Annotated in this window: 53 protein-coding genes (1 of these 53 cut by a window edge); 29 read left to right on the top strand and 24 right to left on the bottom strand. The window is 68.5% G+C overall.

Annotation, left to right across the window (positions count from 1 at the left end; all coding sequences use genetic code 11):
• From MSZK_RS03340 to MSZK_RS03325, 4 genes are all read right to left on the bottom strand, one after another.
• Positions 1-543, bottom strand: the 5' portion of a protein-coding gene (locus MSZK_RS03340; RefSeq protein WP_099244807.1) for a TetR/AcrR family transcriptional regulator. Its footprint begins 15 nt before the window's first position; 543 of the gene's 558 nt are visible here — the first part of the coding sequence; it begins with the start codon at positions 541-543; the stop codon falls past the left edge of the window.
• A gap of 132 nt (positions 544-675) precedes the next feature.
• The gene (locus MSZK_RS03335; protein WP_099244805.1) at positions 676-1,059 is read right to left on the bottom strand and encodes a PaaI family thioesterase; all 384 of its coding nucleotides are present in this window, start codon (positions 1,057-1,059) and stop codon (positions 676-678) included.
• A gap of 32 nt (positions 1,060-1,091) precedes the next feature.
• Positions 1,092-3,218 carry an elongation factor G-like protein EF-G2 gene (locus tag MSZK_RS03330; RefSeq protein WP_099244803.1) on the bottom strand — a complete coding sequence of 709 codons (2,127 nt, stop codon included), beginning with the start codon at positions 3,216-3,218 and terminating at the stop codon, positions 1,092-1,094.
• 87 nt (positions 3,219-3,305) lie between these two features.
• Positions 3,306-4,781 carry an adenylate/guanylate cyclase domain-containing protein gene (locus MSZK_RS03325; protein WP_099244801.1) on the bottom strand — a complete coding sequence of 492 codons (1,476 nt, stop codon included), beginning with the start codon at positions 4,779-4,781 and terminating at the stop codon, positions 3,306-3,308.
• A gap of 96 nt (positions 4,782-4,877) precedes the next feature.
• Between MSZK_RS03325 and MSZK_RS03320 the strand changes: the two genes are divergently transcribed.
• Together MSZK_RS03320 and MSZK_RS03315 are read left to right on the top strand one after the other, a co-directional pair.
• On the top strand, positions 4,878-5,723 hold the full coding sequence (locus MSZK_RS03320; RefSeq protein WP_099244799.1) for a TIGR03619 family F420-dependent LLM class oxidoreductase: 846 nt from the start codon (positions 4,878-4,880) through the stop codon (positions 5,721-5,723).
• Between the two features lie 4 nt (positions 5,724-5,727).
• Positions 5,728-6,522 (top strand): SDR family NAD(P)-dependent oxidoreductase, encoded by a 795-nt coding sequence (locus MSZK_RS03315; RefSeq protein ID WP_099244797.1) that lies wholly within the window; start codon positions 5,728-5,730, stop codon positions 6,520-6,522.
• Here MSZK_RS03315 and MSZK_RS03310 read toward each other — a convergent pair whose 3' ends face one another.
• On the bottom strand, positions 6,523-7,200 hold the full coding sequence (locus MSZK_RS03310; protein WP_099244795.1) for a DUF1275 family protein: 678 nt from the start codon (positions 7,198-7,200) through the stop codon (positions 6,523-6,525).
• Entirely contained in the window at positions 7,197-7,991 is a 795-nt protein-coding gene (locus MSZK_RS03305) for an SDR family NAD(P)-dependent oxidoreductase (protein WP_099244963.1), read from the bottom strand. The genes MSZK_RS03310 and MSZK_RS03305 overlap by 4 nt, the downstream gene beginning before the upstream one ends.
• Positions 7,992-8,067: 76 nt before the next feature.
• On the opposite strand from MSZK_RS03305, the gene MSZK_RS03300 reads away from it, so the two are divergent.
• Together MSZK_RS03300 and MSZK_RS03295 are read left to right on the top strand one after the other, a co-directional pair.
• Positions 8,068-8,295, top strand: coding sequence for a hypothetical protein (locus tag MSZK_RS03300; protein ID WP_099244793.1), 228 nt, complete (start codon positions 8,068-8,070; stop codon positions 8,293-8,295).
• Positions 8,292-9,116, top strand: coding sequence for a mycofactocin-coupled SDR family oxidoreductase (locus MSZK_RS03295; protein ID WP_099244791.1), 825 nt, complete (start codon positions 8,292-8,294; stop codon positions 9,114-9,116). Before MSZK_RS03300 ends, MSZK_RS03295 begins: the two co-directional genes overlap by 4 nt.
• Positions 9,117-9,149: 33 nt before the next feature.
• On the opposite strand, the gene MSZK_RS03290 is transcribed toward MSZK_RS03295, so the two are convergent.
• Positions 9,150-10,817 (bottom strand): acyl-CoA synthetase, encoded by a 1,668-nt coding sequence (locus MSZK_RS03290; RefSeq protein ID WP_099244789.1) that lies wholly within the window; start codon positions 10,815-10,817, stop codon positions 9,150-9,152.
• 217 nt (positions 10,818-11,034) lie between these two features.
• Here MSZK_RS03290 and MSZK_RS03285 point away from each other — a divergent pair, with 217 nt between their 5' ends.
• The gene (locus tag MSZK_RS03285; protein WP_233211099.1) at positions 11,035-11,748 is read left to right on the top strand and encodes a TetR/AcrR family transcriptional regulator; all 714 of its coding nucleotides are present in this window, start codon (positions 11,035-11,037) and stop codon (positions 11,746-11,748) included.
• Positions 11,741-12,649, top strand: coding sequence for an LLM class F420-dependent oxidoreductase (locus tag MSZK_RS03280; RefSeq protein WP_099244787.1), 909 nt, complete (start codon positions 11,741-11,743; stop codon positions 12,647-12,649). The genes MSZK_RS03285 and MSZK_RS03280 overlap by 8 nt, the downstream gene beginning before the upstream one ends.
• Here MSZK_RS03280 and MSZK_RS03275 read toward each other — a convergent pair.
• Both MSZK_RS03275 and MSZK_RS03270 read right to left on the bottom strand, forming a co-directional pair.
• Positions 12,639-13,880 carry an MCE family protein gene (locus MSZK_RS03275; RefSeq protein ID WP_233211098.1) on the bottom strand — a complete coding sequence of 414 codons (1,242 nt, stop codon included), beginning with the start codon at positions 13,878-13,880 and terminating at the stop codon, positions 12,639-12,641. The two genes, MSZK_RS03280 and MSZK_RS03275, sit on opposite strands and share 11 nt — an antisense overlap.
• Before the next feature lie 200 nt (positions 13,881-14,080).
• The gene (locus MSZK_RS03270; RefSeq protein WP_102869251.1) at positions 14,081-14,884 is read right to left on the bottom strand and encodes an SGNH/GDSL hydrolase family protein; all 804 of its coding nucleotides are present in this window, start codon (positions 14,882-14,884) and stop codon (positions 14,081-14,083) included.
• Between the two features lie 70 nt (positions 14,885-14,954).
• On the opposite strand from MSZK_RS03270, the gene MSZK_RS03265 reads away from it, so the two are divergent.
• Entirely contained in the window at positions 14,955-15,554 is a 600-nt protein-coding gene (locus tag MSZK_RS03265; RefSeq protein WP_233211097.1) for a TetR/AcrR family transcriptional regulator, read from the top strand.
• A 6-nt stretch (positions 15,555-15,560) separates the two neighbouring features.
• Here MSZK_RS03265 and MSZK_RS03260 read toward each other — a convergent pair whose 3' ends face one another.
• The gene (locus MSZK_RS03260) at positions 15,561-15,785 is read right to left on the bottom strand and encodes a hypothetical protein (protein WP_099244783.1); all 225 of its coding nucleotides are present in this window, start codon (positions 15,783-15,785) and stop codon (positions 15,561-15,563) included.
• Positions 15,786-15,928: 143 nt separating this feature from the next.
• Between MSZK_RS03260 and MSZK_RS03255 the strand changes: the two genes are divergently transcribed.
• Complete coding sequence (locus tag MSZK_RS03255) at positions 15,929-17,290, top strand: cytochrome P450 (protein ID WP_099244781.1); 1,362 nt, start codon at positions 15,929-15,931, stop codon at positions 17,288-17,290.
• A gap of 46 nt (positions 17,291-17,336) precedes the next feature.
• Here the strand turns inward: MSZK_RS03255 and MSZK_RS03250 are convergent, their stop codons facing one another.
• Positions 17,337-18,332: a VWA domain-containing protein gene (locus MSZK_RS03250; protein ID WP_233211096.1), complete on the bottom strand. Its 996-nt coding sequence runs from the start codon at positions 18,330-18,332 to the stop codon at positions 17,337-17,339.
• Positions 18,333-18,452: 120 nt separating this feature from the next.
• Between MSZK_RS03250 and MSZK_RS03245 the strand changes: the two genes are divergently transcribed.
• Both MSZK_RS03245 and MSZK_RS03240 read left to right on the top strand, forming a co-directional pair.
• A complete protein-coding gene (locus tag MSZK_RS03245) occupies positions 18,453-19,463 on the top strand; it encodes a VWA domain-containing protein (protein ID WP_099244952.1) in 1,011 nt (336 codons plus the stop codon).
• A gap of 32 nt (positions 19,464-19,495) precedes the next feature.
• Positions 19,496-19,741 (top strand): hypothetical protein, encoded by a 246-nt coding sequence (locus MSZK_RS03240; RefSeq protein WP_099244779.1) that lies wholly within the window; start codon positions 19,496-19,498, stop codon positions 19,739-19,741.
• 1 nt (position 19,742) lies between these two features.
• Here MSZK_RS03240 and MSZK_RS03235 read toward each other — a convergent pair whose 3' ends face one another.
• On the bottom strand, positions 19,743-20,540 hold the full coding sequence (locus tag MSZK_RS03235) for a HugZ family protein (RefSeq protein ID WP_099244777.1): 798 nt from the start codon (positions 20,538-20,540) through the stop codon (positions 19,743-19,745).
• 179 nt (positions 20,541-20,719) lie between these two features.
• On the opposite strand from MSZK_RS03235, the gene MSZK_RS03230 reads away from it, so the two are divergent.
• The 8 genes from MSZK_RS03230 to MSZK_RS03195 all read left to right on the top strand — a co-directional run bounded on the left by MSZK_RS03230 (position 20,720) and on the right by MSZK_RS03195 (position 29,332).
• Complete coding sequence (locus tag MSZK_RS03230; RefSeq protein WP_099244775.1) at positions 20,720-21,844, top strand: ABC transporter substrate-binding protein; 1,125 nt, start codon at positions 20,720-20,722, stop codon at positions 21,842-21,844.
• Between the two features lie 4 nt (positions 21,845-21,848).
• Positions 21,849-22,694 carry an ABC transporter permease subunit gene (locus MSZK_RS03225; RefSeq protein WP_099244773.1) on the top strand — a complete coding sequence of 282 codons (846 nt, stop codon included), beginning with the start codon at positions 21,849-21,851 and terminating at the stop codon, positions 22,692-22,694.
• Between the two features lie 71 nt (positions 22,695-22,765).
• A complete protein-coding gene (locus MSZK_RS03220) occupies positions 22,766-23,476 on the top strand; it encodes an ABC transporter permease (protein WP_371411283.1) in 711 nt (236 codons plus the stop codon).
• On the top strand, positions 23,473-24,519 hold the full coding sequence (locus MSZK_RS03215; protein WP_099244769.1) for an ABC transporter ATP-binding protein: 1,047 nt from the start codon (positions 23,473-23,475) through the stop codon (positions 24,517-24,519). The genes MSZK_RS03220 and MSZK_RS03215 overlap by 4 nt, the downstream gene beginning before the upstream one ends.
• 95 nt (positions 24,520-24,614) lie before the next feature.
• A complete protein-coding gene (locus MSZK_RS03210) occupies positions 24,615-25,085 on the top strand; it encodes a GreA/GreB family elongation factor (protein WP_099244767.1) in 471 nt (156 codons plus the stop codon).
• A 63-nt stretch (positions 25,086-25,148) separates the two neighbouring features.
• The gene (locus tag MSZK_RS03205; RefSeq protein ID WP_099244765.1) at positions 25,149-26,129 is read left to right on the top strand and encodes an NADPH:quinone oxidoreductase family protein; all 981 of its coding nucleotides are present in this window, start codon (positions 25,149-25,151) and stop codon (positions 26,127-26,129) included.
• A 129-nt stretch (positions 26,130-26,258) separates the two neighbouring features.
• Positions 26,259-28,013, top strand: a complete 1,755-nt coding sequence (treS, locus tag MSZK_RS03200) for a maltose alpha-D-glucosyltransferase (RefSeq protein WP_099244763.1) — start codon at positions 26,259-26,261, stop codon at positions 28,011-28,013.
• Entirely contained in the window at positions 28,010-29,332 is a 1,323-nt protein-coding gene (locus tag MSZK_RS03195; RefSeq protein ID WP_099244761.1) for a phosphotransferase, read from the top strand. Before treS ends, MSZK_RS03195 begins: the two co-directional genes overlap by 4 nt.
• Before the next feature lie 4 nt (positions 29,333-29,336).
• Here the strand turns inward: MSZK_RS03195 and MSZK_RS03190 are convergent, their stop codons facing one another.
• Positions 29,337-29,558 carry a ferredoxin gene (locus MSZK_RS03190; RefSeq protein ID WP_099244948.1) on the bottom strand — a complete coding sequence of 74 codons (222 nt, stop codon included), beginning with the start codon at positions 29,556-29,558 and terminating at the stop codon, positions 29,337-29,339.
• Positions 29,555-30,457 (bottom strand): FAD:protein FMN transferase, encoded by a 903-nt coding sequence (locus MSZK_RS03185; protein WP_099244950.1) that lies wholly within the window; start codon positions 30,455-30,457, stop codon positions 29,555-29,557. The genes MSZK_RS03190 and MSZK_RS03185 overlap by 4 nt, the downstream gene beginning before the upstream one ends.
• 88 nt (positions 30,458-30,545) lie before the next feature.
• Here MSZK_RS03185 and MSZK_RS03180 point away from each other — a divergent pair, with 88 nt between their 5' ends.
• Both MSZK_RS03180 and MSZK_RS03175 read left to right on the top strand, forming a co-directional pair.
• Entirely contained in the window at positions 30,546-31,226 is a 681-nt protein-coding gene (locus tag MSZK_RS03180) for a response regulator transcription factor (protein WP_233211095.1), read from the top strand.
• Positions 31,223-32,437 carry a sensor histidine kinase KdpD gene (locus tag MSZK_RS03175; RefSeq protein ID WP_233211094.1) on the top strand — a complete coding sequence of 405 codons (1,215 nt, stop codon included), beginning with the start codon at positions 31,223-31,225 and terminating at the stop codon, positions 32,435-32,437. The genes MSZK_RS03180 and MSZK_RS03175 overlap by 4 nt, the downstream gene beginning before the upstream one ends.
• Positions 32,438-32,456: 19 nt before the next feature.
• Here MSZK_RS03175 and MSZK_RS03170 read toward each other — a convergent pair whose 3' ends face one another.
• Complete coding sequence (locus tag MSZK_RS03170) at positions 32,457-36,065, bottom strand: cellulase family glycosylhydrolase (RefSeq protein WP_142389848.1); 3,609 nt, start codon at positions 36,063-36,065, stop codon at positions 32,457-32,459.
• Positions 36,066-36,287: 222 nt separating this feature from the next.
• Between MSZK_RS03170 and recC the strand changes: the two genes are divergently transcribed.
• Genes recC through MSZK_RS03150 form a run of 4 tightly spaced genes read left to right on the top strand, consistent with a single transcriptional unit; the run spans position 36,288 to position 45,380 of the window.
• Positions 36,288-39,554 (top strand): exodeoxyribonuclease V subunit gamma, encoded by a 3,267-nt coding sequence (gene recC, locus MSZK_RS03165; RefSeq protein ID WP_099244759.1) that lies wholly within the window; start codon positions 36,288-36,290, stop codon positions 39,552-39,554.
• Positions 39,554-42,856, top strand: coding sequence for an exodeoxyribonuclease V subunit beta (gene recB, locus MSZK_RS03160; RefSeq protein ID WP_099244940.1), 3,303 nt, complete (start codon positions 39,554-39,556; stop codon positions 42,854-42,856). Before recC ends, recB begins: the two co-directional genes overlap by 1 nt.
• Positions 42,853-44,586, top strand: a complete 1,734-nt coding sequence (gene recD / locus MSZK_RS03155; RefSeq protein WP_099244757.1) for an exodeoxyribonuclease V subunit alpha — start codon at positions 42,853-42,855, stop codon at positions 44,584-44,586. The genes recB and recD overlap by 4 nt, the downstream gene beginning before the upstream one ends.
• A 2-nt stretch (positions 44,587-44,588) precedes the next feature.
• Positions 44,589-45,380 (top strand): phosphotransferase, encoded by a 792-nt coding sequence (locus tag MSZK_RS03150; protein WP_099244755.1) that lies wholly within the window; start codon positions 44,589-44,591, stop codon positions 45,378-45,380.
• On the opposite strand, the gene MSZK_RS03145 is transcribed toward MSZK_RS03150, so the two are convergent.
• From MSZK_RS03145 to MSZK_RS03120, 6 genes are all read right to left on the bottom strand, one after another.
• The gene (locus MSZK_RS03145) at positions 45,377-45,700 is read right to left on the bottom strand and encodes a zf-TFIIB domain-containing protein (RefSeq protein WP_099244753.1); all 324 of its coding nucleotides are present in this window, start codon (positions 45,698-45,700) and stop codon (positions 45,377-45,379) included. The two genes, MSZK_RS03150 and MSZK_RS03145, sit on opposite strands and share 4 nt — an antisense overlap.
• 84 nt (positions 45,701-45,784) lie before the next feature.
• Positions 45,785-46,609 (bottom strand): ABC transporter permease, encoded by an 825-nt coding sequence (locus tag MSZK_RS03140; RefSeq protein ID WP_099244751.1) that lies wholly within the window; start codon positions 46,607-46,609, stop codon positions 45,785-45,787.
• Positions 46,599-47,408 carry an ATP-binding cassette domain-containing protein gene (locus MSZK_RS03135; protein ID WP_099244749.1) on the bottom strand — a complete coding sequence of 270 codons (810 nt, stop codon included), beginning with the start codon at positions 47,406-47,408 and terminating at the stop codon, positions 46,599-46,601. Before MSZK_RS03135 ends, MSZK_RS03140 begins: the two co-directional genes overlap by 11 nt.
• On the bottom strand, positions 47,405-47,857 hold the full coding sequence (locus tag MSZK_RS03130) for a MarR family winged helix-turn-helix transcriptional regulator (protein ID WP_099244746.1): 453 nt from the start codon (positions 47,855-47,857) through the stop codon (positions 47,405-47,407). Before MSZK_RS03130 ends, MSZK_RS03135 begins: the two co-directional genes overlap by 4 nt.
• Positions 47,858-47,883: 26 nt before the next feature.
• Entirely contained in the window at positions 47,884-48,384 is a 501-nt protein-coding gene (locus MSZK_RS03125) for a metallophosphoesterase (RefSeq protein ID WP_099244744.1), read from the bottom strand.
• Between the two features lie 13 nt (positions 48,385-48,397).
• Positions 48,398-48,577, bottom strand: a complete 180-nt coding sequence (locus MSZK_RS03120) for a hypothetical protein (RefSeq protein WP_099244742.1) — start codon at positions 48,575-48,577, stop codon at positions 48,398-48,400.
• 83 nt (positions 48,578-48,660) lie between these two features.
• On the opposite strand from MSZK_RS03120, the gene MSZK_RS03115 reads away from it, so the two are divergent.
• The 5 genes from MSZK_RS03115 (at position 48,661) to MSZK_RS03095 (ending at position 54,148) form a co-directional block, all read left to right on the top strand.
• Complete coding sequence (locus MSZK_RS03115; protein WP_199203170.1) at positions 48,661-48,960, top strand: hypothetical protein; 300 nt, start codon at positions 48,661-48,663, stop codon at positions 48,958-48,960.
• Between the two features lie 25 nt (positions 48,961-48,985).
• A complete protein-coding gene (locus MSZK_RS03110) occupies positions 48,986-50,200 on the top strand; it encodes a CoA transferase (RefSeq protein ID WP_099244740.1) in 1,215 nt (404 codons plus the stop codon).
• On the top strand, positions 50,197-50,997 hold the full coding sequence (locus MSZK_RS03105; protein ID WP_099244738.1) for an acyl-CoA thioesterase II: 801 nt from the start codon (positions 50,197-50,199) through the stop codon (positions 50,995-50,997). Before MSZK_RS03110 ends, MSZK_RS03105 begins: the two co-directional genes overlap by 4 nt.
• A 237-nt stretch (positions 50,998-51,234) precedes the next feature.
• Positions 51,235-53,499, top strand: a complete 2,265-nt coding sequence (locus MSZK_RS03100; protein ID WP_099244736.1) for an ATP-binding protein — start codon at positions 51,235-51,237, stop codon at positions 53,497-53,499.
• Positions 53,483-54,148 carry a response regulator gene (locus MSZK_RS03095; protein ID WP_099244734.1) on the top strand — a complete coding sequence of 222 codons (666 nt, stop codon included), beginning with the start codon at positions 53,483-53,485 and terminating at the stop codon, positions 54,146-54,148. Before MSZK_RS03100 ends, MSZK_RS03095 begins: the two co-directional genes overlap by 17 nt.
• Before the next feature lie 17 nt (positions 54,149-54,165).
• Here the strand turns inward: MSZK_RS03095 and MSZK_RS03090 are convergent, their stop codons facing one another.
• The 3 genes from MSZK_RS03090 to MSZK_RS03080 all read right to left on the bottom strand — a co-directional run bounded on the left by MSZK_RS03090 (position 54,166) and on the right by MSZK_RS03080 (position 56,669).
• Entirely contained in the window at positions 54,166-54,432 is a 267-nt protein-coding gene (locus MSZK_RS03090; RefSeq protein WP_099244732.1) for a hypothetical protein, read from the bottom strand.
• 434 nt (positions 54,433-54,866) lie between these two features.
• Entirely contained in the window at positions 54,867-55,751 is an 885-nt protein-coding gene (locus MSZK_RS03085) for a hypothetical protein (RefSeq protein ID WP_099244730.1), read from the bottom strand.
• Between the two features lie 33 nt (positions 55,752-55,784).
• Complete coding sequence (locus MSZK_RS03080; RefSeq protein ID WP_142389847.1) at positions 55,785-56,669, bottom strand: hypothetical protein; 885 nt, start codon at positions 56,667-56,669, stop codon at positions 55,785-55,787.
• Between the last annotated feature and the right edge of the window lie 329 nt (positions 56,670-56,998).

The raw sequence follows: 56,998 nt of genomic DNA, 5'->3' as shown, positions 1-56,998 counted from the left end.
CAGGCCGCGCAGTTGCCGATGGACGATGTCGAGGGGGGCGATGTCGCGCGCCGCCCGGGCCAGCACGATGGCGCCTTCGAGGCCGGCGGTCAGCGTCACCGCCAGCTCCGCGGCGCGCCCGGCGGCGATGCCGTCGGCCATCAGGCGTTCGGTGATCAGGCCGTTCCACCGGGTGAACGTGGCGGCGGCCCGTTCGAGCACCGGGTTGTCGGTGCCCGGCTCGCCCGATTCGACCGCGACCGCCACCACCGGGCAGCCCGCCCGATAGTCGGTCTCCAGCAAGTTCTTGCGGTAGAAGCGCACCAGTGAGTCGAGCAATTCAGTGCTGCTGGTGGCTTTGGCCATCCGGGCCGCGACGAAATCGGCGACGTAATCGACCGCCTCACAGAGCAGTTGGGTGCGGCCGCCGGGAAAGTAGTGATACGCCGAGCCCCGCGGTGCACCACTGTGCGCCAGCACGTCGGCGATCGCCGTCGACTGCGCTCCGCGTTCGCGAATCAGCAGTGCGGCGGAGGCGACCATCCGGTCGCGCGGGCTCGTCATGCCTATGTATGCAACCATACATAACCACCTGGCGCCAGTGCCGGTTCATCGAGTCTGCGTACCGGGTGTGTTCTGGGCCCGCGCGGGCGCCCTCGGCGCAGAGTCGATGCGCCCACCGCAGAGTCGACGTCGTCAGACTGCGGCGAAGTTGATCGTGCTGGTGGCCGCGAGTTCGTTGTCCTCGCCGCGGTGGATGTCGACTTGCACCACCACCGAGCGCTTGCCCGTGCGCAGGATCTTGGCCACGGCTCGGGCCGGTCCCACCTTGATCGGGCGCAGGTAGCGGATGAACAGATCGGTGGTCGCGATACCGAACCCGAACGGGGTTGCCGCCGAGGCCAGTTGCCCCGCCGCGACGTCGGCCATCGTGGCGATCAACCCGCCCTGCAGGCCGCCTGCGGTGTTTCTGGTGCGCTCGTCCACCGGCATCTCCATGACCACGGTGTCATCCGTCGACTCGACAACCCGCAGGCCGAGCTGGTCGAACAACTCCCGAAGCGAGCGCGGTGCAGTCATGGAGAATGACGTTACCGGGTGGCCGCCGGCTCTCAGCCCAGGACCTTCGCGGCGACGGCTTCTGGCATCGCTTCATGACGGGCGAATGAGCGGCGGAACGTCGCGGAGCCGTGGCTGAGGCTGCGCAGGTCGATGACGTAGCGGGTCAGCTCCGCCTGGGGGACCTCGGCTCGGATCACGGTGTGGCTCGCGCGCGCCTGTTCGGTGCCCAGGACCCGACCCCGGCGGCTGGACAGGTCGCCCATCACGGCGCCGACGAGATCGTCGGGCACCTCGATGGTGACCTCGTCGACCGGTTCGAGCAGCGTGATCCGGGTGTTCGCGGCGGCCTCGCGCAACGCCAGCGCGCCGGCCATCTGGAAGGCCATGTCGGAGGAGTCCACACTGTGTGCCTTGCCGTCGACGAGGGTCACCCGGATGTCGACGACCGGATAGCCGGCCTGCACGCCACGCTCCATCTGGGCCCGCACCCCCTTCTCGACGCTCGGGATGAACTGACGGGGTACCGCACCGCCCACGACCTTGTCGACGAACTCGAAGCCGGCACCTTCGGGCAGCGGTTGCACCTCGATGTCGCACACCGCGTACTGGCCGTGTCCGCCGGACTGCTTGACGTGGCGGCCGTGCCCGGTGGCCGATCCACCGAACGTTTCGCGCAGCGGGATGTGCACGTCGACGGTGTCGACGTTGACGCCGTACCGGTTGGCCAGCGCGTCGAGCACCACACCGGAGTGCGCTTCGCCCATGCACCACAACACGATCTGGTGGGTCTGCGGGTTCTGCTCGATGCGCAGCGTCGGGTCTTCGGCGGCCAGCCGTTGCAGGCCGGCCGAGAGCTTGTCCTCGTCGGTCTTGGCGCGAGCCGCGATCGCCACGGGCAGTAGCGGCTCGGGCATCGTCCACGGTTTGAGCAGCAGCGGATCGGCCTTGTCTGACAACGTGTCTCCGGTCTCGGCGCGGGTCAGCCGTCCGATCGCACAGATGTCGCCGGCGACCACCGCCGACGCCGGGCGTTGCTGTTTGCCCAGCGGGAACGACAGGGCGCCCACGCGTTCGTCCTCGTCGTGGTCGGCGTGCGTGTTCGCCTCGAAGAAGGCCGAAAAATGGCCCGACACATGCACTGTCGTGTCGGGCCTGATGGTGCCGGAGAACACCCGGACCAGGCTGACCCTGCCGACGTAGGGATCCGACGTCGTCTTGACCACCTCGGCGAGCAAAGGTCCGTCGGGGTCGCAGGACAGGCCGGTGCGGGCCACGCCGTGCGGGTTGTAGACCTCGGGCAGCACGTGTTCGGGCGGCGACGGGAAGCCGCGGGTGGCGACCTCCAGCAGCTCGTAGGTGCCCACCCCGGTGGCGCTGCACACCGGAATGACCGGGAAGAACGATGCACGGGCGACGGCTTTCTCCAGATCGGCGATCAACGCGGCCTCGTCGATCGCCTCGCCGCCCAGGTAGCGCTCCATCAACGATTCGTCCTCGGATTCCTCGATGATGCCCTCGATCAGGGCGCCACGATGCTCGGCGATCGCTTCGGCATACCCGTCGTCGGGCGGATGGACGGTGCGGGTGCCGTCGCGATAGTCGTACTGCTTGCCGGACAGCAGCCCCACCAGTCCGGCCTCGGTCGGCAGGTACAGCGGCAGCACCTTGTCCCCGAAGGCTTCCTGGGCCGCGCGCAGGGCGGCGCCGTAGCTGGCTCGCGCGTGGTCGAGCTTGGTGATCGCCACCGCGCGGGGCATGCCCACCTCGTCGCACTCGTGCCACAGCGCGCGGGTCGCCTCGTCGATGTCCTCGTTGGCGGCGATCGCGAACAATGCGCATTCGGCAGCGCGCAGACCGGCTCGCAATTCGCCGATGAAATCGGCGTATCCGGGGGTGTCGATCAGGTTGACCTTGACCCCGTCGTGCGGGATGGGCGCGAGCGCCAGACCCACCGAGCGTTGTTGGCGGATGGCGGCCTCGTCGAAATCGCACACCGTGGTGCCGTCGAGCACCGAACCCGGCCGGGACAGCACACCGGCGGACACCAGGAGGCTCTCCACGAGTGTGGTCTTGCCCGCGCCGGACGGGCCGACGAGCACGACGTTGCGGACGGCTGCGGGGCTGTCCGCAGTGGGGACCGACCGGGCGGCCTGGGCAGTGTTCGTCTTGTCGGCCATGGCGTGCCTCCTCGCGCCGGGGCGCGCTGTCTCGATATAGCCACCATCCACCCATTCGCAGCGGGCGCACAAGGGGTACCGCGGAATTCAGGTGGTGGGCGCCGACATCCGGGTCGGTTCGAGCCGACCGCGCAGCACCTCCGAGTCGTACTCGGTCCAGTGCGCGCGTTCGTCAGGATCGGCCCGCAGCAGCGCGACATCCGAGCACAGCGCCCGTGCGACAGTCGTTTTCGCGCGATCGGCCAGCCGCGCTGCCTCGTTGACGGCATCGCCGATCACGGTGTACTCGTAGCGGTGCTCGGCACCGATGTTGCCGGCGAACACCGGCCCGGCGGACACACCGATACCGAAGTCCACCACCGGCAGCCTGCGCAACGCGCGGGTCAGGGCCCGGGCGGTCGCCAGGGCGTCCACCGCGGCCTGCGCGTTGGGAAGCGGCGCGCCGAAGACGGCCAGCACCGCGTCGCCCTGAAACTTGTTGATCAGACCGTGCCGTTCGTCGACAGCGTCGACGACGATCTGGAAGAAGTGGTTGAGCACCTCGGCCACCTGGGCCGGTGAGCGGGTCTGGGCCAGCTGCGTGGAGCCGATCAGGTCGACGAACAGCACGGCGGCCTCGCGGACCTCACCGGTGAGCGCGTCGGCATCGCTGACCGCCCGCAACGCCACGTCCGTCCCGACGTGGCGGCCGAACAGATCGCGCAGCCGGTCGCGCTCGGCCAGCCCGGCCACCATCCGGTTGAAACCGCTTTGCAGGCGCCCGATCTCGGAACGCTCGTAGACGTCCACCCGGGTGGCGATCTGACCGCGCTCGACCTTGGCCATGGCGGCGACGACGTCGTGCACCGGATCGGAGATCGACAGGGCGACGATCGCCATCCCACGCAGGCCGACGAACACCGAGATCACCGACAGCACGATCACCGGGACTTCGACCGAGGCGGTTTTCTCGATGATCCAGCCGTTGGAGCGCATGACCACCACCACGGCGATGCCGATGGTGGGCAGCGCACTGCTCATCAGCCACATCAGCAACAGTCGCGACAGCACGCCCGGCGCGGTGTCGCGGCCGGTGAGGTTGGTGGTTGCCGCGGCGGTGATCGGGCGCATCCGGCGCTGGATGAACAGCAGCGCCGCGCCGGTCGAGGTGGTCACACCCAACACCACGGCGAGCCCGATCAGCCACGCCACCACCGCTCCGCCGTCGGAGTTGATGACGAAGAGCACCGTGCCGCTGACCGCCCAGATGGCCGTGAGCATCGCGGACTGATTGCGCAGGAACCTGCGTACGAACAACCGGTCGGCGGCATCCGGCGGCTCACCGGCGGTGAACCACCGCAGTTTGCGATCGACGACCAGCACCGCGTAGCTGATCGACGCGGCGAATCCCAGCGCCGACAGCACCAGGCAGGCGATCAGGGTGTCGGTCTGGAACACCGTGTCGGCGGCGTCGACGAGGTCGTGGCGCAGCGGCACCACCAGTGCGGTCAACTCGACGGCGGCCAGGATCTGGGCCAGCACGAGTGCGGTGGCGTAGCGAACCTTGAGCCTGCTCGCCGTCATGCCTGGAAACGCTACTGGGACGCGGCAGCAGAATCACGCTCTCTCAAATCGAGAGCAATACTTCCGAGAAGGTCGAACGCTGCGTAACATCGCGCTGTGAAGTTCGGGATTCCGCTCGGTGGCGTGCACCCCGGTCTGTGGCGCGACCTGACGGTGCGGGCCGAAGAGCTGGGCTATGAGTCGGTCTGGCTGCCCGAGCACCTGGTCCTGCCTGCCGCAATGTCGGGCAGCCCGCACCACGGTGACAGCCATCCGCCGATCCCGCCGCAGACGCCGATGTACGACGCGATCGCCTACCTGTCGTACCTGGCCGGCCAGACCCGCACGATCCGGCTGGGTACCTACGTCTACAACATCGGGTTGCGCCACCCGTTCGTCACCGCACGCGCGGCCACCACGCTGGACATCGTGTCGGCCGGCCGCTTCGATTTCGGCGTCGGAGCGAGCTGGCTGCGCGAGGAGTGGGATGCCGCCGGGTTGGACTTCGCCACCCGCGGTGCCCGCGTCGACGAGGCGCTGGCCGTGTGCCGCGCGTTGTGGACCGAGCCGACCGTCGCCCATCACGGCCGTTTCTTCGACTTCGACGCCGTGGCGTTCGAGCCGAAACCGGTTCAGCCCGGGGGGCCGCCGATCCATGTCGGTGGCGACGGCCTGCCCGCGCTGCGCCGGGTGGCGCGGTTCGGGTCGGGGTGGATTCCGATGAACCACACCCTCGACCAGATCCCCGCCTCGCTGCAGACGCTGGCGGCGCTGTGGGCCGAGCACGGCCGCGACGGCAGGCCGCAGGTGACCACATCGGCACCGGCCGAGTCACCCGACGATGTCACGCGGGCCGCCGAGGCCGGCATCGACCGGATGATCGTGATGCCGTGGCGGCGCACCCGCGAGGCTCTCGACGGCATCGCCCGCTTCGCCGACGACGTCCTGACGCGGAGCGGCTAGTCCGGTGGGCATCACGCCGTCGGACATCCTGCTCACCGATCGGGTCGCCGTCGTGACCGGTGGCGGCGCAGGCATCGGCCGCGGCATCGCCGAGGGGCTGGCCCGGTTCGGGGCGAAAGTCGCGATCTGGGAACGTGATCCGCAGGCCTGCGCGGCCGCCACCGGGGTGCTGGGGATTGTCGCCGACGTGCGCGAAGGCGGGCAGGTCGATACCGCGCTGGACCGCACCCGCGCCGAACTCGGCCCGGTGGACATCCTGGTCAACAATGCCGGCGGGGTGTTCGCCTCACCGCTACTCGAGACCACCGAGAACGGCTGGGATGCCTTGTATCAGGCCAATCTTCGCCATGTTCTGCTGTGCACCCAGCGGGTCGCCCGGCAGCTGGTCGACGACGGGCGTGGTGGCAGCGTCATCTCGCTGACGTCGATCGAGGGCGTGCGCGCCGCGCCGGGGTATGCCGCATACGCCGCGGCGAAAGCCGGGGTGATCAACTACACCAGGACGGCCGCCTTCGAACTGGCGCCCCACGGTATCCGGGTCAATGCCATCGCGCCCGATATCACGATCACCGAGGGGTTGCTGGCGCTGTCGCCCAACGGTATTCGTCCCGAGCTCGGCCAGGCCGTTCCGCTGGGCCGTCTCGGTCATATCGACGAGATCGCCGCCGCGGCTGTGTTTCTCGCCTCCGACATGGCCCGCTACATCACCGGCCAAACGCTGCACGTCGACGGCGGAACACAGGCGGCCGGCGGTTGGTACCACGAGCCCGGCGGCGGCGCCCGGTTCGGTCCCGGTTGATCACCTGCGCTCGGCGGCTATCGGATCGGAGTGCAGCAGCACGGCGCCGGTCAGGACACACACCGCGACGAGCCCGATGGTCAGCGGCACGGACACCGTGACCAGCAAGGCGCCCGCGGCCGCGCCCGCCAGCATGCTGGCGATCGAGGCGAACCGGCGCACCGGCTTGGCGCCGGGTCCGCCGGCGATCCGGCTGTCGGCCGCCAGCCCGGTGACCGTCAGCGTCAACACGGTGGTGGTCAGGTCGGGGACCGCCAGGCGGCGCGCGGTGCTGTTCTGCAGCCCGAACGCGAAGGCCAGCGCCGCGACCACGGCCGGCCGGCCCAGTGCCGCGATGCCGAACACCGCCCCGGCCACCGCGACGGCTCCCAACAGTAGGGCTTGGGCCAGCAATACCGACATCGGCCAGCCGCGCGATCCGGCCAGGCGGTGACCGACCGCTCCGCCGGCCAACGCCCCCAGCAGGAATGCGGCCAGCGCGATCAGCGCCAGGGCCGCCGACAGCCCGGAGTGCGGATTCGCCGCGAAACCGAGGAAGACCACGTTGCCGGTCATGTTCGCAACGAACACATGACCGAGCCCCAGATAGGACACCGCGTCCACCAGGCCGGTGCCGCCGGTGAGAATCAGCAGGCCGGCGATCGCGGCCGCCGAGGTCCGCGGCGCGGTGGTCGTCACGGCAGGATCGCGTCGACGTAGCCGCCATCGACCCGCAGCGCGCCGCCGGTGGTGGCCGACGCCAGCGCGGAACTCAGGTACACCACCATGTTCGCGATCTCCTCGGGTTCGATCAGCCGCTGCAGCAGCGACTGCGGCCGGTGCTCGATCATGAACTGCCGCTGGGCCTGATCCCACGGCAGGTGCTTGTCGACGAGTTGGTAGACGAAGTCCTCGACGCCTTCGGTATGCGTCGGCCCGGCGATCACCGAGTTCACCGTCACCCCCGAGCCCGAGGCAGCCTTGGCAAAGCCTCGGGTCACCGCCAACAATGCGGTCTTGGACATGCCGTAGTGGATCATCTCCACCGGCGTCACCACCGCGGAGTCGCTGGCGATGTTGAGGATTCGGCCCCACGACGCCTCGATCATGCCCGGCAGATAGTGGCGGGTCAGCCGCGCCGCGGTGAGCACGTTCACGTCGAAGTACCGCCGCCAGGTTTCGTCGTCGATGTCGAGGGCGGGCACCGCTTCGAAGATCCCGAGATTGTTGACCAGGATGTCGAGATCGGGAAGCTGGGTCAGGAGCGCGGCCACCCCGTCGTCGGTGGTGACGTCGGCAGGCATCGCGACCAGGTCGGCACCACCGGTCGCCGCCGTCACGGTGTCGATCGCCCGCTGCACCGAGGCCGCGGAGCGCCCGTTGATCGCGACTCGTGCGCCCGCAGTGGCCAGTCCCGTGGCGATCGCAAGCCCGATGCCTTGGGTGGAGCCGGTCACCAAGGCCGTCTTTCCGCTGAGGTCGATGTGCATACCGTGCAGAAGCGGTATGAGCGGTTGCCGCATTCCCGACCATCCACCGAGGGGGCGAACGTATGGTGGGCCCGTGATGCGTGAGGTGGCGATCATCGGGGCGGGACCAGGTGGTCTCACCGTCGCACATCTGCTGCAGAGCGGTATCGACGACTTCGTCAACTCGCAAGGAGACACCGTGTACCACCGGCCGGAAACCATCTTCGCCGCTTGGCGATTCAGTCGAACCTCAGCGCTGGACGATTACGGGTACTCGACCCGGCGGGCGCAGCCGGCCGACGAGACCGCAGCGAGTATCGCGTGAGCGCGGAGCGCCCGCTGGAGGGCAAGGTTGCCTATGTGACCGGCGGCGCCCGGGGCCAGGGCCGCGCGCACTGCGTCCGGTTGGCCCGCGCCGGCGCCGATATCGTCACCATCGACGCCTGTGGGCCGGTGGGCAATCACATCGGGTACGCGCCGTCGACCCCGGAGGACCTCGCTGACACCGTGCGCCTGGTGGAGGACGAAGGCGTCAAGATCAGCGCCGAGCGGATCAATGTGCGTGACCACGACGGGCAGAAGCGGGTAATCGCCTCTGCCATCGAGCAATTCGGCCGACTCGACGTCGTCGTGGCCAATGCCGGGGTGATGAGCTGGGGGCGGGCCTGGGAGATCCCGGCCGAGCAGTGGCAGGAGATCATCGACATCAACCTGACCGGGTTCTTCAATACCGTCCAGGCCTGCGTCCCGGCGATGATCGAAGCGGGTAACGGCGGGTCGATCATCGCGATCAGTTCGTCGGCCGGTATCAAAGCCGTTCCCGGGGCCGGGCATTACTGCGCCAGCAAATTCGGCGTGGTGGGACTGGCGAATTCGCTCGCACTCGAGGTGGGTGAGTACGGCATCCGGGTGAACTCGGTGCACACCTACGGGGTCGACACCGCCCTGGGCAACGACTTGTCGATGTACTCGACATTCGAGAAGCACCCGCACTACGTCTACAGCTTCTCGCCGGGTGCGCTGCCCACCGAGTCGCTGATCGCGCCGAATCAGGTCAGCGAGGTCGTGCTGTTCCTCGCCAGCGATGCGTCGGCACTGCTGACCGCCGCGCAGATCCCGGCGGACAAGGGCTACATGAAGGTCTAGCGCCCGGCGGGCAACAGCGAAGCGACTCGGGAGCTAGCCTTGCCCGCCAAGGCTTTCCACCGCGAGCTCCTTGGCCCAGCGGTAGTCGGCCTTGCCCGCGGGTGACCGCAGCACCTTCTCGGTCCGGATGAACGCCTTGGGCAGTTTGTAGTGCGCGATGTGCTCGCGGCAGGCTTCGGCCAGTTCCTCATCGGTGGCGCTCTGTCCGTCGGCGAACTGCACGATCGCCACGACTTCGCTGCCCCACCGCTCGGATGGCCGCCCGGCCACGACCACGTCGTACACCGCCGGATGGCTGGCGACGGCGCGCTCGACCTCCTCGGCGAAGATCTTCTCCCCGCCGGAGTTGATGGTCACCGAGTCCCGGCCGAGCAGCTCGATCTGGCCGTCGGCCAGGAACCGGGCCCGGTCGCCGGGCACCGACCAGCGGACGCCGTCGATGGTCGGGAAGGTGCGCGCGGACTTCTCGGCGTCGCCGAGGTAGCCCAGCGGTACGTAGGCCCGCCGGGCCAGCCAGCCCTCGCCGTCCCCGGGCTGCAGGACCCGGCTGAAATCGGCCGAGATGATCGCGGTGTCGTGCTGAGGAGTGAAGGTGGCGGCTTTCTGCTCGACCCCCTTGGCCGCCATCGTCGTCATCTGCATGCCGGTCTCGGACGCGCCGACGGCGTCGAGCACCATCAGGTTGGGCAACGCGGCCAGCAATCGCTCACGCACGGTGGGGGACAGCGGTGCCCCGCCGTTGGTGATGGTGACCAATCCGGACAGGTCGTACTTGCCGGTCTCGATCTCGTCGAGCAGCGGGCGGGCGATCGCGTCGCCGACCACCGGAATGCTCAGCACCCGTTCGCGTTCGGCCAGCCGCATCACAGCCGGCGCGTTGAGCCGGTCGACGTCGTCGGGCAGCACCATCCAGCCGCCCGTGCTGAACATGTTGAACGCGGCCCACTGCGCGGCGCCGTGCATCAGCGGCGGGATCATCAGGATCGACCGGAAGCCGGCGTTGGTGCGAGCCTGCTCGGCGAGGTCGGCGTAGGACTCAAGGGATTTGTCCGAGCCGAACGGGCGGCCACCCATCGCGGACATGAAGATGTCGTGCTGGCGCCACAGCACACCCTTGGGCATGCCGGTGGTCCCGCCGGTGTAGAGGATGTACAGGTCGTCGCCGCTCGGCGTGGGCATGCCGCCGGCGGGAGCGGGGGTGTTGACGATCGACTCGTAGTCGACCGCACCGGGCAGCAGCTCGTTGCCGCTGGCGTCGGCCACCTGGATCAGCACCCGCAGCTCGGGCAGCCGATCGCGGATCGAGGCGACGTGCGGGGCGAATTCGGCGCCGTACACCAGCGCCTTGGCCTTCGAGTCGTTGAGTAGGTAGAGCAGTTCTTCGGCGACGTAGCGGTAGTTGACGTTGAACGGTGCGACCCGGGCCCGATACCCGGCGACCATCGCTTCCAGGTATTGGTTGCCGTTGCGCAGATACAGCCCGATGTGGTCCTGGCCGGACTGGTGCGGGGCCAGCTGGTCACGCTCGGTGTGGCAGCCCAGGCCCTGGGCGGTCAGGTAGTGCGCGACCCCGTCGATGCGGGCGTCGAGCTGTGCGTACGTCCAGCGATGGTCCCGCCAGATCAGCGCCTCATGATCCGGCAGGGTCTGCGCGACGGTGTGGAACACCGACGAGAGGTCGAAGCTGACGTCGCTGCTCATTGGCGCTCCTCCGCATGGCCCAGACTAGAACGCGTTCTAGTCTGCCACGCGCACGCGTGGCGGCCGGCGAGGTCTCGCCGCGCGAGACGCACGGCGGTCACGGTGCCCGGGCGGCGGCCACCAATCCGTTTGCCGGAGCGAGCTTCTCGGCCGCACGCGCCTGGCTCCCGAACCGTAAACGGTGGTGGTCCTCCACTTCTGCGGGTACGCTGAGGTGGTGATTTCTGGCGCACAACGGAGTGCGGAGCCGGTCAGGCCGTTGCGCGCCGACGCCGAACGCAATCGCGAACGGATCGTGAGCGCTGCCGCCCGGCTGTTTGCCGAGCACGGCCTGTCGGTGCCACTGGAAGATGTCGCGCGCAGCGCCGGTGTGGGGGTGGCGACCCTGTACCGCCGGTTCCCCACCCGTACCGACCTGGCCATCGCGGCCTTCGAACGCAACATGACCGCCTACGAGGACGCCGTCGGCAAGGCCCTGAACAATCCGCGGGCCTGGGACGGTTTCCGCGACCTGGTCTTCGAGCTGTGCGCGCTGCAGGCCTCCGATCCGGGACTGCGGGCCCTGCTCAGCACCGCGTTCCCGGCGAGCTCGGCGATCGAGCAGCGCGCCGCCGACGCCGTGGACAAGGTCGGGCAGGTCATCGCCAACGCGCAACGAGAAGGACGGCTGCGCCCGGATGTCGGGGTGGGCGATCTCGTGGTGACCTTGTTGGCCAACGCCGGTGTGCTCGAGGCCACCCGCGAACACGCGCCCGATGCCTGGCGCAGGTTCGCTGCGCTGATGGTCGACTCATTCCGGGTCGGACCGCACGGAGCACTCCCGCCACCCACCCCCGCCGAAGAACTCCGTTGTTCGATCGCCATGCTGACGGGTGACACCTTGCGCATCGAATCCCTACCGACAACCGAACCAGGAGTGACCCGTGACTGATCGCCCGACCATCGACTTTCCGTCCCGCATCGGAGTGTGGTGGGCCAGCGAGAGCTGGGCGATGCCCGCGGCCGTGGACGTGGCGCAGGAAATCGAAGCGCTCGGTTACGGCTCGTTGTTCATCCCCGAGGTCGGCCTCAAGGACGCCATGGTGCAGTCCGCAGTGTTCCTGGGCGGGACCCGCCGGCTGGTCGTGGGCACCGGCATCGCCAACATCCACGCCCGGTTGGCCACCATCGCCGAAGGCGGCGGGCGCAGCCTCACCGCGAGCTACCCGGGCCGGTTCGTCCTCGGTCTCGGCGTCAGCCACGGTCCGCTGGTGGAGAACATGCTCGGCGGCACCTACGCCAAACCGCTGGCCACCATGCGCGACTACCTGGACCGGATGGCCGGGCTTCCCGAATTCGTCGAGCCGGGCTCGGGGCGCCCGACCCGTCTGCTGGCGGCCCTGGGCCCCAAGATGATCGAGCTGTCGGGCACGCACGCCGACGGGGCGCACCCGTATCTGGTGCTGCCCGAGCAGACCGCGACCACCCGAGACATCCTCGGTCCGGACAAGTGGGTGGTCTCCGAGCAGGCCGTCGTCGTCGGTGAGAGCGCCGAGGAGCAGCTGCGCCGCGCCCACCTGCACCTGGAGATCTATTCGGGCCTGCCGAACTATCGGAATTCCTGGCTGCGGCAGGGTTTCGACGAATCGGACCTGGTGCGCGGCGGCTCCGACCGGTTGGCTCGCCGCATCGTGGGACTAGGGTCGGTCGACCAAGCCGCCGCCTCGGTGCGCGCACACCTGGACGCCGGTGCCGACCATGTGGTGGTGCAGGTGCTCGGCGACGGCGATCCGACCTGGGATCCGCGCCCGGCCCTGCGGGAGCTGGCCGCGGCGTTCGACCTCAGGGGTTGATGGTGTTCTCGCCGACCTGACGTCCCCACACGTATTCGGTGAGGATCGGCTGGCCGAGCTCAAAGTGGTTGTACGGCGCTAGCGAGGCCCCGTAGTCGGCGACCAGGAACGGTGCCGGCCAGAAGTCGCGGGTCACCGGCTGCCAGCAGCCAGGCGCACCGCCGGGGCCACCCCTGGCGTTCACCCGGGGCAGGTTGTCGGGATACACATACGGGTTCGGCGCGCCGGTCAGTCCGATGTGGAAGTCGATCGAATACCCGTTGCCTCCGGCGCTGTCCTTCGCGTTGGAGGTCGCGTAGTTACGGACCGTGCACAGGATCTCGGGGCTGTAGGTGTCGAGCAGTGTGGCGGTGGGGATCAGGTCGGCCTGGCCGCGCACGTAGTAGGGGCCGCCGCGTTCGAAGATGTCGGCGCCGGTGTTGCCGAAGCCCGTCGACGCCAACAGGGCGGCATCGAGATCCTTCTGCTGGTCGTTGAGCGTGCGGGCGGTGGTGACCGCGTGGTCGAGGAAGTCCCACAGGTCCGGGCTGGCCTTGGTGTAGACGTCGGCCAGTTTGGACAGCTGCTGGATGTTGCTGCGGATCTGGGGCATCTGCGGGTTGATGTCGTCGAGCACGGCGTTGCCGTTGACGATCGACTGCCCGAACTTGGTGCCCAGCCCGTCGAGCGCCTCGGCGGCCGCGCTCAGGGTCAGGTTCAGCTTGACCGGGTCGACCTTCTCCGAGATTGAGATCAACGTCTCGAACAAGGTGTTGAACTCGGTCGTCACGTGGGACACGTCGATGACGTCACTGCTGGAGATGCGCTGTTTGACCGGATTCGGCGGGCTGCGGAACGACACGTACTTGTTGCCGAAGACGGTGCTGGCCTTGACCTCGGCGATCGCGTTGGCCGGGATCAGTGCGATGTATTTGGGGTCGACGTCCAGCGAGAGCTTGGCCTGGGTGGTGCCGTCGCGTTCGACCGGGTCGACGCCGGTCACCCGGCCGATCTGCACCCCGTTGTAGGTCACCTTGGACCCGGGGTCCATCACCAGGCCGGCGCGCTGGGAGATCAGCGTCAGCTGGGTCTTCGGGGTGAAATCGCCGCGGAACTGCATGAAGATCGCCACGACGGCGATGGTCAGCACCACGATGGTCACCACGAACGCGGTCTTGATGGGTGGCGAGTACTGCCAGTGCCGGGACCGCGTCTCGAACCACCCGGGCGACCCGTCGGCGCGGTCACTCATCAGGTCCGCCTAACATCACGGGTCCCCCCAACCGACAACAGTTTCGTGGTGCCACTATCCCACGCAGGTCGGGGCCGTCGGCGATTTCAGACCAATCGATATCAGTGACGAACCCCGGCAGGCCGGCGTCACGTGACGTGGGTCACGCCGGCGCGATGAATCCGCAGGTAAACCGCTGAATGTCACCGCTCCGAATGCGCTCAGGCGGTCTGGTGGGCGGTCCGGACCCGCTGTGAAACCGGCTGTAGGTGACCGCATTTCGGAACCCGACCGTCGCCGGACGATCGGCCGCGGGCGTGGCGCCACAGCCATGGGATCAGCAGACCCCGGGTCCACTGGGCTTGGGCGTACATCCGTTCGGCGAAGCTGTCCTGGATCTCCTCGCCGCTGGGCCTGGCCCAATCATGGTTGCTGCCGGGCAGTTTCAGCGCTTCGGCGGCGGCCTCGGCGAACAGGATGTGACCCCGGGTCGAGGCGTGCATGCGGTCGTGGCTCCAGATCGAGGGCTCGTTCATCGATTCCGCGTTGTAGAGGTCGACCAGACCGAATCCGTGCCGGGTCGCCGCGCCCCGGATGACGGCGTTGACCTGCTGGATGCGCGACCCGATCAGCCGGCCCACCGGCAGCATCTTGGCGACATCCGGGAACAGGGTCGTCACCACGGTCGCCCCGGAATCCGCGAGCTGCCGGTAGACGTCCTCGAGGTCGGCCATCGCGGCGGTGAACGTGCGACCCGGCCGCGTCACGTCGTTCATCCCGACGCAGACCGTGACCAGATCGGGATCCATCGCGAGGGCTTGCGGCAGTTGGTCATTGAGCACATCGACCACGCGCTTACCCCGAATCGCGAGGTTGGCGTAGAGCAACCCGGGGTAGCGAGCGTCCAGCAGGGCCGCGAGCCGATCGGCGAACCCGATCACCCCGCTGGTGTCGTCGCCGTCCCACAAGCCTTCGGTCTGGCTGTCGCCGATCGCGACATACCGGGAGAAACCGATGTCCGACATGATCTTCGACTGTAGTGCCCGGTACGGCAGTACGATCGGCTCGCGAAGGGGAAGGTGGGGTGTACAAACGGTGAAGTCGCCCGCCGACCGCCTCGTGCCCGATCCGCGCCAGCGACTCATCGACGCGCTCGCCGCCTCGATCACCGACGTCGGCTATTCGGCCACCACGGTCGCCGACATCGTCCGCCGCGCGCGAACCTCGCGGCGCACCTTCTACGAGAACTTCACCGACCGCGAGGCCTGTCTGGTCGCGCTGCTGACCGAAACCAATCGCCGCGCCGTCGAGACCATCTCGGCGGCGGTCGACCCGCGGCGTCCCTGGGAGGAGCAGATCAGGCAGGCGGTGCAGGCGTGGGTGGCCAACGCGGAGTCGCAGCCTGCGGTGATGCTGAGCTGGATCCGTGACGTGCCGGCGTTGGGGATGGCCGCCCGCGAGCTGCAGCGCGAGGTGACGGAATCGTTCATCACGATGGTGCGGACGCTGTCCGACACCGAGGAACTGCGGACCGCCGGGATCCCCCCGGTGTCGCGTCAGCGGGCACTCATGCTGATCGGCGGCCTGCGGGAGCTGACCGCGGTGACCGTCGAGAGCGGCGGCCGGATGAGCGACGTCACCGACGAGGCGGTGGACGCCGCGGTCGCGTTGCTCGGGCCGTCGCGCCGGGGCTGAGCCGGGTTACTTCTTGAGCCAGCTGCGGACTTTGGCCAGATCCCGGGTGTAGAGCTCGTACATCTCGTTGTCGAAGAACGAGGCGCCGCTGATCACGTCGGTGCCCTGCCAGATGACCCGGACCCGGTAGCGGTCGCGGAGGAACACGTCGACGCGGCCGCTTTCCCGGCGCTGCCACCCGCGCTCCTCGCCGGCCTCGGAAAGGGCCTGCCGCTCGTCGGTGCCAGACATCAGTGACCACTCCTCTTGGTGTCGGGATGACACCCTGGGGGCCAGGGTACTGCGGCGGCGCCGCCCGCATGGCGTTGTGCCGGTCGGTACATCGGCGTACCGTGGCCGGTACAGCGACGTACCGATGCGAAGGGACCAGCACGATGGCGCAGGCGACGAGCGATCCGGTCCGACTGCCAGCGGGCCCGCGGACACCCAAGCTGATCCAGGGCGTCAGGTTCGTGCGCTCCCGGCGGGCGGCGGTCGGCGAACTCACTGCGCGGTACGGGCCTGCGGTCACCCTGAATCTGCCGATCTTCGGCAGGGCTGTGCTGATCAGCGACCCCGTCTTGGTCAAAGACCTGTTCACCACGGGCAGCGACCTGGTGGGCCGGGCGACCAATCTGGGGGAGGTGCTCGGCCCAGGCTCCACCTTCAGCCTGGACGGCGACGAGCATCGCGAACGGCGCAAACTGTTGGTCCCGCCCTTTCACGGCAAGCGCATGCACAGCTATGAGGCAATCGTCGAAGAAGAGGTGCTGCGTGAGGTTGCCGGCTGGCCCGAGGGTGTGGAGTTCGAGACACTGCCGTCGATGATGCGCATCACGCTCAACGCGATCCTGCGCACAGTCTTCGGTGCCGAGGGCGCGGCATTCGACGAGCTGCGCGAGCAGCTGCCCAAGGCAGTGGTGGTGGGATCCCGCCTCGCGGTGCTGCCGAAGTTCTTCCGCCGCGACTTCGGCCCGCGCAGCCCCGGCGGCGCGATGCGGCGCTACCGGCGCCGCTACGACGAGATCGTCGACTCCCTGATCGCCGACGCACGCAACGACCCGGGGTTCGAGCACCGCGCCGACGTGTTGTCGCTGATGCTGCGAGCGCGCTACGAAGACGGCTCCGCGATCCCCGATCGACACATCGCCGACGAGCTGCTCACCCTGCTGACCGCTGGTCACGAAACCACGGCGACCACCCTTGCGTGGCTGGTGGAACGCGTCCGCAGGCACCCGCAGCTGCTGAACCGGCTCACCGACGAAGTCGACGCCGGCGGCACCGAGCTCCAGCAGGCGACGATCTGGGAGGTGCAGCGCACACGACCCGTCATCGACGGCACCTCCCGGCTGACCCTGCAACGAATGCGGCTCGGGGAGTGGGTGATTCCGGAGCGACACGTGGTGATCGCCAGCATAGCCGCGGCGCACGCGCGCAGCGACCGGTTCGACGATCCGGCGACCTTCGACCCGGACCGGTTCGTCGGAAAGCCACCGGACGCCTATGCCTGGATCCCGTTCGGCGGCGGCATCCGACGCTGCATCGGTGCCGCGTTCGCGAACATGGAGATGACTGTGACACTGCGAACAATGCTGCGCGAGTTCACCTTTGAACCGAGCAGCGCGCCAGGCGAGGCCTACCACTCGCGGGGGATCGCCAACGCGCCCGGCGACGGTGGACTGGCCGTCGTGCATCGGCGTGCGACGTCGATCCCGGTGGTCGACACCGCCCGCGACGCGCGCGCGCCGGTGTCCTGATCGCGCACCGTCGACTGGGCGGTTGCTGGGAATCTGGTGGGAATAGTCAGGCGGGAAGCCGGCGATTGACCAGGATTCCGGCACCGATCGACAATGCCAGGGCGACCGCACCCAGGGTCACCCAGCCGTCGCTCGCGTCGCCGCGCACCACCTGGTAGCCGATCTGCTGATCCAGGGTGGAGTAGACCCCGTTCAGTTCGCCGAGGCTTTCGGCCCGAAAGGCCTGTCCGCCGCTGAGATCGGCGATCCTGGCCAGCGACGCGTCGTCGGTGGGCACCGGGATCGACTGCCCGTCGACGTCGACGATTCCGTCCGGCGTGCCGAACGAGATCGTCGATATCGGCACGCCCTGGTCCTTGGCCGCCCGCGCCGCGGTGAACGCGCCGCGCGGGGAGTCCAGGTCGGGCGGCACGGTCTCCTTGCCGTCGGATTCCAGCACGATCCGCGCCGGCGGTGGCCCGTCGCCACCGCCCATCACCGCGCCGGTGGTGGCGATCGCCTGCAGCGCGGTGAAAATACCTTCTCCGGTCGCGGTACGCGGTTCGGGCACAAGCTTGTCGATCGCCTGCTTGACCTGGTCGCGGTCGATCGTCGGCGCCACCAACAGCGTTGCGCCGGAGGAGAATTTGACCAAACCCAGGTTGATCCCCGGCGTGAGCAGGTCGGCGAAGTGCTTGCCCGCATCGCGGGCGGCCTCGATCCGGCTCGGTGCCACGTCGGTGGCGGCCATCGACTCCGACACGTCGATCACCAACATGACGACAGCGCGATTGCGGGGGATGCGCACGTCGTGGGTCGGGCCGGCCATCGCTGTCGTCAACAACGCCAGCGCCGCCACCAGCAGGGCCGCGGGAAGGTGTCGCCATCGCCGTGATTTCTGGCCCGCGGCAACCTGTTCCAGCACTGCCATGTTGGCGAATCGCAGCACGCGCCGGGTCCGCACCCGCTGCACCAGTACGTAGACCACCACGGCCACGGCGATGATCACCAGATAGAGGAACAACCACGGGGTGGTGAAACCCGACAGTGACAGCGAACTCACAGGACGTGGCACCACCTCTCAACTTCGGCCGGTACAACGGAGAGGCTAACCACTGATTCTGAGGACTTGCCCTGAGCCCGAGGACTGGCCGAGAGTGACGACAGGAATGAGTCGAGCGTGGTGACGGTGCCCGGCATCGGGTCGTTGACGCTGGCCGGTCTGGCACATCCGGTGCTGCTGGTGTTCGCGGTGGTCCCGGTCGCACTGTTGGCGCTCTACACCGTCGTACAGGTCCAGCGACGTCGGCGGCTGAGGCGGTTCGTTGCCCCCGCGGCGCTGGCCCGGCTCAACCCGAAGCGGCCACATCGCCTGCGGCACTTACCTATCGCCCTGGCAGCCACCGCACTGCTGGCGCTGGTCTTCGCGCTGGCCGGCCCGACCCACCAGGTGCGCATTCCCCGCAATCGCGCGGTCGTGATGCTGGTGATCGATGTCTCGCCGTCCATGCAAGCCAAAGATGTTGCGCCGAACCGGCTTCGGGCAGCCCAGGATGCGGCCCGCACGTTCGCCCAGCAGTTGACGCCGGGAGTGAACCTGGGACTGGTGTCCTTCGGGGGCAACGTCAATCTGCTCGTGTCGCCGACGCCGGACCACGGCGCCACCGTCGCCGCGCTGGACAAACTGCAGCCGGACAACTCCACTGCCACCGGGGAGGCGCTCTTCACGGCGCTGGAGTCCATCCAGACCGTCTCCACCGTCCTCACCGCCGGGGACGCGACGCCACCACCGGCACGCATCGTGCTGCTGTCCGACGGCGGCGAGAACAAGCCGGCCAACCCCGACAACCCCCGCGGCGCGTTCACCGCTGCCCGAGCCGCCAAGGACCAAGGCGTGCCGGTCTCGACGATCACCTTCGGCACCCGCGCTGGGGTGGTCACCCTCAAGGACGAATCGATCCCGGTGCCGTCCGACGGCACCCAGATGAAGCGGATCGCCGAATTGTCCGGGGGACAGACCTACACCGCGACCACCGTCGACGAGCTCAACCGAAGCTACGCCTCGGTGCTGCAGCAGGTCGGCTACCAGACGACCAGCGCCCCGGGCGGCACCGGCTGGCTGCGCCTTGCCGTGCTGTTGGCGACGATCGCGACCTTCCTGGCCCTGGCGGTCAACCGGAACCTCCCCGCATGATGGGTACGACCCGACTGCGCAGGAGGCTCCCGATGATCACCGCCGACCACGTCCGCCGACTCCTCGGCGGCCAGCCCGACACGGTCCTGATCCTCATCGAGGGACGCATCGACGTCGTCGACCCGGCGGCGTTGGACACCGACGAGTATCGCGGGGCGCTTGCGGTCATCACTCGTGCCGAGCTGGTCGAGCAGGCCGGTGGCGAGCAGCTCTCGGATCGTGAAGTGCTCGAGCAGGCTGCCGCCCTCGATATGGCGATCGCCGAACTGGGCGGTTAGTTCACCGACGGGCGCGGGCAATCAGATCGACTGCGGCCGTGCGCAATTCGTCTGCCGAGGACAGCGATGTGCCGAACCCGACCCGGGTGTAGCCGACCCCGCGCGGAGTCTGCACCCGAAGATCGAGCCCGTAGCGGTCGATGCCGGTGCACACCGCGGTCGTGGTGTCGGGGTAGCCACCCAATGCGCGCGCCATTTCCACCAGGGCCTCGGCGTGGTCGGCGTTGAGGTGGGCCAGTGCGCCCGCGGCGTCCGGGCGGACCGGATCCGGTGCGGCCGCCGCGTAGTCGGCCGCGGTCGCCGAATCCATTCGGCCGTAGCCACCGACCCAGCGCACCCGGTGCACGCGCAGCACCCACAGGGTGAAGTCGGAGTAGTCCACGTAGTACTTCGCGGCGGGAACCGCCGCCAGGTGTGCCGCACGCGCGGCGGCCACGTCGTCTCCGGTCGGGCGTTCGGCGACACCGGCCAGCGTGATGCGGCCGCTGGCCAGCGGGTCGGATTCCGTGGTGGGCGCGACGACAGCCAGGCTGGCCCGGGGATCGGCGAGCAGGTTGCGGCCGTGCTCGGCCATGTTCGAGACACACAGCACCGGTGCGCCGCCGAGCAGACCGTAGGTGACGAAGGACGCCCACGGATCGCCTGCGGTGGTCAGGGTGGCCAGTGTCGCGGTGTTGGTCGACGCGGCGATGCTGCGCGCCTCTTCGGCCGCCGAGGGGCGGGTCGAGTCGGCGACGTCGGTCAGCGGCGGCGGAACCGACGGTGCGTCGCCCGGGTCGCCATGATCGCGAAGAACCACCCCAGGACGATACCCCGGCCGAGATCGCAAGCGACGTCGCCGAACCCGCGCAAGGGGTCGAAATCGTGGCGAACCGGGCGGTACTGTCGCTGCATGGTGACGACTCCGTTCACCCTCACGCAACGTCGCGGTCGTCCCGGCGTCACCGTATCGCTTCTTGCCCACACGAAGGTTCGGTCATGAAGAACGTCAGTCTGCTCTCCGCCGTCGCGGCCGTCGCCCTGGTCACCGCAGTTGCCTGCGCTCCGCCGGAGAAGAAGAGCGGCGGAGACACGACCGAATCCGGTGTCTCGGCGGCCGCGGCCACGTCGGCAGCGGACTTCGGCGGGATGGACGCCTTGGTGGCCGCAGCCAAGAAAGAAGGCGAGCTCAACGTCATCGCCCTGCCCCCGGACTGGGCCAACTACGGCGCCATCATCAAGGCCTTCGGCGACAAATACGGCATCAAGGTGAACTCGGCGCAGCCCGATGCCGCCAGCCAGGAGGAGATCAACGCCGCCGTCCAGCAGAAGGGCCGCAGCACCGCACCGGACGTGTTCGATCTCGGCCAGTCGGTGGCAGTGGCCAACAAGGCGATGTTCGCGCCCTACCAGGTGGCCACCTTCGACAGCATCCCGGCCGGGATGAAGGAGCCCGACGGTGTGCTGGTCAACGACTACGGCGGCTACATGTCGATCGGCTACGACTCGGCGAAGGTTCCGGACCTGAGCACCGTCGACGACCTGCTGAAGCCGGACTACAAGGGCAAGGTGGCGCTCAACGGCGACCCCACCCAGGCCGGTGCCGCCTTCTCCGGGGTGGCGATGGTGGCGTTGTCACAGGGTGGCTCGGCCGACGACGTCGCTCCCGGCGTCGCGTTCTTCACCAAGCTCAAGCAGGCGGGCAACTTCCTTCCGGTGGACCCGACGCCGGCGACCATCGAATCCGGTCAGACCCCCGTGGTCATCGACTGGGACTACCTCAACGCGGCCCAGACCAAGAAACTGCCGAGCTGGAAGGTGTTCGTCCCGCAGGGCGCGGTGCTGGGCGGCTACTACTTCCAGGCGATCAACAAAGACGCCCCGCACCCGGCGGCGGCGCGCCTGTGGCAGGAGTTTCTCTTCAGCGACGAGGGCCAGAACCTGTACCTGGCCGGTGGTGCACGGCCGGTTCGCGCTGACGCGATGGTCAAGGCGGGCACCATCGACGCGGCCGCTTACGACAAGCTGCCCGCCGTCAGCGGCACCCCGGTCATCCTGACCCAGGCCCAGACCGACGCCGCCACCAAGTATCTGGCCGACAACTGGGCCAAGGCGATCGGCTGAGATCGTGGCCCGGCGGCTTCGCACGGCCCTGCCCTTGGTGCCGTTCGGGGTGTTCGTCACGATCTTCCTGATCGTTCCGACGGTGACGGTGATCGTGTCCGCGTTCTATCTCGACGGGGTGTTCTCGCTGCAGCGGATCGGGCTGCTGTTCTCCGACACCGCGTTGTCCGCTCTGGGCAAGAGCGTGCTGCTGTCGGCAACCACGGCAGCGCTCGGCGCGGCGCTCGGCGCGGTGTTGGCATGGCTGGTGGTCAGCAGTGCGCCGACCTCGCCGCTGCGCCGCGTGGTGATGTCGCTGTGCAGTGTGCTCGCTCAATTCGGCGGGGTGGCTCTGGCGTTCGCGTTCCTGGCGACCATCGGCCTCAACGGGGTGCTGACGCTGTGGGTGGTCGACCGCTTCGGGTTCAACCTCGCCGGTGACGGCTGGCTGTACTCACTACGCGGGCTGATACTGGTCTACACCTACTTCCAGATCCCGCTGATGGTGATCGTGTTCACCCCGGCACTGGAAGGGCTGCGCGCCGAGTGGCGTGAGGCCGCGGTCAGCCTGGGCGCCTCGCGCTGGGCCTACTGGCGCGAGGTCGGCGTCCCGCTGCTGATGCCGGCCTTCCTGGGTTCGGCACTGCTGTTGTTCGCCAACGCGTTTGCCGCCTATGCCACCGCCGCGGCGCTGGTCAGCCAGGGCAGCCCGATCGTCCCGCTGCTGATCCGGACGGCACTGACCTCCGAGGTGGTGCTGGGGCAATCCGGCTTCGCCTACGCGCTGGCGCTGGAGATGGTCGTCGTGGTGGCCGTGGTGATGGTCGCCTACAACCTGCTGGTGCGCCGCACGGCACGGTGGCTGCAGTGACCGCCGGGCGGCTCGGGCGCGGGGTGCTGCTGACCCTGTTCGGTGTCTTCTTCCTGTTCCCGCTCTACGCGATGGCCGACTTCAGCACCCGTGACCTCATCCACGGCGGCCGCACCGTGCAGGCGTGGAAGAACTTGGTGCAGAACGAGATGCTGTATCAGGCGATCGTCGTCTCGCTGCTGCTGGCGGTGTTCACCGTCACGTTGATGCTGGCGATCCTGGTGCCGACCATGATCTGGGTGCGGTTGCGGGCGCCGTGGGGCAGGCGACCGGTCGAGTTCCTCTGTCTGCTGCCGTTGACCATCCCGGCGCTGGTGATCGTGGTCGGGCTGCGCAACGTCTACCTGTGGGTGGTCTACTTCCTCGGCGAGTCAGCGTTGACACTGACGTTCGTCTACGTCGTGCTCGTGCTGCCGTTCGCCTACCGGTCGATCGATGCCGCGCTGTCCGCGATCGACCTGAAAACCCTTGCCGAAGCAGCTCGTTCGCTCGGCGCCGGGTGGGCCACGACGATCCTGCGGGTGGTGGTGCCCAACATCTGGTCGGGCATCCTGTCGGCGGCGTTCATCTCGATCGCGGTGGTCCTCGGCGAATACACCATCGCGTCGTTGAGCGGGTACCAGAACCTGCAGGTGGTGATCGTCGCGATCGGCAAGAGCGACGGGCCGACGTCGGTGGCGGCGTCGCTGGCCACGTTGGTCTTCGGCTTCGTTCTGCTGTTGATCCTCTCACTCGTGACCCGCAGGCGGCGCGCCGGCGCGGCTGGGAAAGGACCTGCATGACCGGCAACGGTGTCACCGTCGATTTCACGGACGTGACAAGGGTTTACGGTGCGGTGCGGGCCCTCGATGGGCTGACCCTTCATCTGCGGCCCGGTGAGATGGTCGCGCTGCTGGGACCGTCGGGCTGCGGCAAGACGACTGCACTGCGCATTCTGGCCGGATTGGACGAACCGACATCCGGGCGCGTCGCAGTGGACGGCCGCGACATCACCGAAATACCGCCCAACAAGCGGGACATGGGGATGGTGTTTCAGGCCTACAGCCTGTTTCCGCATCTGACCGTGCTCGACAACGTGGCGTTCGGGCTCAAACTGCGGGGCAAGGGCAAACGCGAGCGCACCACGCTGGCCGGCGACATGCTCGATCTCGTCGGGTTGTCGGCACACAAGCAGAAGTACGCCAGCCAGCTGTCCGGCGGCCAGCAGCAGCGGGTGGCGCTGGCCCGCGCGCTGGCCATCGCGCCCCGCGTACTGCTGCTCGACGAGCCGTTGTCGGCGCTGGATGCCAAGGTGCGGGCACAACTGCGCGACGAGATCCGGCGCGTCCAACTCGAAGTCGGCACGACGACGTTGTTCGTCACGCACGACCAGGAGGAAGCTCTGGCCGTCGCCGACCGGGTCGGCGTGATGAATCAGGGCCGGCTGGAACAGATCGCCGCACCCGCCGACGTCTACGCCCATCCGGCCACGCCGTTCGTTGCCGAATTCGTGGGCCTGAACAACAGGGTCGACGCCGACGTGGTCGACGGACGTGCCCGTTTCCTGGGCCTGTCCCTGCCGGCGGCGCAGGGATCGATCTCCGCCGGTGCCGGCGTGGCGCTGGTGCGACCGGAGTCGGTGCGGGTCAGCGCCGACCCCACCGGACCTGCGACGGTGGCCTCGGTGGCGTTTCTCGGCCCGATCTCGTTGGTGCACTGCCTGTTCGACAACGGGACCCGGCTGGTCGCCCAGACCGCCAGTGCGCAGGCGGCTGAGCTGTCGCCGGGCGACCGGGTGGTTGCCGGCGTCGAACAGTCCGCGGTGCTGGTGGTACCGCCCGCCTAGCGCACATCGAGTCAGACGTCCGAGTGACGTTCACCGTGAAATTCTCGCTCCCAGTTCTGACTCGGCGGAGTTCGGGCGCAGGTACGTTGTCGGACATGGGTCAGGACACCGAATTCACCGGCAAGGAACGCAGTCGCATCGAGGAAGAACTCGACGACCTGCGCGGTCGTCGCGATCAGATGCGCGCCGACCTGCAGGCCGACGCCGAGACGGTGGGGGACCGCGGCGACGATGCCGACGCGCTGCAGCGCTCCGAGGACCTGGCCGGTATCGAAGACCAGATCAAACGGCTGACCTGGCTGCTGGCCGGCGGGAACGCCGACTCCCCGGGCCAGTTGCCGAACGGGACGACGGTGACGCTGCAGTTCCCGGGTGACGAGCCGGTGCAGATGCGCATCATCCACTTCCTCGAGGAGACCCCGGCCGGCGAAGAGGACACCACCCTGACCTCGGACAGTCCGCTGGGGCTGGCATTGTTCGGGCGACAGGCCGGCGAGACCGTCACCTACTCGACTCCGCGCGGAGAGCTGCAGGTCGACCTGCTGGCCATCGACATCCCCCGCTGAGTGCCCTCTGGACCGCTCAGGCCGTCGTGACACACTGGCGACGCGACCGAACATGGAGGTGCGATGCGGGCGATAAGGGTGACCGAACTTGCCGGTCCGGAGTCAGTACAACTGGTGGAGATCGACGAACCGTCCGGTGACGGCGCGATCCTCGTCGACGTACACGCCGCGGGGGTGGCCTTCCCCGACGCCTTGCTGACCCGCGGGCTCTACCAGTACAAGCCCGAGCTGCCGTTCACCCTTGGCGCCGAGATCGCCGGTGTGGTGCGCTCCGCGCCCGCCGATGCGCCGGTCAAGGCCGGCGACCGGGTCGTCGGCCTGACGATGATCACCGGCGCGATGGCCGAGACGGTGGAGCTCACGCCGGAGCGGGTGTTCCCGCTGCCCGACAACGTGAGTTTCGAGGCGGGTGCCGGGCTGCTGTTCAACGACCTGACCGTGTACTTCGCGCTGACCGTGCGGGGCCGGCTGGCCGCAGGCGAGACGGTGCTGGTGCACGGTGCGGCCGGCGGAATTGGTACCTCCACGCTGCGGCTGGCGCCGGCCCTGGGCGCCAGCCGGGTGATCGCGGTGGTCAGCAGCGAGGACAAGGCGGACGTCGCCCGGGCCGCCGGCGCCACCGACGTCGTGCTGGCCGACGGCTTCAAGGATGCGGTGGCCGAGCTCACCGGTGGGAAGGGCGTCGACATCGTGATGGATCCGGTCGGCGGCGACCGGTTCACCGACTCGCTGCGCTCGCTGGCCCCCGGCGGGCGGTTGCTGGTGGTCGGGTTCACCGGCGGCGAGATCCCCACCGTCAAGGTCAACCGGCTGCTGCTGAACAACATCGATGTCGTCGGCGTCGGCTGGGGTGCCTGGACGATGTCCCACCCCGGTGCGCTCGCCGAGCAGTGGGACGGGCTGGCTGCCCTGCTGACCTCGGGTGCGCTGGCCGCGCCCCAGCCGGAGGTCTATCCCCTCGAGCAGGCCGCCGTAGCGGTCGCCTCGCTGGAGAATCGCACCGCCAAGGGCAAGGTCGTCGTCCGCATCCGAGGCGCAGGGTAACTCGCTACTGCCCCAAGCATTTTCAATGGCCGGGTTGCCACCCGGCGGTGGGACCACTACAACGGTGGGCGGACGACAAAGACGTCGGGCGACGATTCGGTTCGGCCAGTGTGGGGTAGTGACACCTAGATGGAGTTGACGAACGATCCGGCGGACGGCAGCCACGTAGAGGGCGGTGTCGTCGAGCATCCGAATGCCGAGGACTTCGGGCAGGCGCGTGCCCTGCCCGCCGACCGCACCTGGTTCAAGAGCGCGGTGTTCTACGAGGTGCTGGTCCGCGCGTTCTACGACTCGAATTCCGACGGGATCGGCGATCTGCGGGGACTGATCGAGCGGCTCGACTACCTGCAATGGCTCGGTGTCGACTGCCTGTGGCTGCCGCCGTTCTACGATTCCCCGCTGCGCGACGGCGGCTACGACATCCGAGACTTCTACCGGGTGCTGCCGGAATTCGGCACCGTGGACGACTTCGTGGCGCTGCTGGACGCCGCCCACCGGCGCGGCATCCGGATCATCACCGACCTGGTGATGAACCACACCTCCGATTCGCACCCGTGGTTCCAGGAGTCGCGGCGCGACCCGGACGGTCCGTACGGGGACTTCTACGTGTGGAGCGACACCAGCCAGCGCTACACCGACGCGCGGGTCATCTTCGTCGACACCGAGGAGTCGAACTGGACGTTCGATCCGGTGCGCAAGCAGTTCTACTGGCACCGGTTCTTCTCCCACCAGCCCGACCTGAACTACGACAACCCGGCCGTCCAAGAGGCGATGATCGACGTGCTCCGGTTCTGGCTCGACCTGGGAATCGACGGTTTCCGGCTCGATGCGGTGCCGTACCTGTTCGAGCGCGAGGGCACCAACTGCGAGAACCTGCCCGAGACGCACGCGTTCCTCAAACACTGCCGCAAGGTGATCGACGACGAGTTCCCGGGCCGCGTGCTGCTCGCCGAGGCCAACCAGTGGCCGGCCGACGTCGTGGAGTATTTCGGCGATCCCGCCATGGGCGGCGACGAATGCCACATGGCCTTCCACTTCCCGCTGATGCCGCGCATCTTCATGGCGGTGCGCCGCGAATCCCGGTTCCCGATCTCGGAGATTCTCGCCCAAACCCCGGAGATCCCGGAGATGGCGCAGTGGGGGATCTTCCTACGCAACCACGACGAGTTGACCCTGGAGATGGTCACCGACGACGAGCGCGACTACATGTACGCCGAGTACGCCAAGGACCCGCGGATGAAGGCCAATGTGGGGATCCGCCGCCGCCTGGCTCCGCTCCTGGACAACGATCGCAACCAGATGGAGTTGTTCACCGCGCTGCTGCTGTCGCTGCCCGGTTCGCCGGTGCTGTACTACGGCGACGAGATCGGGATGGGCGACATCATCTGGCTCGGTGATCGCGACGCCGTCCGGACCCCCATGCAATGGACCCCAGACCGCAACGCCGGGTTCTCCACCGCCACGCCGGGCCGGCTGTATCTGCCGCCGAACCAGGACGCGATCTACGGGTACCAGTCGGTCAACGTCGAGGCCCAGCGCGATACGTCGACGTCGCTGCTGAACTGGACCCGCACGATGCTCGCCGTGCGGCGGCGCTACGACGCCTTCGCCACCGGCACCTTCCGCGAGCTGAGCGGCTCCAATCCCTCGGTGCTGACCTACGTGCGCGAAATCGACGGCGGCGACACGATGCTGTGCGTCAACAATCTGTCCCGCTTTCCACAACCGATCGAGCTGAATCTGCAACATTGGAACTCGTACACCCCGGTGGAGTTGACCGGGCACGTGCCGTTTCCCCGGATCGGCCAGTTGCCCTACCTGCTGACGCTGCCGGGGCACGGGTTCTACTGGTTCAGGTTGTGTCCGTCGGAGGAGAAGCAATGAGCTCACCGGTGAACCTGCCCTGGTCCGAATGGCTGCCCACCCAGCGGTGGTATGCCGGCCGCACCCGCACCCTGGCCTCGGCGCAAACCGCCGAGGTGGTGGCCCTGCGCCCCGAACTCGATCTGATGCTCGTCGACGTCGCCTATACCGACGGCACGTCCGAACGTTATCAAGTTGTCGTCCAATGGGATTGCGCTCCGCTCTCGGAATACGACACCATCGCCACGATTGGGGCGGACGACGACCACACCGCCTATGACGGACTGTACGACCCGTCGGCGGCGCAGTTCCTGCTGTCATTGGTCGACTCCGGTGCCCGGATCGGCGACATCACCTTCACCAAAGAACCGGATGTCACCCTGCCGCTGGAGGCCGCGCCGCGGGTCTCAGGTGCCGAACAGAGCAATACCAGCGTGGTGTTCGACGATCAGGCAATCTTCAAGTTGTTTCGCCGGATATCGGCCGGGATCAATCCCGACATCGAACTCAACCGGGTGCTGGGCCGGGCCGGAAACCCGCACGTGGCCCGGCTTCTCGGATCGTTCGAGACGAGCGAGGACGGTCGGCCCTGCCCGCTCGGCATGGTGACGGCCTACGCGGCGAACTCCGCGGAAGGCTGGAACATGGCCACGGCGAGCACGCGTGACCTGTATGCCGAGGGCGACCTGTACGCCTATGAGGTCGGCGGCGACTTCGCCGGGGAGGCATACCGATTGGGCGAGGCGGTGGCCTCGGTGCACGCCACGCTGGCCCAGGAACTGGGTACGTCGACGGCAATGCTTCCTGTCGACGTCATGCGCGAGCGACTGGCCACCGCGGCAGCGGCGGTGCCCGATCTCGCCGGGTACCTACCGGCGATCGAGGAGCGTTACGCGAAGCTGGTCGACGAGCCGGTCACCGTGCAACGTGTGCACGGGGATCTGCACCTGGGCCAGGTGCTGCGCACGCCCGAGGCGTGGCTGCTGATCGACTTCGAGGGCGAGCCGGGCCAGCCGATTGAGGAGCGGCGTAAGCCGGATTCACCACTGCGCGACATCGCCGGCATGCTGCGCTCGTTCGAATATGCTGCCTACCAACAGCTGATCGATCAGACCGACGACCGGCAACTGGCCGCGCGCGCCAAGGAGTGGGTCGACCGCAACTGCGCGTCGTTCTGCGACGGGTACGCCGCCGAGGCCGACCTCGATCCGCGCGATCAGGCCACCGTGCTGGAGGCCTATGAGCTGGACAAGGCGGTGTACGAGGCGGCCTACGAGGCGCGATACCGGCCGAGCTGGCTGCACATTCCGATGCGGTCGATCGCCCGACTGGTGGGGTGAGCGCTCACTGAGCCTCGGGCGCCAGCACGCGCAGAGCCATCCGCGGGCAGCGCTTCACCGCGGCTTTCGCGTATTTGATCGACTCGGTCGGGATAGCCGGTTCGCGAGCGCTTTTGCGCGCCAACGGGTATCCCCAGTCGTCGCGGGTGAACACATCGGGCAGTAGTTCGGCGCACAGGCCTCGGCCATCGCAGCGGGTCCAGTCGATGTGCAGTCGTTGCGTCACTGCGGCCACCCTCCAATCGTGCGTACCGATCCGTCGCGTTCGACGAAGCGGGCCGGCACCCCAAGCCCGGCAACCCAATTCGGTGCCGAACGGCCGCGGATGATCGCTGCCGTGCTGATCGCGTTGGCGGCCAGACAGCTACCCGCCGCGACGCTGACGCTGCGCCACACCGGGTCAGCGGACTGCCCGGTGCGCGGGTCGAGAATGTGGTGGACCACGTCGCCGCCGCGCCACCAGCGTCGCCGCGATGTGCTGGAGGTGGCCAGGCCCGCGTCGGCGCCCAGCAGGACCTGGCCGGCCGGATCGTCGTCGGTGTCCTGGACCAGCACTGGCCACCCGCCCTGCGGGGTGGGCCCGGCGGTGGCGATGTCGCCGCCGAGGTTGACCAGAACCCCGCTGCCGGTCTGGGCGTACACCCGTCGCGCGCAGCGGTCCGCCGCCGCAGCCTTCGCGGTGGCGCCCAGGTCGAGCACCACCCCCTCGGGCACCCGTACGGTGTGCCCGTCGAACTCCACCATCGACCAGTCCGACGCGACGGCGAGCGACGCCACCCTGGGCGCACCCGGACTGAGTTCGCCGATATCGCGGTCATAGCCCAGCGCGATCATCGCCGAGCCGACAGTGGGATCGACGTCGCCGTCGGTGAACCGGGCCGCGGCCAGCGCGTCTTCGATGAGCTCGGCGAGCAGCGGACTGACCGCGGTCCGGACTCCCCCCGTCAGCGCAGCGATCTCCGAATCGGGCCGGAATCGCGACGCGGCCGCCTCCACCGCGTCGAGTTCGGCGTCGACGACCGCGCGTGCGGCCGCCAGCGCGGTGGGCCGGGTGACCAGCAGATGCATCTGGGTGCTCCACCGGCTCCAGTGCGACTGCCCGGGGCTGACCAGGGTGGAGACCATGACGACCATGCTGGGGGGCCAATCTTTGAGCGCTGTAAGAAATCCTTTCGCGGGCGATGTGCACAGCGCTCGTGGCACCCTCACATACGTGTCGAAGCCGAACATCGCACCCGCGCTGCTCGTCGTCGAGGACGACCGTGCGCTGAGCGCGATGCTGGCCACCCTGTTCACCGACGAGGGATACCGGGTGGACACCGCCCACGACGGCCAACAGGGCATGCACCGCGCGCTCACCGGCGACTACGACGCACTCATCGTCGACCGGGGCCTGCCGGTGATGGACGGCGCCGACCTGGTGGCGCTGCTCCGGTCCCGCGGCATCACCGCTCCGGCCCTGATCCTCACGGCCCGCGGCGCACTGGAGGACCGGGTGGATGGGCTCGATGCCGGTGCGCAGGACTACCTGGTCAAACCGTTCGAGGTGCCTGAGCTGCTGGCTCGGGTCCGTGCGCTGCTGCGGCGCACCGACACCGCGGGAAGCGTCGTCACGGCCGGCGGCCTGCGACTGGACCGGGTGACCCGGCGGGTGGCGGGGGCGACGCCGGACGGCGACGAAGTCGAGCTGTCGGAGCGGGAGGCCTCGTTGTTGAACACGCTGATGTCGGCGCCCAAGCGGGTGTTCACCCGCAGCCAGCTGCTCGACTCGGTGTTCGACGGCGTCGAGTCGGGCGGAGCCGTCGACCTCTACGTCCACTATCTGCGGCGCAAACTCGGCAAGCAGGTGATCCGCACGGTGCACGGCGCCGGTTACCGATTCGGCCTGGAATGACGCCGGCCGGTGACCTCGCCGTGGTCAAGCGAGCCGGGCGGATCGCCGCGATCCAGGCGTCGGTCGCGCTTGCTCTGGTGTTGCTGGTGGTCGGTGGCGTGGTGTTCACGGTGTACGTGCGCGCACAGAACCGTCAGATCAACAACGAGCTACAGACGTTGGCGATGACGGCCGACGACGCCAACGACCCGCCGCCGGACATGGAATTGGCCCTGCGGGACAAGAGCGGTGCGGTCTCGGTCAGCGACGGCGGTGAGCCCGGTGTGCCGCTGCTGGCGGGTCCGACCGGACTCGGCGACCTGCGGGCCGATGGCCGGCATTACCGGACGCTGGTGGTGGACCGCCCCGAGGGCCGGGTGGTGGCGATGATGGATCTCGCGCCCTACCACGCCGGCCGCAACCGTTTGTTGACGTCGGTGGCGTTCGCCGAACTGGCCGGCATCCTGGCATCCATCGCGGTGGTGGTGTTGTTCACCCGGCGATCGGTCCGGCCGCTGGCCCAGGCGCTCGAATTGCAGCGGCGTTTCGTCGCCGACGCCTCACACGAACTGCGCGCTCCGTTGACGGTCTTGCACACCAGGGCCCAGATGCTGGCGCATCGGGCCGGCGCTGCGGACCCCGCTGCCGTGCGAGCGGATGCCGAGGCCCTGGTGGCCGACACCCGGGCGCTGGCCGACATCGTCGACGACCTGTTGGCGTCGGCGACGATGACGGCAGGCAAGCCTGCGCGCGACCGCGTGGACGTGGCCGAGGTCGCGACGGCGGTCCGCGACAGCATGGCCCCCTATGCCGACGGGCTTGGCGTGACTCTCCGGTTGCACGGTGAAGACCGCCATGCCACAGGAGAGTTCGAGACCATCGGCTCCGGCGCCGCGATTCGTCGGGCGCTGACCGGGCTGGTCGACAACGCACTCGGCCACCAGCACCAGGGCGGCACCGTCGAGATCCGGCTGCACCGGGACGGTCCGGTGATCAGCGTCGAGGTCGCCGACGACGGTGTCGGTATCGACGCCGACACCATGGCGACGCTGTTCACCCGGTTCTCGCACGGCTCCGAACACACCACCCGATCCGGCCGGAAGTCCTACGGCATCGGGCTGGCGCTGGTGCGCGAGATCGCCCAGGCGCACGGCGGGGACGTCACCGTCACCTCGGCGCCCGGGCAGGGAGCGACGTTCGTGTTGACGTTCCCTGCCGCGCAACGTAGTTGACCGTATCGGTGGCTCGAGCTCACATCGCCATCGACATCGAGCCGTCGAGCGCGGTCAGGTTGTTGCCCAGCGGATCTCCGAGCGCGATCATGCTCTGGAAGTATTCGATGACCCGCTTGTGCGTGACGTCGAGCGCCGGCCATTGCGGCCAGTCCCAGGTGTCGTTCATGAACGGCTGGCGCTGATCGTGGCTGAGGACGGTCAGGTGGTTCACGTCGTGGGCGGTGGCCGAACCCTCCAGGACGAGCCGGCCGTTGGCCCGGTCGTGCATCCAGCCGCCGTAGTGCGGTTCCATCTTCAGGGTGTTGATGAAGGCCGTCTCGCCACCGGTGCTGATCAGGTACTGGGCGAACCCGGGATGGCCGTACTTCGCCACCATCGCCATGACGTCGGCTGCTGAGCCGAGACGAGCTGTGCGCTCGATGTCCGCGACGACCTGCGGGTCGAACGTGTCGTCGGCCATCCATCCCACTTTGGCGCCCTGCATCGCGTAGTAGAGCCCGACGCCCTGCAGGTCGTTGTTCCACGGCTGCTCATTGTTGGTCAGCTTGTTGGCGAACGCCCACGTGCCGACGTCGGTGAGGGTGACGGGCGCCAGCCCGGCGAACGCGCGCTGGTTGTTGTAGGCGACCAGCGCTTCGGTCGTGATTGCGGTGCGGCCCCCTTCCAATGCGTCCATGCCGGTGTGCGAACTCCCGTGGAACATGCCGAACGTCATGATGTCGGCGTACTCGCCGCTGCCGGCGCCGGGCATGCCCGGATCGGTGGGCGGGGTCGTCGTACCACCGCCGGTGGTTGTGCCGGCCGGGCGGTCGAGAATGGATCCGGTGCCCATCGCGTCGGTGAGCGTGGCGCCCGACGGATTCGACAACATCACGGTGAAGGTCTCGGTGCTCTCCGCCAGGGCATCACTTTTCACCGGAACCGTGATGATCTTCTGGGTCTCTCCCGGGGCAAAGGTGACGGTACCCGTCACGGAGATGTAGTCGAGGCCGGCCGTGGCGGTGCCGTTCGAGGTCGCGTACTGCACCGACACCGTCTGCGTGGCCGGGGCGCCCAGGGTGACCACGAACGAGGCCAGCGAGGTGCCGCTGCCGCCGGTGTACTCGATGGGCTTGAGGTACACCATCTTGTTCTGGTTGATGGTCCGCCAGTCATCGGCCAGAATGCCGCCGGTGTCACTGGAATTCGGATTCCAGGACCAATAGGTCCAGCTCATGTCCTCGGTACCGGCCGGGATGTCGATCGTGCCGTTGTTGTCGAAGTCGCCCGACAGGTAGGACGTGAGCGCCTCGAACCACACGGCGTCCTTGGGGTCCTGCAGCTTGGTGCCGAACTCGCCGAGATAGACCGGCGCGATGTTGTTCTCGTAGATGTAGCCCCAGGCCTGCCGGAACACGTTGGGCAGATTGGCGCCGAAATTGGCTGTCTGGAACCACGGTTGGGCGTAGACCGAGTTGGGATAATCGTGCGGGGAGTAGACCACCCGATTGGCCACGTTGAGCACGATCGGGCGATCCTTGACCCCCATCAGGTTGCCGCCCCACCAATAACTCTTGCCCTGGTAGGTGCCCACGCCTTCGACGAAGACCAGCAGATCCGGATTCACCTGCAGCACTGCGTTTCCGGCTCGCTCCGCCGCGCGGGCCCAGTCATTGGCCCCGCCGCCGCCCCAGGTTCCGTTGTACGGCTCGTTGTGCAGATCGACACCGATCACCGTCGGGTTGTTCTTGTAGCGGGTGGCCAGCATCTGCCAGTCGGAGACCCACTGGTCTTCGGTGTACTGGCTGTTGTACCAGAGGCCGTTCTCACTGGTCCCCGCACCGGCGGTGCTGCGGTGGTGGTCGAGGATCACCCGCATCCCGTCCTGCCCGGCATAGGCGATGATCTGGTCGAGCACCTGCAGGCGGGTGAGCCCTTGCAGATCGGGATTCAGGTTGTAGTTGATCCCCGACGGTGCGGCGGTGCTGTGCAGCATCTCACTGGAGTAGGGGAGGCGAATGGTGTTGAACCCCTGGGCCGCCATCTGATCGATCATGTCCTTGTAGTTGCGGGTCCACAGGCCGTCGGGCACACCGTTGGAACCCTCCGCGCCGAACCAGTTGACACCTGAGATCTGCACCGACTTGCCCTGCGAGTCGACGATCTGGTTGCCCGAGGTGTGCAGAAAGCCCGCTGCCATGCCCGCCGAGCCGGGCTCGGTCGCCGATCCGTCGGAGATGCTGATTCCCGGTGTGGTGGCGACGTCGTCGTTGGTGATGGTGGCGGTGGCGGTGGCGCGGGTGAGGGTGGCACCGGAGGGGTTGGACAGGGCGACGGTGAAGGTTTCGTTCGGTTCGATGTTGGCGTCGCCGGTGACTTTGACGGTGACGGTTTGGGAGGTGACGCCGGGATTGAAGGTCAATGTGCCTGTGGCGCTGGTGTAGTCGGCGCCGGCGGTGGCGGTTCCGTTGGCGGTGGTATAGCTGACGGTGACGGGTGTGGTGGCCGGTTTGGACAGGGTGACGGTGAAGGTGGCGTTGGTGGTGCCGGAGTTTCCTTCGGCGACGGTGGTGTCGGCGATGGACAGGCTGGGGGTGGTGGGTGGGGTGCTGACGGCGACGCCGTTGACCTTGAGGTTGGTCGGTGCAGCGCCGAGGGCGCCGGGGGTGGCTTGATAGCCGAAGGTGGTGCTCGCGCCCGCGGCGACGGTGCCGTTGTAGGAGGCGTTGGTGATCACGTAGTGGGTGCCGACGTGGCTGGTGATCTGGCCGTTCCAGATGTTGGTGATCTGGGCAGTCGAATCGAACTCGACGGTCCAGCCTTTGAGGGCGGTGCTGCCCGCGGTCACGGTCAGGTTCGCGGTATGACCCGAACCCCAATCGCTGGCCACGGCGTAGGTGACCGTTGGTGTGGCCGCCGTGGTCGTACCCAGCGCGGCCGCTTTGGCCTGCGGCACCGCCAGCAGCGACTGGGTCCGCCGGTAGAGACCCCAGAGCAGATCCGCGACCGGATTGCCGATCGGTGCAGGAAGGGAGAGCGGACGCAGTCCCAGCGTCCGCAGCACCTGCGCGGGCGTGGGCAGTGACGCCGGGATCTGCAGCAGGCTCGGCGGGGCGAACCCGGGAGCCGGTGTCCGCGCCGCGCTCTCGACCACCGACGGCGCGGCCGAGGGCGGGTCTGCCGAGTCGTGGGAGGGATTGCCGCCAGGGGTTGCCGAGGCGGTCTGACCATTGCTGCTGACGTCGACGTTGCCGGCGCGGTCGGCACCGGCATCCCGTGTCACCACGTTGCCGGGCGAGGCGCGTCTGGACGGTTTGGGTGTTAGCGCACGGGTGGACCGGGACGGTGCCTTGCCGGCAGCGGCGGCGCGGGCAGGCCCCGCCTTGGCGGTCGACTGCCGGCCGGACTGGGCGCCCGGCGACGCGGTTCCGGCCCCGGCATCGGCGGGCCCACCTGGCGTGCCGGATCCGGTCTCGGCCTGTGCCAATCCCGCACCGGTGGCCAGGGCCGCGCCGACGCCCAGGCCGACGGCCCCGGCCCCGAGCCATGAGTAGGGGGTTCGGCGCCGGTGTCGCCGGCCTCCGCGCATCTCCCGATCGTCGGTCTCGATGGCCGCATTCTTGATCCGGCGGGCAGCACTGGTCATTGCTGGGTCCTTCCTCCACGTGAGGACACAGCTTTGCTGACCGCCGCGCGATAGTCACGCGTTTTCGCCAAAGAATTATCGAAAGTTCTTTTGCTATCGCAACATTCGAATGGTTGCTGCCCAACGGCTGGACAAAGCGGCTCGGGGCGTCCAGCCGGTGGACACCGAAGCCGGCCGCAGGTTGCGGCATCGATGTCCGCCGGCGCGGCTACGGTATTGCCGATGGCATTGCACCTGCACCGCGCCGAGCGAACCGACCTGCTCGCCGACGGCCTCGGCGCGCTGCTGGCCATCCCGCAATCCGATCCGTTCGCCACCGAGCTCGTCGTAGTGCCGGCCCGCGGCGTCGAGCGTTGGCTCAGCCAGCGGCTCTCGCACGTCCTGGGTGGCGCCGAGGGCGGTGGCGGAGTGTGCGCGGGTGTCTCGTTCCGGTCGCCGGCCTCGCTGATCGCCGAAATCGCCGGCACGGATGACGACGACCCGTGGTCGGCGGACGCGATGGCGTGGCCGCTCCTCGAGGTCATCGACGCCAGCCTCGACGAACCATGGGGCCGCACGCTGGCCACCCACCTCGGTCACTTCGCGGTCGGTGAGGAGAAGGAGCTTCGGCAGGGCAGACGCTACGCGGTGGCCCGCCGGCTGGCGGGATTGTTCGCCTCCTACGCTCGCCAACGTCCGCAGCTGCTGGCCGGCTGGCTGGCCGGCGACGTGGCGGGCCTGGACGCCGACCTCGGCTGGCAGCCGCCCCTGTGGCGTGCACTGGTCGAGCGAGTGGCCGTCGAGCCACCGCACATCCGACACGCGAAAACTGTTGCACGACTGTATGAATCGGCCACCGACTTACCGGCCAGAATGTCGCTGTTCGGGCATACCCGGCTGCCCGGCACCGATATCGAGCTCATCGGCGCGCTGGCTGAGCACCATGAGGTGCACCTGTGGTTGCCGCATCCCAGTGCCGCGCTGTGGACGGCGCTGGGCGACCTCCACGGTGCGATCTCCCGCCGCGAGGACACCAGCCATCGGCTGGCGACGCATCCGCTGCTGGCCACCCTCGGCCGGGATGTCCGCGAACTTCAACGCAGCCTGCCGGCCGCGGTTGCCGGCGACGAATTTCTCGGCGATGGCCGGCGGCCGGACACGCTGCTGGGCTGGCTGCAATCCGACATCGCGGCCAACACCGTTCGGCCGCAGGGGCGTTCACACAGTCCGGCGGACCGTTCGGTGCAGGTGCACAGTTGTCACGGACCGGCCCGCCAGGTCGACGTGCTGCGCGAGGTGCTGCTCGGTCTGCTGGCCGAGGACCGCACGCTGGAACCGCGCGACATCCTGGTCATGTGCCCCGACATCGACACCTACGCTCCGCTGATCGTCGCGGATTTCGGGCTCGGCGACGTCGTGCCCGGAGCGCACCCCGCCCACCAACTGCGGGTGCGGTTGGCCGATCGTGCCCTGATCCAGACCAACCCACTGCTCGGGGTGGCGGCCAAACTGATGGCCCTGGCGGCCAGTCGGGTCACCGCCACCGAAGTTCTCGACTTCGCCCACCTCGACCCGGTGCGGGCGCGTTTCGGATTCACCGACGACGATCTGGAAACCATCACCCGCTGGGTGCAGCAGGCCAACATCCGGTGGGGGTTCGACCAGGAGCACCGCGCGCCGTTCGGGATCCCGTTCATCCAGAACACCTGGCGCTTCGGGATCGACCGGGTGCTGGCCGGAGTGGCCATGTCGGACGACTCGAACGACTGGCTCGGCGTCACCCTGCCCCTCGACGATGTCGGCAGCAACAGCGTGGAGCTGGCGGGGCGGCTCGCCGAATACGTGGCGCGCCTGCAGACAACCGTCGAATCGCTCGGCGGAGTCCGCCCGCTGAACCAGTGGCTGACCGTGTTGGCCGACGGTGTCGGGGCGCTGACGCTGGTCGACGGTGACGACGCCTGGCAGACCAGCCAGCTGCAGCGCGAGTTCGGTGACGTGTTGGCCTCGGCCGGCGCGCGTGCCGACGTCAGGCTGCGGCTGCCGGACATTGCCGCGCTGCTCGGTCGGCACCTGTCCGGCCGGCCGACCCGGGCCAACTTCCGCACCGGAACGCTGACGGTATGCACCATGGTGCCGATGCGCTCCGTCCCGCACCGGGTGGTGTGCCTGGTCGGCCTGGACGACACGGTGTTCCCCCGCATCGGCGTGGTCGACGGTGACGACGCACTGGCCCGCGATCCGATGACCGGCGAGCGCGACATCCGATCCGAGGACCGCCAGCTGCTGCTGGACGCGATCTGCGCCGCCGGCGACAAGCTGGTCATCACCTATACCGGCGCCAACGAGTACTCCGGCCGGCCGCGTCCACCGGCCGTCCTGCTGGCCGAGTTGCTCGATGCCCTGGATCGGACCACCGCGGCCCCGGTCCGTGAGCACATTCTGGTGCGCCACCCGTTGCAGCCCTTCGACGTTCGCAACGTCACCCCCGGCGCGCTGGGCGTGCCCGGCGAACCGTTCACGTTCGACGCGAGCGTGCTCGCCACCGCCTCGATCACCGGCGGACAGCGCCCCGAGCAACCCGACCTGCTGGCCCGGCCGCTGCCGCCTCCGGCTCCCGACGATGTCACGCTGACCGATCTGCTCAGGTTCTTCGCCAACCCCGTCAAGGGCTTCTTCACCGCACTCGACGTCACGCTGCCGTGGGAGGTCGAGGGTGTCGAGGACGCCATGCCGGTCGAGATCGACAACCTCGCACAGTGGACGGTGGGCCAGCGCCTGCTCACCGACATGCTCGCCGGCATGGACCCCGAACGGGCCGGGCAAGCGGAATGGCGCCGGGGCTCGTTGCCACCGGGGCGACTGGGCTGGCGTACCGCGGGCGAATTACGGGACCAGGCAGCCGAACTGGCCAGAGCGGCGCTGGCCCGCCGCACCGGTACACCGCAGGCCTATGACATCGACGTCGACCTGGGTGGCGGCCGTCGCCTCACCGGCACCGTCCCCGAGGTCTTCGACAGGTGCCTGCTGGAGGTGACGTTCTCCAAGCTCGACGCCGCGCATCTGCTGCGTGCCTGGATCCCGATGCTGGCACTGGCCGCCGCGCTACCCGGGCAGTGGTCGGCGGTGTGCATCGGCAGGCAGCGCCGCCGGACCGGTGTCGCGCAACGGCTACTGGGGGCGCCACAGGACGACCCCGTCGGGCTGCTCCGCGACCTGACCGCGATCTACGACGCCGGACGCCGCGAGCCGATTCCCCTGCCGATCAAGACATCTCATGCCTGGGCGGTGGCGCGGGTCAGCGGACAGGATCCCCGCAACGAAGCCTGGTCGAAATGGCGCTACGAGCGTGACGACCGGGCAATCGAACGGGTGTGGGGCCGCGAGCCGGACCTGGACCCATTGCTCGTCCCGGTGCGACCCGGCGAGGAAGCCGCGGGCGAGACCACCCGGCTCGGCGCCTATGCGGCACGGCTGTGGGCGCCGCTGCTGCGGGCCGAGGACGGTGCCTGATGCACGAGTTCGATCTGCTGGGTCCGCTTCCGGTCGAGCGGTCGACCACGGTTCTGGAGGCCAGTGCCGGCACGGGGAAGACGTTCACCCTCGCCGGCCTGGTGACCCGCTACGTCGCCGAAGGCCGGGCCCGCCTGGACCAGATGTTGCTGATCACGTTCAGCCGGGCGGCCACCCAGGAGTTGCGGGAGCGGGTGCGTAACGCCCTGCAGGAGGCGCTGCGCGCGTTCGACGATCCGGGGCTGACCGCGGGCAACGACCTGTTGGCCGCACTGACGGTCGGCGCCGAGGATGAGTTGCTCGACCGCCGGCGCCGGCTGCGCGACGCGCTTGCCGGCTTTGACGCCGCGACCATCGCGACCACTCACCAGTTCTGTCATCTGGTCCTCAAATCTCTTGGCGTGGCGGGCGATACCGACAGTCACGTCACGCTGGCCGAGAGTCTGGACGATGTGGTGACCGAGATCGTCGATGACCTCTACCTGCGGCATTTCGGGCAGGAGCGGGAGCGCCCGCCGATCACCCGGGGTGAGGCGCTGAAACTGGCCCGCGAAGTCGTCGCCAACCCCGGCACCGAGCTGCGTCCACTGGATCCACCGCCGGGTTCGCAGCCCGCGGTGCGGGTCGGATTCGCCAACGACGTTCTGGCCGAGCTGGATCGGCGTAAACGCAGGCGCGGCATCCTGAGCTATGACGATCTGCTCAGCCGGTTGGCCGAGGCCCTGGCCGATCCCGACGCGCCGGCGGCCGCCCGCATGCATCAACGCTGGGCGGTGGTGATGGTCGACGAGTTCCAGGACACCGACCCGGTGCAGTGGCAGGTGATCGAGCGGGCCTTCGGCGGGAACTCCACGCTGATCCTGATCGGCGATCCCAAGCAGGCGATCTATGCGTTCCGCGGCGGGGACATCTTCACCTACCTGCACGCCGCCAAGACCGCCGGCCGGCGCCACACCTTGGGCGTCAACTGGCGCAGCGACTCCGCGCTGGTGGATCGGCTGCAGGTGGTGCTGGGAGGTGCCGAACTCGGTAACCCGGACATCAAGGTCCTCGACGTCAACGCCCACCATCGGGGCCACCGGTTGGCGGGTGCGCCGCACAACGATCCGTTCCGGCTGCGCGTGGTCAGCCGAGAATCGTTCGGGCAGCGCGGCACCCGGACCATCCGGATGGACGCACTGCGCCGGCACATCGCCGCCGACCTGGCCGCCGATATCGCGGGGCTGTTGGCGTCCGGCGCCACCTTCGACGGCGCTACGCTTGCGGCCCACCAGATCGCGGTCATCACCGAGAGCCACGCCGACGCCCGAGCCTGCTTCGACGCGCTGGTCAGCGCCGGCGTCCCGGCCGTCTACACCGGCGACACCGACGTGCTGAAATCCCAGGCTGCCGACGACTGGCTGAGCCTGCTGGAGGCCTTCGACCAACTGCACCGCCCCGGTCTGGTGCGTGCGGCGGCCACCACGATGTTCTTCGGGAAGACGGCGCAAGACCTTGCCGACGGCGGTGACGAGTTGACCGATCGGATCGCCGAAACCCTGCGACAGTGGGCCGATCACGCCCGTGCGGCCGGTGTGGCAGCGGTTTTCGAGGCCGCTCAGCTGGCGGGGATGGGCCGGCGGGTGCTGTCCTGGGCCGGTGGGGAACGCAACATGACCGACCTCGCCCACGTGACCCAACTGCTGCATGAGGTGACCCATCGGGAACGGCTCAGCCTGACCGCATTACGCGACTGGTTGCGGACCGCGCGGGAGGAGCGTGGCGGCGCCCCGGAGCGCAACCGCCGCCTGGACAGCGATGCGGCCGCGGTGGAGATCATGACGGTGTGGGTGAGCAAGGGCCTGCAGTTCCCGATCGTCTACCTGCCTTTCACCTTCAATCGCCATGTCCGCAGCGAGGATCTGGTGCGCTTCCACATCGAGGATCGGCGCTGCCTGCATGTCGGGGGGGACCAGAGCGCCGAGCTGGTCACCGCGCAGACCCTCGGTCGGCACGAAGCCGCCGGAGAGGAGACGCGCCTGACCTATGTTGCGATGACCCGAGCCCAGTCGCAGGTGGTGGCGTGGTGGGCGCCGTCGTGGGACGAACCCAACGGCGGGCTGTCTCGGCTGCTGCGCGGCCGTCGTCCGGGCCAGACGGCGGTTCCCGACCGCTGTGACCCGGAACGGATCGACGACGCCGACGCGATGGCACTGCTGCGCGCGTGGGAGACCGCGGGCGGACCGGTGCTCGAAGAGTCGATCATCGCGCCGGCGACCGAGCTGACCATCCCCGAGCACCGACAAGACCTCGCCGCCAGACACTTCCACCGCAGCATCGACACCACCTGGCGGCGCACGTCCTATTCGGGGCTGATCCGGGCCGCGGAGACCACGGGTGTGAGCAGTGAGCCCGAGGTGGTTGCGCTCGACGACGAAGTCACCGACGTCGCGGTCACCGCGCCGCCGGCCGGGCCGGACCTGCCGTCTCCGATGGCGGATCTGCCGACCGGCGCCGCGTTCGGCAGTCTGGTGCACGCCGTCCTGGAGACGGCCGACCCGTCGGCGGCCGACTTGGCCGACGAGTTACGGGCCCAGATCGAGCGCCACTGCGTGTGGTGGCCGGTCGACGTGCCGGCGCCGGAGCTGGCCGCCGCGCTGGTGCCGATGCACGACACCTCGCTGGGTCCGCTCGCGGACGGGCTTACACTGCGCCAGATTCCGCTGGGTGACCGACTGTGTGAGATGGATTTCGAGTTTCCACTGGCCGGGGGTGATCGCCCGGCGGGCGGTCCGGAGATCCGGCTGGCCGAGCTCGGCCGGTTGCTGGGCGAACTACTGCCGTCCGACGACTCGTTGGCGCCGTACGCCGACCGATTGACCGATGCCGGCCTGGGCAGCCAGCCGTTGCGCGGGTATCTGTCCGGATCGGTTGACGTGGTGCTGCGGATTCCCGATGACGCGAACGGACACCGCTACCTGGTGGTCGACTACAAGACCAACTGGCTCGGCGAGGGCGATCGGCCCTTGTCTGCCGCCGACTACGGCCGGGCCAGAATGGCCGAGGCGATGTTGCACTCGGATTATCCGCTGCAGGCGTTGCTGTACAGCGTTGTGCTGCATCGGTTCCTGCGCTGGCGCCAACCCGGCTACGACCCGGAGCGCCACCTGGGCGGCGTGCTGTATCTGTTCGTGCGCGGCATGTGCGGTCCGGACACCCCGAGCTCCGACGGACATCCCGCCGGAGTGTTCAGCTGGCGTCCGCCGGCAGCCCTGGTGGTCGCGGTGTCGGAGCTGCTCGACGGTCGGCGGGTGGCGGTATGACCACCGAGATGACCGACACCGCGGACTGGCGCCGCGCCGCCGGGGCGACCGGCGTCTTACGGGTCTTCAACGACGCCGGCGCGATCGAGGCCGCCGATGTGCTTGTCGCACAACGGCTCACCGCGCTGGGCGGCGAGACCGACGAGCTCGTGGCCCTGGCGATCGCGTTCGTGGTGCGTGCGGTCCGGGGCGGGTCGGTGTGCGTGGCGCTGACGTCGGTGCCCGAGCAGGTCGAGATCGACGGCCTGCCCTGGCCGGCACCGCAGGAGTGGCTGGCCGCCGTGGCCGCCAGCCCGCTGCTCGGTTCGCCCCCGGTCCTGCACCTCGAAGACGATCTGCTGTATTTCGATCGGTACTGGCTCGAGGAGCGCCAGGTCGCCACCGATGTGCTGGCACTGACGGCCACCCGTCCGCACCGCGCGTCGCCCGACATCACCCGGCTCTTTCCCGCGGGATACGACGAGCAGCGCCGGGCGGCCGAAGTGGCGTTGTCCCAAGGGCTGACGGTGTTGACCGGCGGACCGGGAACCGGCAAGACCACCACCGTCGCCCGGCTGCTGGCGCTGATGGCCGAACAGGCCGAGTTGGAGGGCACGCCCCGGCCGCGGATCGCGCTGGCCGCGCCCACCGGCAAGGCCGCCGCCCGGTTGCAGGAGGCCGTCCAGTTCGAGGTCGACCAGCTGGCACCGCGGGATCGGGAGCGGCTGGCGGGATTGCGCGCCACGACCGTGCACCGGCTGCTGGGGCCACTGCCCAGGACGTCGGCGCGGTTCCGCCATCACCGGGCCAACCGGCTGCCGCACGACGTCATCGTGGTGGACGAGACATCGATGGTGTCGCTGACGATGATGGCCCGGCTGGTCGAGGCCGTCCGCCCCGAGTCACGACTGCTTCTGGTCGGTGACCCCGACCAGCTGGCGTCGGTGGAGGCCGGCGCGGTACTGGCGGATCTGGTGGACGGGTTGAGCGCGCGGGGAGACACCCCGGTGGCCAGGCTGATCACGCCGCACCGGTTCGGGGCGTCGATCGGCGCACTCGCGCTGGCGATCCGGGTCGGCGATGCCAACCGCGCCCTCGACGTGCTCACCGCCGGTGGCGACCACATCGAGTGGGTGAACACCGAGGACCCGGCGGCTGCGCTGCGCGATGTGCTTGTGCCGCATGCTCTCCGGCTGCGCGAGGCCGCGGTGCTTGGCAATGGCCCCGCTGCGCTGGCCGCGCTGGAGTCCCATCGGCTGTTGTGCGCGCATCGCCGCGGTCCGCATGGCGTGGCCCACTGGAACCGCCAGGTCGAGCGGTGGCTTGCCGAGGAAACCGATACCCCGCTGTGGACCTCGTGGTACGCGGGCCGGCCGGTATTGGTCACCGCCAACGACTACGGGCTGCGGCTCTACAACGGCGATGTCGGTGTCACGGTGATGCGCGGCGGCGTGCTGCGCGCGGTGATGGCCGGCGCGGACGGGCAGGCGGAGTTTGCGACCAGCCGGCTGGCCGACATCGAGACCATGCACGCGATGACCATTCACAAGAGCCAGGGCAGTCAGGTCGGGGAGGTCACGGTGCTGCTGCCGCCGACCGATTCGCGGCTGTTGTCCCGCGAACTGCTGTACACCGCGGTCACCCGCGCCCGGACCAAGGTGCGGGTGGTGGGTTCGGCCGAGCAGCTCCGGTCCGCGGTCGCGCGCCGGGCCGCACGCGCCAGCGGGCTCAGTCGCCGGCTGCAGGACTGACGGTGCGGACCAGCTCGGGGGCGGACATCGGCATCGACGGCGCCGTGGTCATCAAGGTGCACCGGGTCGGCACCGACCCGGTCGACCTGGCCGTCCGATTGCACATAGCCGCGCGTCTGGGCGGTGCTGACGGCGCTCTCCTGGCGCCGCTGAGCGTCGAGCCGCAGGCCGTCGATGACCAGGAAGGTCGTCGGTGGTGCACGCGATGGCCGCGGGTCGACACCGTGCCGAAACGGCCCGCGGACGTGCCCTGGGCTCAGGCCGGCGAGCTGCTCGCACTGCTACACCTGGCTTCGTATCGGGAAGATCTCCCGCACGGCGGTGCGGCGAGAATTCTGCGGGCGGTGCACCGTCTTCCGGTCGACGCCCCCGCCGTGATCCGCCGCGCGGCCGCCTCGCTGTCCGACCGGGCCTGGCACGCCGGGTCCCCCGTCAGGCCACGCACGCTGGTGCACGGCGACTTCCACCTTGGTCAGCTGGGCCGCTCGGCCGACGGCCGGTGGCGGTTGATCGACGTCGACGACCTCGGCGTTGGTGATCCGGCCTGGGACCTGGCCCGTCCTGCGGGGTTCTGGGCGGCGGGGCTCATCCCCGACGGTGACTGGGGGTCGTTGCTGGCCGGCTACCGCGCCGCGGGTGGGCCCGCCGTGCCGGTTTCGGGCGATCCCTGGCCCGCTCTGGAGCCGCTGGCGCGCGCGGCCGTGGTGCAGGCAGCGGCGACGGGGGCACACCAGGCACCCGATGAGACGCAGGTCGAGCTGCTGGCCGCCTGCGAACGCATGAGTGCCGGTTAGCTGGAAAAGAACAGTCGGCCGAACCCACCCTTGCGGTAGCGGTGGCCACCATGGCTGCCCCAGGCGGGACCATAACCGTGGCTCGGTCCGTAGCCCGGTTGCGGGGGAGGAGGCGCCGCGCTGAAGCGGTTCTCCAGTTGAGTCAGGGCCTCCAGCTCACCGAAGTCCAGGAAGATACCGCGGCAGCTGTCGCATTGTTCGAGGTGAACGCCATTGCGTTCGTAGGTGCGCATCACTCCCGAACACTTCGGGCACAGCAGCAAGTTGCCGGGATTCGGCGATCCGGGAGACTTCGGCGGCTCATATGGCGGTATCGACATATGGGGTCAACGCTCGAGGCGGCTGCAAAGATCCCGCCCCGTCGAACACCGCGGGCGCACCTGAAGTGACCTTCGGTGACGAGGTCAGCGCACGAGCCGTCGCAACAGCGCCGACGCCGCCGCGATACCGGCCACGGCCGCCACAACCAGCACACCCAGATCCAGCCACGGATGCGCCGACGGGATCCCGACCAGCAGCAGGCGCAGCGAATCGACCTCGTAGCTCAGCGGATTGACCCGGGACAGCCAGCGCAGCCAGTCCGGCATCACCGCCACCGGATACAGCGCATTGGAGGCGAAGAACAGCGGCATAGTGATGGCCTGACCGATGCCCATCAGGCGGTCCCGGTTGCGCACCATCCCGGCCAGCGCCATCGACAGGCAGGCGAAGAACGCCGACCCGAGCATCACCACACCCATCGCGGCCAGGATGCGTAACGGATTGTGCGTCATGTGGATCCCCATGACATACGCCAGCACCAGCACACCGACCACCTGGGCCACCGACCGCACTCCGGCGGCGAACGCCTTGCCGGTCACCAACGCCGACGCGGGGGCGGGGGTGACCATCAGTTTGGCGAGGATGCCGGCGTCGCGATCCCAGACGATCTGGATGCCGTAGAAGATCGAGATGAACAGCGCCGACTGGGCGATGATGCCCGGCGCCAGAAACGCCAGGTACGGCACGGAGCCGGTGTCGATCACGTGCAGCCTGTTGAAGGTCGTCCCGAAGATCAACAACCACAGAGCGGGCTGCACCATGCGGGTGAAGAGCTCGGTGCGGTCATGACGCAACTTCTGTAACTCGACCCAGCCGAAGGTCTGCATCCGGCTGGCCAGGCTGGGCAGCCGGCGCCAGCCGCGCGGTGCCCGCAGCAGCCGGGGCGGGGTGGGCGACTCAACCGACATCGCGGGCCGCTTTCCGGCCGGCCCGGATTCCGCCGAGCCCGCTGTGGTCGGCGGTGTCGTCCAGCCCGGATCCGGCGTAGTGCCGGAAGACGTCCTCCAAGCTCGCCTCGGGGCCGACTCTCGTCTTCAGTTCGGCCGGGGTCCCCACCGCCCGAAGCCGGCCGTGGTGCATCAGCGCGACCCGGTCGCACAACACGTCGGCCTCTTCCATGTAATGCGTGGTCAGCAGGACGGTCATGCCGAACTGCTGTTGCATACCGGCTACCTGCGACCACACACTGTCGCGGGCAATGGGATCCAGGCCCACGGTGGGCTCGTCGAGGATCAGCAGCGACGGCTGGTTGACCAGCGCCTGCGCCAGTTCCAGACGGCGCACCATGCCGCCGGAATAGGTGCCGGCCAATCGGTCGGCGACCTCGAGCAGCTGCATCGCCTCCAGCGCCTCGCTGACTCGTTGCCTGCGCGCCGAGCGCGGCACGTCGTAGAGCCGGGCGAACCATTCCACATTCTGCCGCCCGGTCAGGGCAGGCTCGATCGAAAGCTGTTGGGGCACATAGCCGAGGTTGTATCTGATGTCCATGGTGTCGTGTCGGGCGTCGAGCCCGAAGATCCGCACCTGGCCGCGCTGGATGGGGGTCAACGTCGTCAGCAGCCGCACCACGGTGGTCTTGCCCGCCCCGTTGGGTCCCAGCAGGCCCAGGGTTTCACCGGTCTGGACCTGCAACGTCAGGTCGTCGACGGCGGTGAAGTCGCCGTAGCGGTGGGTCAGGTTCTGACAATCGATGGCGGGCGTGGTCACGGTCGCTTCTCCCGGAGTCGGGCGGTCACCTCGGCCAGCACCCGCATGCCGGCGGCCAAGGCCTCGGTCTGCTCGTCGTCCAGTTCGCCGAGCGCCTCGGCCAGCGCGGCACGGCGCGCGGCCCGGGACTCGTCGGCAATTCGCTGCGCCGGTTCGGTGAGGTCGAGCCGGCCTACCCGGCGGTCGTCCGGGTCCGGCGTGCGTACCACCAGGCCCTGGGCCGACAGTTTGGAGACCAGGGTGGAGGCGGTATTGGCCGCCAGCCCCAGTTCGGTGGCGGCCGCGCTGACCGAGATGCCCGGCTGCCGGGCAACGAGGCGCAGCAGCTCGGCCTGCGATTCGGTCAGCCCCGAGGTGACGAAGGAGGCGCCTGCCGCACGGCGGACCGTGCGACGGAACCGGCCGACGGTGCCGAACAACTCGGCGACGAGGTCGGTGCGCAGATCCACCTTGCCAGATTAGCTCTGTTTCAGAGCTAAGTCTTCTCGATGCGATGTTGGCGGACGTCGACCAGAACGCCGGGCCGGGTCAGGGCGGTCATGTACGTGCAGAACGGCTGGCGGCGACGGTCGGTCGGCGAGCCCGGGTTGAGCAGGCGTAACCCGGTGCGCGCGGTGGTGTCCCACGGGATGTGGCTGTGGCCGAACACCAGCACGTCGGTGCCGGGATAGCGCTGCGCCATCCGCGCTTCCCGTCCGGATGCCGCGCCCGTCTCGTGCACGACCGTGAAGCGCAGGCCATCCAGAGTGACATCGGCACACTCGGGCAGCCGGGCCCTCAGCTCAGGGCCGTCGTTGTTGCCCCAGCAGCCGACCAGGCGGGTTGCCCGCGCGGTGAGTTCGTCGAGCAGTCCTTCGGAGACCCAGTCACCGGCGTGCAGCACCACGTCGGCTCGATGGACCTCCTCCCACACCTGCACCGGCAGGTCCCGCGCGCGTTTGGGAAGGTGCGTGTCGGCCAGCAGCAGCAGACGCATGGGGCCGATCCTCTCATCGACCTCCGCGCTCGGTGCGGGCCTCCGCGCCGGTCTCCCCGGCGTCGATCGCGTCGTCGGGGCCGGTCGCGCCGACGTAGGTGCCGTCGTCACCGTTCTTGCCGGCCCGTGACGAGGCGACCTTCGGGTCCTCGTGGACGTCCTCTTCGCTCGTATCGCCGGTAGGGTTCGTCATGCCCCGCCGACTACCCCGCGGCCGGCGCGGCCAACCGCCTCCCCGGGTGTTTGGCCCGCCCTAGGGTGGGAACGGAGGTGATCATGGACCGCGACGATGTCGAGAAGCGCTGGCACGATCCGGCGGCCTTTCGTGCGGCGGTGACCTACGTGGTGTCCGTCGTCGTGGTGGCCGGGCTGGCCTTTGCGGCGGCCCTGCTCTGGCACTCGCGGATCGCCGGGATCCTGGTGCCGGCGATCCTGTTCGCCGGCGGGATCGGTGCGTTCGTGCAGACCTACCGGATCTGGCGGGCCGAGGGCGTCTGGCCCATCTGGCAGGCAGCCGGGTGGTTCCTGCTGGCCCTGATGCTGTTCTGCCTGGGTGTCCCCGTCGCGGTCTGGTGAATCGGGCACCCGCCATACTCGTCGGGTGACTGCTTCGCCTGACCTGCCGTTGGCCGGTGTCCGGATCGTCGAGATCTCCAGTTTCGTGGCCGTGCCGCTGGCCGGGATGACGCTGGCCCAGCTGGGCGCCGAGGTCATCCGCGTCGACCCGGTCGGTGGCGCGGCCGACTACCAGCGCTGGCCACTGACCGAGGCGGGCGAGAGCATCTACTGGGCCGGGCTCAACAAGAGCAAACGATCTGTGGCGGCCGACATGCGCTCGGAGGAGGGCCAGCGGCTGGTCACCCGGCTTATCGCGCAGGCCGGCATTCTGATCACCAATGTCGCTGGGCGGCAATGGCATTCCTATGAGGAACTCAGAGCTGCGCGCCCCGACCTGATCCACCTGGAGGTGGTCGGTCGCGGTGACGGGTCGACCGGAGTCGACTACACCGTCAACGCAGCCACCGGTTTTCCACTGGTCACCGGGTCGCCCTCGCAAAGCGGTCCGGTCAACCACGTGCTGCCGGCCTGGGATGTCAGCTGCGGCCTGTACGCCGCGCTGGCGATTCTGGTGGCGCTGCGTCGCCGCGACGCCGGCGGCGAGGGCAGCCGCATTCGGCTACCGCTCGACGATGTCGCGCTGGCCACCGCCGCCAACCTCGGCTTCCTCACCGAGCCCATGGTCAACGGCACCCAACGGCCGCGCCTGGGCAACGCCATCTACGGCCAGTACGGCCAGGACTACACCACCAGCGACGGCGCCACATTCATGCTCGTAGCCCTGACCAATCGGCACTTCCGGGACCTCGCCGCGATGACCGGCACGACGAAAGCCGTTGCCGCGGTTGCCGAAGCCCTGGGCGCCGACTTTGCCGACGAGGGCCAGCGCTACCAGCACCGCGCGGTGCTGACCGGGCTGTTCGCGCCGTGGTTCGCCGGCCACACTGCCGACGAGGTGAGCGCCGCCCTCTCGCAGACCTCCGTGCTGTGGGACCGTTACCTGGACTTCGCCGAAGTCGCCGCCGACGCCAGGGTCACCAAGAACCCGCTGTTCACTCTGTTGACGCAGCCCCGGATCGGCAGCTACCTCGCGCCGGGGCTGCCGATGTCGGTCGACGGTGAGCACATCGCCGCCCAGCCCGCACCTGCGCTCGGTGACGACACCGCCGCCGTGCTGGCCGAGCTGGGGCTGTCAGCGCAGGAGATTGCGCTTCTGGTCGAATCCGGCACTGTGTCAACGGGATCCGGGCAGCTATGAGCGTGCTGGCTCGGCTGCTCGACGTCGCGCCGGACCCCTCCGGGGCATTTGTGGGTGAGGCGAGCGGGCCGCCGGACAAACGTGCCTACGGTGGCCATCTCGCCGCACAGGCCATGGCGGCGGCCTGTCGCACCGTGGACAACGGTGCGACACCGACCAGTCTGCACGTGCAGTTCCTGCGCGGTGGGGATGCCGGTGCGCCGGTGCACTACGAGGTCGATCGCGTCTACGACGGCCGCACCGCGGTCTCGCGTCGGGTGCTGGCCCGCCAGGAGGGGCGGCTGTTGACCACCGCGACCGTGTCGTTCTCGGTGGCGGCGACGGGCCCCGAGCATGCTGCACACGCCACAGTGCCGCGCGATCCTGCGGACCTGCCTGCCACCGGCCCGATCGGTCCTGCGCCGTCGCTGCCGCTCGACGAGATCGACATCCGCACCGACGATGACTGGAGTACCGGGGAGTTCGTGCGCCGACTGTGGTGGCGGGTCACGGTGCCGCTGGCTGGGGAGCCCTGGCTGGCGCACTGTGCGGCGGTCTACGTCACCGACCTCTATGGCATCGATCCGGTGCTGGCCGTGCACGGACATTCGATGACCGACCGCAGCCACCGTACCGCCACCACCGACTCGTCGATCTGGTTCCACCGCCCCATCCGGGTGGGGGAGTGGAATCTGCTGGAATCGCGCTCACCGGCCGCTGCGCGCGGACGCGGACTGGTGACCCTGAACCTCTACGATGCCGAGAAGGTACTGACCGCCACGCTCGTTCAGGAAGGTCTGGCGATCGTCCGGGAGTGACGAAGCTGCATCGAACCACGTCGACGCTGCAGCGTCGACCGAACGGACGATACCGACGCTCACCGACCCCCGCTTAGCATCCGCTCCATGAGTCAGATCCTCGAGCGCGGTGAGCGATGACCAACACCGGTCTACCACAAGCTTCGTCGCGACGCGATTGGCGAGCGGACGCGCAATCAGCCGCACGACGTTGAGGCGGCGATGGATCCGGACCGCTCATCTGTCGGGGGTGGCGTCATGTCGGCCGATTCGGTGAGCTCTCCTGCCGACGATCTGAGCGCGTCGCTGCGCCATATGCTGGCGCCGGCGGCTCGGGTCGGCCTCCTGATGCGCAACTGTGTCAATCTCACCGTCGCGCTGGTGGTGTTGGCCGATCCCGGATCGCAGGCCCAACCGCGCGGTGAGTGGCTGATGGGTGTCGTATTCGCGTGGTCGCTGTATCGCGTGTTGTCCCAGTCGCGGCGCCCCGTCTTTCTGGCAATCGACTACCTGTTGGTCTTGGCCGTGTGTGTGGCGATTCCGGTGTTGGTCAGCGGTCCGCACTTCTACAGCTCCAACACTGCGCCCCAGGCGATCGCCGGCACCGCCGTGGTCAGCTTCGCCGTGTCAGTCGCACCGACCGTCAGCCTGCCGATGACGATGGGCATTGCGGCGCTGTACGCATGGGGCAGCGCACAGATCCTCGGGTGGTCGCATCTGGCACCCGTCACCGCACTCTATTACTTTGCTTTGCAGTGGATTACCGCTGCGCTGGTGCGCTTCACCTTGCTGCGGATCGCCACCACCGTCGACCGCACACGCGCCGCTCGGGCCGCCGCCGAACTGAACCAGCATGTCGGCGACGCTGTCCGAGACTACGAACGCGAGCAACTGGCATTGCTGCACGACACTGCGGCCTCAACTCTGCTGATCATCGGTCAGGGCGGACGATTGCCGACGGACCGGCTGACGGCCCAGGCCTGCCGCGATCTGACTCTGTTGGCGGAAAGTCCCTGGCAGGCACCGCCGCCACGACTGGAACTGGTCGCCGCTCTGCGCGACTGTGCGGCTCACATGAGTACTCCGGTGCGCTTCGAGGGGCGTGCATGCCTGTGGCTCGACGGAGAGAACGCCAAGGCGGTGATCGCGGCCTCCCGCGAAACCATGACCAATGTCGACCGTCACGCCGAGGCCAGCGAAGTGGTCGTCACGGTGACCGAACACACCGTAGTGATCGCCGACGACGGTATCGGCTTCGACCCACTGAGCCCGCGCACCGGTCGAGGGGTGACTCACTCGATCATCAAGCGGATGAGTCGGGCGGGTGGCGCCGCGGTGATCACCTCTGCACCGGGTGACGGGACGGTGACCGAACTATCATGGGCGCGAGCATCTTCCGATCCCACGGTGATGCTGCCTGCCGACCCCGACAGGTTCATCGAACGGGCTCGGGCCAGGTATGGGCTCGCGTTGATCGCTTATGCTCTGGCGAACCTGGCCTTCTCCGTTCCACACGCCGCGATGGGCGTCGGCCACCATCTGTTGAACGTCACGTTGGGTGTCGTCGCGGCCGGGAGCGCGTTGACCGCCGTGCCTGCCATCCGCGGTCGTCGTGACCGGCCGGCCTGGCTGGCCGGCTTCGCGTTGCTGGCTGTCACCGTCATCCAACCGCTGCTCTTGGATCCTGAAAGGCTCGGCGGATACGCACACTGGGCACAGGGTGCGATCGGCTGGTGCCTGTTGCCGCTGCTGCTGGAGCTGTCTACCAGGCGCGGTGCGATCATCTTGATCGGCTACTGGGCGGCTGGCGCGGTCGTGCAGTTCGCCAGCTATCCCACGGCCGCCACCCTGGTCAACATCGGCCTGGGCAGCGCCAGCATCCTAGGTGTCCAGCTGTTTGCTTTGGTGTTCAACGGGTTGATGCGAGACGCGGCAGCCGCCGCGCAGGTCGAGGTCAATGCCCATAAACGTATCGCGCTGCGCGAGTTGGTGGAACGCGCGCTGCGTGCCGAATATCAGCGCCGCTACGCCCAGCTGGTCGACAACGTCGTGCCACTGCTGCAGGCGCTGGCTGAGGGCGCTGTGGTCGATGAGCACTTGCAGGCCCGCGCACGGGTGCAGGCGCGAAAGATGCGGGCCCTCTTCGACCAGGCCGCGACGTTCGAGCATCCGTTCATGCAGGCGGTGCGGCGCTTGGTCGATGAGGCAGAGACGCGCCATGTCGGCGTGACGGTCGATCTGGCGGGCGAGATACCAGAGCTGCCCCCTGCCGAGATCGATGCTCTGCTGCGGCCGGTCGCCCAGCTGATCGCGCACACCAGCGAGTCGGCCCGGATCGTGATCAGCTGTTCGATTCAGGACGTTCTGGTAAGTGTGGTGTGCCCGGGATTGACCTGGCTGCCAGACCTTTCGGGCGATCCACTGGTGAACATCGACACCGTCGCCACTGACGAGATGGTGTGGCTGCTCGTCCGGCGCATGTCGTCGCTCGAAGGAGCGGACAGCCATGCACTCGCCGGCTGATCCGGCGCAGCCGGTCCACGTGGCCGTCATCGACGACCACGATGCCATCCATGTGGCCGTGCAGGTCTGGTGTCAACAGGCGCAACCGCCGTCATGTGCGGTGGACGGTTTCACCGGGGTGGCCGACTTCATGACGGCCGCCCTCACGCCGGATGTCGTGGTACTGGATCTTGAATTACGCAGTCGCCGGCCGGACTTCACCTCAGTTGAGCGGATCGTGAACGCGGGCCACCGGGTGATCGTTTTCTCGCATCTGGAGAGCGACGAGGCCATTCTGCGGACCCTTGACGTCGGTGCCATGTCCTACATCGCCAAGGCGGAGGGCCGAGACCACCTTCTCGAGGCGATCCGCGCCGCGGCGACCGACGTTCCCTATGTGGGTCCGCGGATGGCCAGTGCCATCAACAACGACCGTCGGCATGGCCGGCCCAACCTGACCGGTCGGGAGCAGGAGGTGCTGCTCGCCTGGTTCCAAACGGAGAGCAAGGATCTGGTTGCCCATCAGCTGTTCATCTCACCCGGATCAGTGAAGACCTATCTGCACCGAGTGAGGGTGAAGTACGCCGCTGTCGGCCGGCCGGCGCCGACCAAGGCCGCGTTGGTGGCCAGGGCCGTCCAGGACGGCATCATCAGTGTCGACGAACTCTGACCAGGGGCGGAACCAGGTCAGGGGATGTGCGGTGCCTGCCCGGAATCACCGAGATTGACGACATAGCAACGTGAACCACCGAAGCCCATGCCGTAGCCGCTGTCGCATCGGGTGAAATTGCCGACTGGGTCGACGGGGCCGTCGCATCGTTTACCTCCGCCGAAGAAGCTCACCGACACGCTGTTGCAGCCCGCGGACGCCGGTGCGGCCGTCGCGATCGCGCAGGCGGTGATGGCGCCCGCCGCGAATGCGCCCGCCGCCACCAGTGCAGAGATTTGGCTCATTCTTGGCTTCCTTTCATTGTCGCGATGAATTTCGCACAACGTCCTACGGGGATGAATGTCGACAGCGTCGACCAATTGAGACTCTCGAGGTGATCGCACCGCCGTTGGAGGCTGGTGCGGGAGCGGACCCGATGGCGAGACCGGGTCGGTGCGCCGTTAAGGTCTTGTCTGACAGTGCTTTCGCGGCTGGCGTTGGTGAACGTGTGCAAATGAGCGGTGATGTCGCGACATCGCTACCTCCATTTGCTGTCGGAGCTAATCAATAACGTGAAAATTACGCAATGCATTCATTTCAGTAAAGGCGTTGCGCGTTGAATGAGACGTTCGGCCGACAGCGAAAAAGCGCTTTAGCACGTTCGGCCGACAGCTGAGCGCGCACCAGTTTGCACGCCTGCAACGGCAGTAACTCCGCCATCGCGGAACTCATGTGGAAGCTAGGTGCCGAACTGGAAGTCGGCGAACTCCGCGGCCCCCGCCCACACGCGGACGACCGGGTGACCACACCGCGCGGGGCCGGTGGTGGTGGCGACCTGTCGACCGTCGACCGCCAAGGAGCTCGACTGCGGGTCGACGGTGATTTCGACGGTATGCCAGCGACTGTCGAGCTCGGCGGGGATCAGTCCGTTGTCGTCGTCGCGGGGATAGATCGCCATGCGATAGCCGCCTTGTCCAAAGTCGAATTGGACAGCGCTGCCGGTCAATTCGGCCTGTTTCGGATCGCCCGGTCCGAGATCGGCCAGCCCGATGCCGAACCCGCCTGGCACACCGGCGGTGTGCGACACGTCGCGCACGCTGCCGGTGAGCCGGAACGAACACACGGCCGGCCCCTGTTGGATCAACCCCGACCATTTCGTCTGCCAGGTGTCGGTGGTGTCGTGAGTGTCGAGCATCACGGACCGGCCGCCGTCGGTGAACCGGGCGTCGATCGCACCGAAGCGCGCCCACGACGAGAAGTCGACCTGATTGGAACCGGGCATCGGCCAGTCCGGGACGACCCCCACCTTGCTTCCGGCCGGCGGTCCCATGTCGGTGGTGAACGGCGCCACGTTCGGCCCGGCGATGGTGGGTGGGCGAGAAAGGGAGCCGATGACGACGAATGTGATGATGCCCAGCGTGATTGGCGCCGCGACGAGCGCGCCCAGCGCCCGGCGTGACAGCCCCCGCGGGGGCTTCGGCGGTTCGCCCGATTCGGTGCCGACCCCGTCCACCCAGAATGTCCATCCCGGCGGCGCCGGCGGCCACGCCGGGTCTGGTTGCCAGTCCGGCGTCGGCGAGAATCCGGCCGACACCGGCCACAAGGGCGGCGGGTTGAACCTCACCGAGAGCGTTCCGCGCCCGTCACGGGTGTCGGCTCAGGCGACAGCATTGCGGGTCCAGTCCGCGAGAAGCTCACGGTCGTAACCCTCTTGGCGAATCCGTAGATCGGTGTAGATCAGCACCTGCAGGGTCCGGAAGCAGGCGATCAGGACACCGAGGGCGAGGCACATGAACAGGATTTGGCCGACGAAGCCGGTGACAAACCCGACGATGAATGTCGGCACCATCAGCACCGGTGTGACACACACCGCCCAGAGGAAGTGAATCAACAGCAGCCGGCCGAAGACGGGCTTGGCCAGTTGCACGGACCGCTTGAGCGAGTCCATCACCCCCCGTTTCTCGAGGACGAGAATGATCGGGGCAAGACTCACCAGCAGGCTCAGCGCGAAGGTGCCGACGAAAATGGCCAGTAGGACGGCGTACATCGCACCGATCGAGAAGACGCCGGCGTTGAAGAACAGCGCGTAGACCGCGCTGGCGAAGATGACGTCGGGCAGGATGCCGAACACGGTGTAGTAGAACAACGTCAGTCGGCACACTGCGAACATCTGGCCGCGGGCGAGGCCGAACAACTGCCCGACGCGCACCCGTTCGCCGCGGACCGCCTTGTCCGTGGCCCGCACGGTCAGCGCGATCAACAGTGCATCGGCGGGAAGCGCAAGCGCGTAGATCAAGCCCATGATGACGAACGTGATCACCATGAAACCGGTGACCAGACCGCCGAGCCCGGGCGAGGCACCGGTCAGTGTGTCCGAGAACATCGACGAGGCCGCACCGGAGAGCATCTGGGTGACGGCGAGTACGACCGCGACGATGCCGGCGATGAACGTCACCAGGATCACCACGGGGCCACCGATCAGTGTGGGCCAGTTGCGCCCCACGATCTTGAAAGCGCTGCTGAACAGTTCGGACACCGTCATCTGGCGGAACGTAATGAACTGCACGGGTGCACTCGCACTCGCTACGGCGGACTGACCGAACTGCGGCGTTTGGGGTGGCGTCGGTTGCGCGAGCCCCCGCGCGGCGAGCAGCTCCTCGACATCGGGCGGCCAGGTCAGTCCCTTCGACCTGGTGTACCAACCGGCCGCTGCCAACCCTGCGGCAACCAGGAGCCAGCCGAAGCCCAGAACGAAGGCTGCGAGCATTGCGAGCGCCGCTGCGCCCCAGAGTGCATGGTGCGGTTGGAATCCGGTCCTGGCTTGCGCTGGTGCGCCACTGGGAGGGTCGGTGTGGGGCTGCGTCGGCGGGG

Source organism: Mycobacterium sp. shizuoka-1 (genome assembly GCF_002723835.1).
GTDB lineage: Bacteria > Actinomycetota > Actinomycetes > Mycobacteriales > Mycobacteriaceae > Mycobacterium.
Note: the sequence above shows the minus strand (reverse complement) of the source record. Positions and strands in the feature narration are given on the sequence as shown.

Coding starts and splice junctions, on each gene's coding strand:
- MSZK_RS03335 (WP_099244805.1), bottom strand. CDS start 1,059: ATGACTGCACCGCGCTCGCTTCGGGAGTTGTTCGACCAGCTCGGCCTG.
- MSZK_RS03330 (WP_099244803.1), bottom strand. CDS start 3,218: ATGGCCGACAAGACGAACACTGCCCAGGCCGCCCGGTCGGTCCCCACT.
- MSZK_RS03325 (WP_099244801.1), bottom strand. CDS start 4,781: ATGACGGCGAGCAGGCTCAAGGTTCGCTACGCCACCGCACTCGTGCTG.
- MSZK_RS03305 (WP_099244963.1), bottom strand. CDS start 7,991: ATGCACATCGACCTCAGCGGAAAGACGGCCTTGGTGACCGGCTCCACC.
- MSZK_RS03300 (WP_099244793.1), top strand. CDS start 8,068: ATGCGTGAGGTGGCGATCATCGGGGCGGGACCAGGTGGTCTCACCGTC.
- MSZK_RS03290 (WP_099244789.1), bottom strand. CDS start 10,817: ATGAGCAGCGACGTCAGCTTCGACCTCTCGTCGGTGTTCCACACCGTC.
- MSZK_RS03275 (WP_233211098.1), bottom strand. CDS start 13,880: ATGAGTGACCGCGCCGACGGGTCGCCCGGGTGGTTCGAGACGCGGTCC.
- MSZK_RS03270 (WP_102869251.1), bottom strand. CDS start 14,884: ATGTCGGACATCGGTTTCTCCCGGTATGTCGCGATCGGCGACAGCCAG.
- MSZK_RS03260 (WP_099244783.1), bottom strand. CDS start 15,785: ATGTCTGGCACCGACGAGCGGCAGGCCCTTTCCGAGGCCGGCGAGGAG.
- MSZK_RS03255 (WP_099244781.1), top strand. CDS start 15,929: ATGGCGCAGGCGACGAGCGATCCGGTCCGACTGCCAGCGGGCCCGCGG.
- MSZK_RS03240 (WP_099244779.1), top strand. CDS start 19,496: ATGATCACCGCCGACCACGTCCGCCGACTCCTCGGCGGCCAGCCCGAC.
- MSZK_RS03230 (WP_099244775.1), top strand. CDS start 20,720: ATGAAGAACGTCAGTCTGCTCTCCGCCGTCGCGGCCGTCGCCCTGGTC.
- MSZK_RS03220 (WP_371411283.1), top strand. CDS start 22,766: ATGGCCGACTTCAGCACCCGTGACCTCATCCACGGCGGCCGCACCGTG.
- MSZK_RS03215 (WP_099244769.1), top strand. CDS start 23,473: ATGACCGGCAACGGTGTCACCGTCGATTTCACGGACGTGACAAGGGTT.
- MSZK_RS03210 (WP_099244767.1), top strand. CDS start 24,615: ATGGGTCAGGACACCGAATTCACCGGCAAGGAACGCAGTCGCATCGAG.
- MSZK_RS03205 (WP_099244765.1), top strand. CDS start 25,149: ATGCGGGCGATAAGGGTGACCGAACTTGCCGGTCCGGAGTCAGTACAA.
- treS (WP_099244763.1), top strand. CDS start 26,259: ATGGAGTTGACGAACGATCCGGCGGACGGCAGCCACGTAGAGGGCGGT.
- MSZK_RS03195 (WP_099244761.1), top strand. CDS start 28,010: ATGAGCTCACCGGTGAACCTGCCCTGGTCCGAATGGCTGCCCACCCAG.
- MSZK_RS03185 (WP_099244950.1), bottom strand. CDS start 30,457: ATGGTCTCCACCCTGGTCAGCCCCGGGCAGTCGCACTGGAGCCGGTGG.
- MSZK_RS03175 (WP_233211094.1), top strand. CDS start 31,223: ATGACGCCGGCCGGTGACCTCGCCGTGGTCAAGCGAGCCGGGCGGATC.
- MSZK_RS03170 (WP_142389848.1), bottom strand. CDS start 36,065: ATGACCAGTGCTGCCCGCCGGATCAAGAATGCGGCCATCGAGACCGAC.
- recC (WP_099244759.1), top strand. CDS start 36,288: ATGGCATTGCACCTGCACCGCGCCGAGCGAACCGACCTGCTCGCCGAC.
- recB (WP_099244940.1), top strand. CDS start 39,554: ATGCACGAGTTCGATCTGCTGGGTCCGCTTCCGGTCGAGCGGTCGACC.
- recD (WP_099244757.1), top strand. CDS start 42,853: ATGACCACCGAGATGACCGACACCGCGGACTGGCGCCGCGCCGCCGGG.
- MSZK_RS03145 (WP_099244753.1), bottom strand. CDS start 45,700: ATGTCGATACCGCCATATGAGCCGCCGAAGTCTCCCGGATCGCCGAAT.
- MSZK_RS03140 (WP_099244751.1), bottom strand. CDS start 46,609: ATGTCGGTTGAGTCGCCCACCCCGCCCCGGCTGCTGCGGGCACCGCGC.
- MSZK_RS03125 (WP_099244744.1), bottom strand. CDS start 48,384: ATGCGTCTGCTGCTGCTGGCCGACACGCACCTTCCCAAACGCGCGCGG.
- MSZK_RS03120 (WP_099244742.1), bottom strand. CDS start 48,577: ATGACGAACCCTACCGGCGATACGAGCGAAGAGGACGTCCACGAGGAC.
- MSZK_RS03115 (WP_199203170.1), top strand. CDS start 48,661: ATGGACCGCGACGATGTCGAGAAGCGCTGGCACGATCCGGCGGCCTTT.
- MSZK_RS03105 (WP_099244738.1), top strand. CDS start 50,197: ATGAGCGTGCTGGCTCGGCTGCTCGACGTCGCGCCGGACCCCTCCGGG.
- MSZK_RS03100 (WP_099244736.1), top strand. CDS start 51,235: ATGTCGGCCGATTCGGTGAGCTCTCCTGCCGACGATCTGAGCGCGTCG.
- MSZK_RS03095 (WP_099244734.1), top strand. CDS start 53,483: ATGCACTCGCCGGCTGATCCGGCGCAGCCGGTCCACGTGGCCGTCATC.
- MSZK_RS03090 (WP_099244732.1), bottom strand. CDS start 54,432: ATGAGCCAAATCTCTGCACTGGTGGCGGCGGGCGCATTCGCGGCGGGC.
- MSZK_RS03080 (WP_142389847.1), bottom strand. CDS start 56,669: ATGACGGTGTCCGAACTGTTCAGCAGCGCTTTCAAGATCGTGGGGCGC.